Here is a 41,357-nt window from a genome sequence, read left to right on the forward strand (position 1 = left end):
GCCGTCGACATCGTCGACACCGGTGCCGGCGAGGCCGTCGACTTCGTCGCCCCCGGCATCCTCGCGCTCGCCGTGATGTCGACGGCGTTCACGGGCCAGGCCATCGCGACGGGCTTCGAACGCCGCTACGGCGTGCTCAAGCGGCTCGCCTCCTCGCCGCTGCCGCGCTGGGGACTGATGACGGCGAAGACGGCGTCGGTCCTGGTCACCGAGGTCCTCCAGGTACTCCTGGTGACGGTGATCGCCTTCGCGCTGGGCTGGTCGCCGCACGGCAACCCCCTCGCCGTGCTCCTCCTGCTGATCGTCGGCACGGCGGCCTTCTCGGGCCTCGGCCTGCTGATGGCCGGAACCCTGAAGGCGGAGGCCACCCTGGCCGCCGCGAACCTGGTCTTCCTGCTGCTGCTCGTCGGCGGCGGGGTGATCGTCCCGCTGGACAAGTTCCCGGACGCCGCGCAGAGCGTGCTGGGCCTGCTGCCCATCTCGGCGCTGTCGGACGGCCTGCGGGACGTGCTCCAGCACGGGGCCGGGATGCCCTGGGGCGATCTCGGGATCCTCGCCGCATGGGCGGTCGTGGGCCTGGCGGCGGCGGGGAGGTTCTTCCGCTGGGAGTGAGGGACGAGCCTCCCCGGCACCCCTCGTGAAAGCGTGCACAAGCCCCCGCCTACGATGGTCGGCGTGCCAAACGTGACCCGCGCCGACGCAGCAGCCGCCGTGCGCAACCCCCTCGCTTTCATCGCCGCACGCTGGACCCCGACACCCCGGACGGTTCAGCGGGCGGCCCTCGCCGCGCTCGTCATGTCGGTGGTCATCGTGGTCACCGGCGGCGCAGTACGGCTGACCGGCTCGGGCCTCGGCTGCCCGACCTGGCCCAAGTGCACCGCCGACTCCCTGACCGCCACCCGGGAGATGGGCCTGCACGGCGTCATCGAGTTCGGCAACCGCCTGCTCGCCTACGTGCTGTGCGCCGCGGTCGGCTGGGCGATCATCGCCGCGCGCTCCGAGAAGCCCCGTCGGCGCAGCCTGGTCCGGCTGGGCTGGGCGCAGTTCTGGCTCGTCATGGGCAACGCGGTGCTCGGCGGCATCGTCGTGCTCGTGGGCCTCAACCCGTACACGGTCGCGGCCCACTTCCTCCTGTCCTCGGTCCTGATCGCGGTCGCCACGGTGATGTGGCGGCGCACCCGGGAGGGCGACGAGGCGCCGCGTCCGCTGGTCGGCAAGGTCGTGCAGCAGCTGGTGTGGTTCCTGGTCGGCGTCACCGCCGCGCTGATCGCGGTCGGCACGGTGGTCACCGGCACGGGTCCGCACGCGGGCGACTCCAGCGAGGTGCCGCGCATGGACCTGCCGATGGGCATGACCTGGGAGGACGTCAGCAAGGTGCACGCCGTCCTGGCCTGGATCGTGGTGACGCTGACCTTCGCCCTGTGGTTCGTCCTCAAGGCGGTCGACGCCCCCAAGGGGCCGCTGAACCGCACGCGTGACCTGTTCCTGATCCTGCTCGCCCAGGGCGCCATCGGCTACGTCCAGTACTTCACGGACCTCCCCGAGGTGCTGGTCGGTGCGCACATGTTCGGCTCGTGCCTGGTGTGGATCGGCGCGGTGCTCGTGCTGCTGTCGCTGCGTGAACGCGGGCCGCTCGACCAGGCCGACGACGTTTCGGCCCCGGCGACTCAGGCGTACGCCGCCACCAGTGCGTCGATGGCCGGCCCCAGGTAGCTCCTGGTCAGCTCGCCCCGCCGGGCCGTCCACTGCCCGGCGGGCGGGACGGGATCCCCGTAGCGCCGCCGACGGATGTCCTCGACCACCTCGACGGGCGCCCCGAGAGCGGGCAGCACCTCCAGGGCCTCCCGCTTGGTGATCAGACGGCCCTCCCGCAGGGTGACGCTCGCGCGGGCGAAGGTCGTCAGGCCTACGTCCACCCAGGCGTCCTACGTCCACGGCCGCGCCCTGCGCACCACCGGCCGCCAGAACTCCCGCTGGTCGCGTACGACGAAGTCGTTGAGCTCCCCGTCCGGCACGGGCGGCAGCAGGCCCGTCGGCGGCGCCCCGTGCAGAACCCGGCCGAAAGCGTGCAGTTCGCGGCGGGTGACGGGGGTGACCGGCCGGCGCATCAACCGACGGTGGGCCCAGGTCAGATGCGGTCGCCCGGAGTCGTCGAGGGCGTCGGGAGTGAGATAGCTGCAGTGCAGCTTGGCGGCGAGCGGCTCGGCGCGCAGCCGGTTGTGCAGCACCGCCACACGCCACACGGCGCTCGGCGTCAACGGCCCCGGCACCACCGCGATCAGGTCGAGGTCACTGCGGCCCTCCTGGTAGTCGCCACCGGCGAGCGAGCCGTGCGCCCAGACGGCGACGGGGGCCAGAGCCCGGAGCTCGGCGAGAAAACGGTCGAGTAACGCAGCGGTCGGCATGAACCCAGTCTGGACACCTCACTCCAGCCCGTACACCCTGCGCGCGTTCCCCGCCGCGATCAGCCCGGCGACCCGCTGCGCGTCCTCCAGCGACCAGGCGCCGTCGGCCACCCAGTTTCCCAGCACCCGCCCCAGGGCCTCCCGGAACAGGCGCGCTCCCACCACATGCAGCTCGGGCAGCCCCTGGGCGCCGCTCGAGAAGAGGATCTTGCCGAAGGGGGCCAGCTCCAGGATCTCGGCGAGGACGGTCGCAGCCCGGGCGCCGGTGCGCACCAGGGCCGCGCCCGAGTCGGCGTAGACATGCGGGAAGACGCCGGCGAGGTGGGCGGCGTGGCGGTGGTACGGGTAGCCGTGCAGCAGGACCAGGTCGGTGCCCAGGCCGGCCGTCGCCCGCACGAAGTCGGTGAGCAGCACCGGATCCGTACGGTCGATGCGCAGTCCCGGCTCACCGAGTCCCGCGTGCAGTTGGAGCGGCAGCCCGGAGGCGACCGCGATCCACAGCAGGTGCCGTAGCAGCACCGGGTCGCTCAGCTCCCCGCCGACCCGGCGTGCGGCCAGCCAGCGGCCCGCCGCGCCCCGTACCTCACCCGGCCCCGGCGGCTCGGGCGCGAGCGCGAGGCCGTGCCTGACGCCCGCCACGGACGTGAAGGCGACGGCGTTCGCGGCGGCTCCGTGCACCGACTCGGCGAGGTTGGCGAGGAACGACTCGACGGTGCCGGAGGTGTCGGCCACCTGCTCGGCCAGCAGCTCCAGACGGACGATCTCACGCGCCTCGGCGGTCGAGGCGGAGGCCATCTCGGAGGGACCGGTGAGGTCGCCGGGCAGCCCGGTGTCGACCAGGTACGTGGTGATTCCGCTGCCACGCAGCAGACGCCGGACCGCATCCGGTACGCCGAGTTCGCGACGCCGGGCGAGATAGCGGGCAGGCGGGCAGTGCGGCTCCAGGCCGAGCAGCGGGGGGCACCATCTCCGTACGGCGAAGCCGGTCTGGGTGTCGAAGAGGGTGGTTCCGGGGGCGGGTGGGCCCTCGGTGCGGGACAGCTGGGCCTCGAAGGTGCCGAGGCCCAGCTCTGTTGTCAGGACGCCGTGGCAGTACTGGTCCACCAGGGACGGCGTTTCGATCATCCGGGCTCCCCGTGGCTCGTGCGGTTACGAGTCCTAACGGGTGAACCGGGGGTGAGGTGTTGCGTTCGGGTGCCTGTTCGGCCGCGGGCCCGTGGTTCAGCCGCCCACCTGGATGCCGGCCATGCGCTTCCATTCGTACGAGCCCGTCTTCACCTTCGCCGCGAACTCGCCGTCGAAAGCCTCGTGGACGGTGATGCCGGACCTCTGCACGGCCTGCTCCGCGATCGCGTACGTCGGCGCCACCAGGTCGCCCCAGCCGCCGTCCTCGCCCACCAGGACGATCCGGGCGCCGCGGTCGCCGATGTACGCGACCTGGCCCTCGGCGCCGCCGTGGGCCTTGGCGAAGGCGTTGATCTGCTTGGCGAGGCGGGCCACCTTGCGCTCGGCCTTCGCGTCAACCTGCTGCGTGTCTCCCATGGCCAGGATGCTACCGACGAGTAGATCAAACGGCGACGGGCGGGGTGCGTGGCCTTGACCACGCACCCCGCCCGTCGACGAGTGCTATCGCAGGAAGGGGTCCACCGCCACCGCCACGAACAGCAGCGACACATAGGTGATGGACCAGTGGAACAGGCGCATCTCCTTGAGCTTGGCGCCCGTGACCTCGGCCTGGGCGCGCGCCTGCAGCGCGTGGGCCTCCCACAGCCACCAGCCGCCCGTCACCAGGGCCACCACCGTGTAGAACCAGCCGGTGTAGCCGAGCGGCTGCAGGAGCAGTGACGCACCGACCATCACCCAGCTGTAGAGGACGATCTGCCGGGCGACCACCTTGTTCGAGACGACGACCGGAAGCATCGGCACGCCCACGCGCGCGTAGTCGTCCTTCACCTTCATCGACAGCGGCCAGTAGTGCGGCGGCGTCCAGAAGAAGATGACGAGGAAGAGGATGGCGGCGGCGTACGACAGGGAGTTCGTGACCGACGACCAGCCGATGAGGACGGGCATGCAGCCCGCGATGCCCCCCCACACGATGTTCTGCGACGTACGCCGCTTCAGGATCATCGTGTAGACGACGACGTAGAACAGCAGGGCGCCCAGCGACAGCCACGCGGACAGCCAGTTGACGAGCAGTCCGAACCAGAGCGTGGAGACGACGGCGAGGGTGATGCCGAAGACGAGGCCCTCTCGCGGGGAGACCATGCCGGTGACCAACGGCCGCTGCGAGGTGCGGTCCATGAGCGCGTCGATGTCACGGTCGATGTACATGTTCAGCGCGTTGGCGCCGCCCGCGGACAGATAGCCGCCCATGCAGGTCGCGAGTACCAGCCAGAGGTCCGGCACACCCTGCTCGGCAAGGAACATCACCGGGACCGTGGTGATGAGCAGAAGCTCGATGATCCGCGGCTTGGTCAGCGCCACGAACGCCTTCACACGGGCCCCGAACGGCCGGTGGGTCGGGCTCGTCCCGGTTACTCCCGCAGGACGGGATTCAACGGCCGTCACGCACACCCCTGACAGAGACATCCCAGCAAGCCTCCCCGTGTGAAGTCCCGGTAAAGGCTCGCGCGTACCACGCCACTGTAGACGTTGCCCATACTGCGGCCTTCGCGGGGGTGGGTCGTGTTGGGCGGTGCGCTCAGGGGTGCATGCCGGGGGCCGATTGAGCAGTCGGATGAGCGGCTCCGTATTCATTTGCCGAATGCGGAATGGCCCGGTCGGGGGGCGGATCCCCGCGACTCCCGGCAGTCTGGAATGACGCGAGAAAACGCACGTTCTTACGGGGGTAGGCTCGACAACGGCCGGTGGGCGCGATGTACACCGGCAGCCGGTGTACGTCCAGGTCACCGGCCTTCGACATGTGGAGAGGAGCCCTGACCCAGGGTGAGCACCAAGCCGACCACCACAGACCTCGAGTGGACCGAGCTGGACCAGCGGGCCGTCGACACCGCCCGCGTCCTGGCCGCCGATGCCGTACAGAAGGTCGGCAACGGCCATCCGGGTACGGCGATGAGCCTCGCGCCGGCCGCCTACACCCTCTTCCAGAAGGTGATGCGGCATGACCCGGCGGACGCCGACTGGGTGGCGCGGGACCGTTTCGTGCTGTCCGCCGGCCACTCGTCCCTGACCCTCTACACCCAGCTGTACCTGGCCGGCTTCGGCCTGGAGCTGGACGATCTGAAGGCCTTCAGGACGTGGGGGTCGAAGACCCCGGGCCACCCCGAGTACGGCCACACCAAGGGCGTCGAGACCACCACCGGCCCGCTCGGCCAGGGTGTCGCCAACGCGGTGGGCATGGCGATGGCCGCCCGTTACGAGCGCGGTCTGTTCGACCCGGACGCCCCGCAGGGCGCGTCCCCGTTCGACCACTTCGTCTACTGCATCGCCGGTGACGGCTGCCTCCAGGAGGGCATCTCCGCCGAGGCCTCCTCCCTCGCGGGCCACCAGAAGCTCGGCAACCTGATCCTGCTGTGGGACGACAACCACATCTCGATCGAGGGCGACACCGAGACCGCGGTCTCCGAGGACACCGTCAAGCGGTACGAGGCCTACGGCTGGCACGTCCAGCGCGTTGCTCCGAAGCCGGACGGCGACCTCGACCCGCACGCGATCTACAACGCGATCGAGGAGGCCAAGAAGGTCACGGACCGGCCGTCCTTCATCGCGATGCGCTCGATCATCGCCTGGCCCGCCCCGAACGCGCAGAACACCGAGGCCGCCCACGGCTCGGCGCTCGGCGACGAGGAGGTCGCGGCCACCAAGCGCGTCCTCGGCTTCGACCCGGAGCAGTCCTTCGAGGTCTCCGACGAGGTCCTCGGCCACACCCGCAAGGCCCTCGACCGCGGGCATCAGGCCAAGGCCGAGTGGGAGAAGTCCTTCCAGGAGTGGCGCAACAACAATCCCGAGCGCGCCGCCGAGTTCGACCGCATCAGCAAGGGCGAGCTGCCCACCGGCTGGGAGGAGAAGCTCCCGGTCTTCGAGCCCGGCAAGGGCGTCGCCACGCGTGCCGCGTCCGGCAAGGTGCTGCAGGCGCTCGGTCCGGTCATCCCCGAGCTGTGGGGCGGCTCGGCCGACCTGGCCGGCTCGAACAACACGACGATCGACAAGACGTCGTCGTTCCTCCCGGCGGACAACCCGCTGCCGGAGGCCGACCCGTACGGCCGGACCGTCCACTTCGGCATCCGCGAGCACTCGATGGCCGCGGAGATGAACGGCATCGCGCTGCACGGCCACACCCGTATCTACGGCGGCACGTTCCTCGTGTTCTCCGACTACATGCGCAACGCGGTGCGCCTGTCCGCGCTGATGCACCTGCCGGTGACGTACGTGTGGACGCACGACTCCATCGGCCTCGGCGAGGACGGTCCGACCCACCAGCCGGTCGAGCACCTGGCCTCGCTGCGGGCGATCCCGGGTCTGAACGTGGTCCGTCCGGCGGACGCCAACGAGACGGCGATCGCCTGGCGCGAGATCCTCAGGCGCTACACCAAGGAGTTCGGCAAGGGCGCCCCGCACGGCCTCGCGCTCACCCGCCAGGGCGTGCCGACGTACGAGCCGAACGAGGACGCGGCGAAGGGCGGTTACGTCCTGTTCGAGGCCGAGGGCGGCAAGCCCGAGGTCATCCTGATCGCGACCGGTTCCGAGGTGCACGTCGCCGTCGAGGCGCGCGAGCAGCTCCAGGCCGACGGCGTGCCCACGCGGGTGGTGTCCATGCCGTCCGTGGAGTGGTTCGAGGAGCAGGACCAGGGGTACCGGGACAGCGTCCTGCCGCCGTCCGTGAAGGCCCGTGTCGCGGTCGAGGCCGGTATCGGTCTCACCTGGCACAAGTACGTCGGGGACGCCGGCCGCATCGTTTCCCTCGAGCACTTCGGTGCGTCGGCCGACGGCAAGGTCCTTTTCCGCGAGTTCGGCTTCACTGCCGAGAACGTGGCCGCCGCCGCCCGGGAATCGATCGCCGCCACCCGGCGCTGACGCTCATATACGACACGTAGGAGATGCAATTTCCATGACAGACGCACTGAAGCGCCTCTCCGATGAAGGCGTCGCGATCTGGCTGGACGACCTGTCGCGCAAGCGGATCACGTCCGGCAACCTCGCCGAGCTGATCGACCAGCAGCACGTCGTGGGCGTCACCACCAACCCGACGATCTTCCAGAAGGCGATCTCGTCGGGTGACGGGTACGAGCAGCAGCTCGAGGACCTCGCCGCCCGCAAGGTCACCGTCGACGAGGCCGTCCGCATGATCACCACGGCGGACGTCCGGGACGCCGCCGACATCCTGCACCCGGTGTTCGAGGCCACCGGCGGCAAGGACGGCCGGGTGTCGATCGAGGTCGACCCGCGTCTCGCCCACAACACCAAGGCGACGATCGCCGAGGCCAGGCAGCTGGCCTGGCTGGTGGACCGGCCGAACACCCTGATCAAGATCCCGGCCACCAAGGCGGGCCTGCCGGCGATCACCGAGACGATCGGCAACGGCATCAGCGTCAACGTCACGCTGATCTTCTCGCTGGAGCGCTACCGCGAGGTCATGGACGCCTACCTCTCCGGTCTGGAGAAGGCGAAGGAGAAGGGCCTCGAGCTCTCCCTGATCCACTCGGTGGCGTCCTTCTTCGTGTCCCGGGTGGACACCGAGATCGACAAGCGGATCGACGCGCTCGGCACGCCCGAGGCCAAGGCGCTGCGCGGCAAGGCCGCCGTCGCCAACGCGCGGCTCGCCTACCAGGCGTACGAGGAGGTCTTCGGCTCGGACCGCTGGAGCGCGCTGGAGAGCGCGGGCGCGAACAAGCAGCGTCCGCTGTGGGCGTCGACCGGTGTGAAGGACAAGGCGTACAAGGACACCATGTACGTCGACGACCTGGTCGCGCCGAACACCGTGAACACCATGCCGGAGGCCACCCTGCTGGCCACCGAGGAGCACGGTGAGATCACCGGCAACACCGTCGCCGGTACCTACGAGCAGGCCCGTGCCGATCTGGACGCGGTCGAGCGGCTCGGAATCAAGTACGACGACGTCGTCCAGCTGCTGGAGGACGAGGGCGTCGAGAAGTTCGAGGCGTCCTGGAACGACCTGCTGGCGTCGACCGAGGCCGAACTCAAGCGCCTCGCCCCTTCGGAGGGCTGAAACCTTGTCGAGCAGCAACCCGCTGCGTGACCCCGCAGACCGACGGCTCCCGCGTATCGCGGGGCCGTCGGGCCTGGTCATTTTTGGCGTCACGGGCGATTTGTCACGAAAGAAGCTGATGCCCGCGGTGTACGACCTCGCCAACCGGGGTCTGCTGCCGCCGGGCTTCTCGCTGGTCGGGTTCGCCCGCCGCGAGTGGCAGAACGAGGACTTCGCGCAGGTGGTCCACGATGCCGTCAAGGAGCACGCCCGTACGCCGTTCCGCGAGGAGGTCTGGCAGCAGCTCATCCAGGGCATGCGCTTCGTCCAGGGCACCTTCGACGACGACGACGCCTTCGAGAGGCTGCGCGGCACGATCGAGGAGCTGGACAAGGCGCAGGGCACGGGCGGCAACTTCGCCTTCTATCTGTCGGTGCCGCCGCGGTCCTTCCCCGTGGTCATCCAGCAGCTGAAGAAGCACGGTCTTGCCGACCAGCGGGGCGGCTCCTGGCGGCGCGCGGTCATCGAGAAGCCCTTCGGCCACGACCTGAGGTCGGCCGAGGAGCTCAACAAGGTCGTGCACGAGGTCTTCGCCCCGGACCAGGTCTTCCGCATCGACCACTACCTGGGCAAGGAGACCGTCCAGAACATCCTGGCGCTGCGGTTCGCCAACACGATGTTCGAGCCGATCTGGAACCGGTCCTTCGTCGACCATGTGCAGATCACGATGGCCGAGGACATCGGCATCGGCGGCCGGGCCGGCTACTACGACGGCATCGGCGCCGCCCGTGACGTCATCCAGAACCACCTGCTCCAGCTGATGGCGCTGACCGCGATGGAGGAGCCCGCCTCCTTCGGCGCGGACGCGCTGGCAGCGGAGAAGACCAAGGTGCTCGGCGCCGTGCGGCTGCCGAAGGACCTGGGCCGCGACACCGTCCGCGGTCAGTACGCGGCCGGCTGGCAGGGTGGCGCGAAGGTCATCGGCTATCTCGACGAGGACGGTATCGACGCCCAGTCGAAGACCGACACCTACGCCGCGATCAAGCTGGGGATCGACAACCGCCGCTGGGCGGGCGTCCCCTTCTATCTGCGCACCGGCAAGCGCCTCGGCCGCCGCGTGACGGAGATCGCGGTGGTCTTCCAGCGCGCCCCGCACTCCCCCTTCGACACGACGGCCACCGAGGAGCTGGGCCAGAACGCGATCGTCATCCGCGTCCAGCCCGACGAGGGCGTCACCGTCCGCTTCGGCTCCAAGGTGCCCGGCACCTCCATGGAGATCCGGGACGTCTCCATGGACTTCGCGTACGGCGAGTCCTTCACGGAGTCCAGCCCGGAGGCGTACGAGCGGCTCATCCTGGACGTCCTGCTCGGCGACTCGAACCTCTTCCCGCGCACCGAGGAGGTCGAGCTGTCCTGGAAGATCCTCGACCCGATCGAGGAGTACTGGGACGGCAACGGCAAGCCCGCGCAGTACCCGGCGGGAACGTGGGGTCCCGTCGAGGCGGACGACATGCTCGAACGAGACGGACGGAGCTGGCGCCGGCCATGAAGATAGACCTCACCGACACCACCGCCAGCAAGATCAACAAGGCGCTCGTGCAGGGCCGCCGCGCCATCGGCACACCCGCCGTCGGCATGGTCCTCACCCTGGTCATCGTCACCGACGAGGAAAACGCCTACGACGCCCTGAAGGCCGCGAACGACGCCTCGCACGAGCACCCCTCGCGCACCCTCGTCGTCATCAGGCGCGTCTCGCGCTCGCCGCGCGACCGCACGAAGTCCCGCCTGGACGCCGAGGTCCGGGTGGGCGCCGACGCGGGCACCGGCGAGACGGTCGTGCTGCGGCTGTACGGCGACGTGGCCGACCACGCCCAGTCGGTCGTCCTGCCGCTGCTGCTGCCCGACGCCCCCGTGGTCGTCTGGTGGCCGGTGCACGCGCCCCTCGACCCGGCGCAGGACCCCCTCGGTGCGCTGGCCCAGCGCCGGGTCACCGACTCGTACGCGGCCGAGCAGCCGGTGCGGGACCTGGCCGTCCGCGCCAAGACCTACACCCCCGGTGACACAGACCTGTCGTGGACCCGCATCACGCCCTGGCGCTCGATGCTGGCCGCCGCCCTGGACCAGGTGGACTGCGAGGTCACGGGCGTGGAGGTGGAGGGCGAGGAGTTCAATCCGAGCTGTGAGCTGCTGGCGATGTGGCTCGCGGACCGGCTGGACGTCCCCGTCAGGCGCTCGTTGTCCTCCGGCCCGGGTCTCACGGCGGTCCGCATGGACACCGACTGCGGTGCGATCGCACTCGACCGCGCGGACGGCTCCCTGGCGACCCTGTCCATCCAGGGGCAGCCGGACCGTGCGGTGGCGCTCAAGCGCCGGGAGACGGCCGAGCTGATCGGGGAGGAGCTGCGGCGGCTGGACCCGGACGACACCTACGCGTCGGCGCTGCGGTACGGCGTGGACCGGCTGAACCCGTCGAGCGGCAAGGCCGCGGAGGCCGGGCCGCCGGCCAAAGGAGAAGCAGTCGCGGTCCGGGCTCCCGTCGAGACGGCTGCGAAAGCTCCCGCGAAGGACGCGGCGGCGCCGGCACCGGTGAAGAAGGCGGCGGCGAAGTGAACACTCCCCAACTCGTGGTCCATCACGACAAGGAGCTGATGGCGCAGGCCGCCGCGGCCCGGCTGATCACGAAGATCGTGGACGCCCAGGCCTCGCGCGGCAGTGCGTCCGTCGTGCTGACCGGCGGCCGCAACGGCAACGGCCTGCTGGCCGCACTGGCCGCCGCGCCCGCCCGGGACGCCATCGACTGGGGCCGCCTGGACCTCTGGTGGGGCGACGAGCGCTTCCTTCCCGAGGGCGACCCCGGCCGCAATGTCACCCAGGCCCGCGAGGCTCTCCTCGACTCCGTCCCGCTGGACCCGAAGCGCGTGCACGCCATGCCCGCGTCGGACGGCCCGTACGGCTCGGACGTGGACGCCGCCGCAGCCGCCTATGCCGAGGAACTGGCCCGCGCGGCAGGCCCCGAGAACCACGGCGCGGTCCCCACCTTCGACGTCCTGATGCTGGGCGTCGGCCCGGACACCCACGTGGCCTCGCTGTTCCCGGAACTGCCCGCCGTACGGGAGACGGACCGCACGGTCGTCGGCGTCCACGGCGCCCCCAAGCCCCCGCCGACCCGCGTCACCCTCACGCTGCCCGCCATCCGAGCGGCCCGCGAGGTCTGGCTCCTGGCCGCCGGCGAGGACAAGGCCAACGCCGCGGCGATCGCCCTCTCGGGCGCCGGCGAGATCCAGGCCCCGGCCGCCGGCGCGTACGGCCGCGCCCGCACTCTGTGGCTGCTGGACTCGGCGGCGGCATCCCAGCTGCCGAGGTCGCTGTATCCGCCGGCGTCACCGTGACGGACGGGGCGGCACGGGGTTCCGGCCCCTGCCGCCCCTGCCTCTACTTCACCGATCCCGCCATCACCCCCTGCACAAAGTGCCGCTGGAAGGCGAAGAACACCGCCACCGGCACGATCAGCGACACGAAGGCGCCCGGCGCCAGTACGTCGATGTTGCTGCCGAACTGCCGGATCTGTGACTGGAGTTCGACGGTCAGCGGCTGTGCGGAGCTGTCCGCGAACAGCAGGGCCACCAGCATGTCGTTCCAGACCCACAGGAACTGGAAGATGGCCAGGCTGGCGATGGCGGGCCGGCCCACCGGCAGGATGAGGCGGGTGAAGATGCGCCACTCGCTGCCGCCGTCCATGCGTGCCGCCTCCAGCATCTCCTTCGGTATCTCGGCGAAGTAGTTGCGCAGCAGGAACACCGCGAACGGCAGACCGTAGGCCACGTGGAAGAGCACCACGCCCGGGATCGTGCCGAACAGCCCCAGCTGGCCGAAGAGTTTGGCCACCGGCAGCAGGCCGATCTGCACCGGCACCACCAGCAGCGCGACCACCAGCAGGAAGAGCGGCTCGCGGCCGGGGAAGTCCAGCCAGGCGAAGGCGTATCCGGCCAGTGCCGCGATGACGACGACCAGCGCCGTGGCCGGGACCGAGATCAGCACGGTGTTCCAGAAGGCCTGTGTGATGCCGGCGTTCTCCAGCAGCGCGGAGTAGTTGTCGAAGGACAGCTGGCCGGGGCTGGTGAACACCGTCCACCAGCCGCCCTTCGCCGTGTCCTCGGCGGACCGCAGCGACGACAGGAACAGGCCGGCCAGCGGGGTGAGCCAGATCAGACCCATCACCACGAGGAAGGCCTGGACCAGGCTGTTGCCCAGGCCCCGTCGGACGGCGTTCATCGCTGACTCCTTCGGAAACGGCGGACGTTGAAGACCATCGCGGGGATCACCAGGAGCAGGAGCAGCACACCGAGCGCACTGCCGAGCCCCTGGTCGTTGCCCCCGCCGAAGGACACCAGCCACATCTGCGTCGCCAGGACGGTCGCGTCCTCCTGCACCGGGCCGGGCGCGATGATGTAGACGAGGTCGAAGACCTTCATCACGTTGATCACGAGGGTCACGAACACCACGGTCAGCACCGGCGCGAGCAGCGGCACCGTGATCTTCCGGAAGATCTGCCACTCGTTGGCGCCGTCCATCCGCGCCGCCTCCAGCGCGTCCCGGGGCAGCGTCGACAGCCCCGCGCCGATCAGCACCATCGCGAAGCCGGTCCAGATCCACAGATACGCGCCGATGATCGCGGGCGTCACCAGCGCCGGCCCCAGCCAGGAGACGCCCTCGTAGGGCGGGGCGAAGTTCGAGGCGGGCAGCCGCACCGTGTACGAGCCCGCCTCCAGCCCCTCGAAGCGGAAGGAGCCGTCGGACGCGGTGGTCGTCGTGCCGGCCGTCCTCCCGTCGCGCACCGCTTCGACGGTCATCTCCGGCAGCCCGCTCTCCCGCCGGTCGACCCTGCCCTGCTCCCCTCCGCCGCCGGGCGTGAAGTCCAGGTACACGACTCCGCGCAGCTCACCGGGGGCGGCCTTGCGTTCGGCCGCCGGGTACGCGGGCCCGGCATCGCCGGGCAGGTCACCGGGCAGCACGCCGACCAGGCCCAGCGCCACCGTGTCCCCCGGCGACACGCCCGCGGTCGTCCGGTACGCCCCGCCCGCCTCCTTGGTCATGCCCTGGCCGTCGCGCGCCCGGGCCGTCGGATAGGACGACGTGCCCTGGAAGGCGTCGTGGACGCCGACCACGGCGGCGTTCAGGACACCCTTGTCCGGGTCCTCGTCGTAGGCGAGCCGAAAGATGATGCCCGCGGCGAGGAAGGACACCGCCATCGGCATGAACAGCAGCAGCTTGAACGCCGTCGCCCAGCGGACCTTCTCCACCAGGACGGCCAGGATCAGCCCCAGCCCGGTCAGCAGCATGGGCGCCACCACGACCCAGATCGCCGTGTTGCGTACGGCCTTGAGCGTCGCCGGATCGCGGAACATCTCGGTGTAGTTGTCGCCGCCGACGAACTGTGTCCCGGAGGCGTCGAAGAAGCTGCGGCCGACGGAGAACAGCACGGGGTACACGACCAGCGCACCCAGCAGGAGCAGCGCGGGGAAGACGAACAGCAGGGCGACGATCCGCCCCCGACGCCGCGGGCGCCGGCCGCTTCCGGCACCGGCGGCGGCCGGAGGGCTCGCCTCTTTCACGAGCGTTGCGGTCATGGCGTCAGTTCCCGTACGCCTTGGCCGCCGCGTCCTCCAGCTCGGCGGCGGTGCCCTTCGGGTCCGCGGGGTCGCGCAGGAAGTCCTGCAGGATCTTCCACTCGCCCGCGCCCTTGGTGCCGCCGAAGGCCGCCGGCGCCTGGTCGGACATGTCGAAGCGGACCGAGTCGCCCGCGCCGACCAGGGACTCGGCGGTGGCCCGGGTGACGTCGTCGCCGTAGGAGGCGAGGTCGAGCTTCTTGTTCGGGGAGAGGAAGCCGCCCGCCTCGGCCCACACCGCCGCGGCCTCGGGGGTCGCGAGGTACTCCAGGAGCTCCATGCCGGCCTCGGCGTTCTTGCCGTCCTTCAGGACGACGGCCGCGTCGCCGCCGCTGACGACCGGCGCGGTGCCGCCGTCGACCGCGGGGAACGGGAAGAAGTTCGCGTCCTCGCCGATGCTCTTGCCGAACTGGTCCTTGGCGACGCCGGCGACGAAGTCGCCCTCGTAGACCATGCCCGCCTCGGGCTTCGGCCCGAACACCTTCTCCACCGAGCCCGGGAAGTCGGTGTTGAGGGCTCCCTTCTGGCCGCCCGCCACCAGCTGCTTGTCCTTGAACAGCTTGCCGAGCGTGGTGAGCGCCTCGACCACGGTCGGGTCGGTCCACTTCAGCTCGTGCGCGGCGAGGGCGTCGTACTTCTCGGGTCCGGCCTGGGAGAGGTAGATGTTCTCGAACCAGTCGGTGAGCGTCCAGCCGTCCTGCCCGGCGACCGCGAAGGCGGCGAGCCCGGAGTCGGAGACGGTCTGACCGGCCTCCAGCATCTCCTCGTACGTCTTCGGCGGCTCGACCCCGGCCTGGGCGAGGGCGTCGGGGCTGTACCAGACGGTCGACTTGTGGGCCGCCTTGAAGTACAGGCCGTACAGCGTGCCGTCGACGCTGCCGTACGTCTTCCAGACATCGGCGTAGTTGGCGTCGACGGACTGCTGTGCGGTCTTGGACAGCGGCTTGAGCCAGTCCTCCTTCGCGAACTGCTGGAGCACGCCGACCTGCGGGACCATCACGACATCGGGGGCGTTGCCGCCTTCGATCTTGCTGCCGACGACGGTGGAGACGTTGTCCCCGGTGGAGACGAACTGGGTCTTGGCTCCGGTCTTCTCGCTGAAGGCGTCGAGCACCTTCTGGAAGTTCTCCTGCTCGCTGCCGGACCAGACGCCGGCCACGGTGACCGTCTGGCCGCTGAGCGCCTTGTCGCCGCCGCCGGCCGTGACCGGGCCGCCGCCGCAGGCGGTCGCGCCGAGCGCCAGGACGAGGGCGGTGCAGCTCGTGAGCAGGGTGGTACGTCGTCGCATCATCGTTGATGTCCCTTCGGGTTATGGGGAGTTGACGGAAGATCAGAGGTCGTTGATCCACCAGGCGGCCGTCGAGCCGGGCAGCACCCCGGCCGGACAGGGGCCGCTGGACAGCAGCGGGGTGCCGGAGACCGGCGCGGGCGTGGGGGCGGTGCCGAAGTTGACGGCACAGACCAGGTCGTCGCCGCGGACGAAGGCCAGGACACCGGGCGGGGTGTCCAGCCAGCGCAGCGATCCCTCGCCCAACTGGGGCAGTGAGGCGCGCAGTTGGAGGCCGTCGCGATACAGGTGCCAGAAGGAGCGGGTGTCGGCAAGGGCGCGGTCGGTGGCGTGCTCGGCGAACCACTCCGGCTGCGGCAGCCACGGCTTGGCGCCCTCGACCCCGGAGGTGAAGCCGAACGGCGAGGCCTGTCCCGACCACGGCAGCGGCACCCGGCAGCCGTCGCGGATCCGGGCCCGGCTGCCGGTGCGGCGGAAGATCGGGTCGGTGAGCACGTCGTCGGGCAGATCGACGACCTCGGGCAGGCCCAGCTCCTCGCCCTGGTAGATGTACGCGGCTCCGGGCAGCGCCAGCATCAGCAGCGCGGCGGCCCGGGCGCGGGCGGCGCCGAGTCCGCTGCCTTCGGTGGCGGGTTCGCCGTAGCGGGTGACGGTGCGGACCTGGTCGTGGTTGTTGAGGACCCAGGTGACCGTCGAGCCCGTGCCGGCTATGTCCTGCATGGCCTCGGAGATGACCTTGCGGAAGGCGTCGGCGTCCCAGGGGGCGCTGAGCAGGTCGAAGAAGAAGGCCTGGTGGAGCTCGTCGGCGCGGACGTACTGGGCGTGCTCGCGGGCGGTCGGTACGGACACCTCGCCGACCAGCAGGCGCTCGCGGCCGTCGCGGGCGGTGTGGTCTTCGCATATCGTGCGCCAGCGCCGCCACACCTCGTGCACCTCGGGCTGATTCCAGGCCAGCGGGTTGACCGAGTCGCGGGTGCGGGCGTCGGCCTCGGGGTCCGGGGAGTCGGGCAGCTCCGGGTGCTTGAAGAGCCCGGCGGCGACGTCGATACGGAAGCCGTCGACGCCCCGGTCCAGCCAGAAGCGCAGGATCCTCTCGAACTCGGCGGGGACCTCGGGGTCGCGCCAGTTCCAGTCCGGCTGCTCGGGCGTGAACATGTGCAGGTACCACTGGCCGGGCCGCCCGTCCGCCTCCGTCACCCGGCTCCAGGCCGGTCCGCCGAACATGGCGTGCCAGTTGTTGGGCGGCTCCGAGCCGTCGGGACCACGGCCCTCGGCGAAGTGGAAGCGGGCGCGGGCCGCGCTGCCCGGCCCGGCGGCGAGCGCCTCGCGGAACCAGGGGTGCTCGCTGGAGCAGTGGTTGGGCACGATGTCCAGCAGCACCTTGATGCCGAGCCGCCGGGCGGCCGTCACCAGCAGGTCGAACTCGGCGAGGTCGCCGAAGGTCGGGTCGACGTCGCAGTAGTCGGCCACGTCGTAGCCGTGGTCGTGCTGCGGCGAGGGATAGAAGGGGCTCAGCCAGATCCCGTCGACGCCGAGCTTCTTCAGGTACGGCAGCCCGGCCCGGACGCCGGCGAGATCGCCGATGCCGTCGCCGGTGCTGTCCAGGAAGCTGCGGACGTACACCTGGTAGATCACTGCGTCGCGCCACCAGTGGCGGGCTTCTGTGCGCTGGAGACTCACCCCGTTGACCTGTCTGTGCGAGCTGACGGTTATGCATGCATGTTAAGTAGACGTGTCGCGAGGGTGTCAACGAACAGGCGGAAAGCTTCTGGGAGGTTGGGCGAAGAAGTACTGATTTATCCGGGCATTCAGAGAGCAGATGAGACGTCGGCGTTACCTAACAAGTAACTACGAGGGTCGGCGAAGGGCTAGCGGCGGGAGATGGCGGCCAGCTCCCGCGCCAGCCGCCGCACCGCCGCCTCGGGCGTCTGCCGCCCGGTCATCGCGTCGTGCACGACCGCCTGCACCGCCAGGCTGACCTGGTCGTAGTGCGGGCTCTTGGGCCGCGGCGCGGCCGTGAGCACGCTCTCGCGCAGGGTCGGCAGGTACGGGAACTCCCTGATGAGCTCGGGATCCTCGTAGAGGTCGGCCCGTACGGGCGGCAGTGCGCCGCGGGTGAGGACCTGGCGCTGGACGCGCTCGCCGGTGAGGTACGCGATCAGGCGCGCGGCGGTGTCGGGGTGCCGGGCGTGTGCGGTGACGGCCAGGTTGGAGCCGCCGAGGACACTCGTCCCCGGCCCGTCCGGCCCCGGCAGCGGTACGGCGCCGATCTTCCCGGCGACCTTCGAGCCCTCGGCGGAGGCACCGACGTACGCGTACGGCCAGTTGCGCAGGAAGAGCAGCCGGCCGTCCTGGAAGGCCTGCTTGGACTCCTCCTCCTTGTACGTCAGCGCCGCTTTCGGTATCCAGCCCTCGCGCACCCCCCGCGCGAGGAACCCGATGCCCTCGCGGGCCGCCGCCGAGTCCACGGTGACGCGCGCGCCCTCGTCGCCGAGGATCGTGCCGCCCGCCGAGTAGACGGCCTCGGCCGCGTTGACGGTGAGGCCCTCGTACGGCAGGAACTGGCCGGCGTAGCCGTCGAGTCCGTACTTCGGGGCGATGGTCCGCGCGGCCCGCTCCAACTCGGCCCAGGTACGCGGCGGTGGGACGCCCTCCTTCGCGAGGACGTCCTTGCGGTAGAGCAGCAGCCCGGCGTTGGTGACGTACGGGACCGCGTAGAGCTGTCCGTCGTAGGTCGCCGTGTCGACGACCGGCGGCAGGAAGGTCCCCAGCCCGAAGCGGTCGCGCGGAAGGGGCCGTATCCAGCCCGCCCCGGCGAACTCCGACGTCCAGTTGACGTCGATGTTGAGGACGTCGAACCGGCTGCGGTCGCCGCCGCGCAGGTCCGTGACCATCTGCGCATGGGTCTCGTCGGCCGAGTCGGGCAGCTCGACGAGGGTCACCTTCTCGTCGGGGTGGGTGCGGTTCCAGCCCTGGAGGAGGGGGCCGAGATAGTTGGTGAGATCTCCGGCGGTGGCGAGCGTGAGCGGGCCGCGGCCGCCTCCGGTGTCCTCCTGCGCCTGGGCGCCGGAGGCGACGTAACCGGTCAGAACCACGAGCAGAACGAGAAGACCCCTACCGGCGGCGCGCATCCACCGCATAGGTTCCTCCCTGTACACCGGCCACGAGCATCTTCGCCCGGGTCAGAGGCCATGTATACCTGTTAGGTATGGGCGATACTAGGGTCTGGAGCACATTGACGAGACAGGAGGACTGCACGCGTGCGTCTGCCCCTCCTGGCCCTTCTCGCCCGTGGCCCGGCCCACGGCTACGAGCTCAAGCAGGACCTTGAGCAACTGCTGGGCTCCGCGTACCCTCAGCCGAACGTCGGCCAGATCTACGTCACCCTCGGCCGCCTCGAGAAGCAGGGACTGATCGAGGGCGAGGACGTCGAGCAGTCCAGCCGGCCCAACAAGAAGGTCTACCACCTCACCGAAGCCGGGCGTGAGGCGCTGCGCGCCTGGTTCGAGGAGCCCGAGGACGAGCCGCGGGTGCGGGACGAGTTCTTCATGAAGCTGGCGCTCGCTCCGCAGACCGGTATCGCCGACCAGATCGCCCTCATCAACAAGCAACGGCGCCAGTATCTGAACACCATGCGTCAACTGTCGAAGCTGGCCGCCGCCGAGGACCGGGACAACCGCATCGCCCACCTGCTGATCGAGGGCGCGATGCTGCATCTGCAGGCCGACCTCGACTGGCTGGAGCGGTGCCAGGAAGAGCTGGAGGAGCGTCAGTGAGCAACGGTTCCGCTCCCGTGCTGCGCGCCGAGGGCCTGGTCAGGACGCACTACGGCGAGGGCGCGCCCGCGCATGCCGTGCGCGGGGTCGACCTGAGCGTGCGGCGGGGGGAGTTCGTGGCGATCACCGGCCCGTCCGGTGCCGGGAAGTCGACGCTGCTGCATCTGCTCGGCGGGCTCCAGCGGCCGGATGAGGGAAGCATCTGGCTGGACGGTGAGTGCACCGACGCGTACAGCGAGGCGCGCTGGGCGGTGGAGCGCCGGAAGCGGATCGGGATCGTCTTCCAGTTCTTCAACCTGGTGTCGAACCTGTCCGTCGCCGACAACGTCGAGCTGCCCGCTCTCCTCGCCGGGGTGCCGCCGAAGCGGGCGCGCGCCGAGCGGGAGCAGCTGCTGGCCGAACTGGGGCTCGCGGGAAAGGAGCGCAGCATGCCGGGCGAGCTGTCCGGCGGCGAGCAGCAGCGGGTCGCGCTCGCCCGGGCCCTGGTCAACCATCCGCCCCTGCTGCTCGCCGACGAACCCGCGGGCAGCCTGGACAGCAAGGGCACCCGTGAGGTGATGCGGCTGCTGTCCCGCTTCCACCAGCGCGGCCAGACGATCCTGCTCGTCACGCATGACGCGCGGCTGGCGAGCGCCGCGGACCGGGTGATCAGCTTCTTCGACGGGCGGATCGCCGACGACGCGGAACTGGACGGCGGCCCGCCCCCGCGCCGATCCGGGATATCGGGTGTGCTGGAACTCAGGGACTGACATGCGGGCGTACGACCATGGCGCTGCCGTCGGGCCGAGGGGCTGAGGCCCGTGCGAGCCACCCTGCGCTGGGCACACTCCGATCTGCGCACGCATCGCGGCGAGGCGCTGTTCCTCGTTCTCGCCACGGCGGGCATCGTCGTGTCGCTGCTGCTGGCCACCGCCCTCTTCGGATACGCCACCAACCCCTGGCAGCGGGTCTTCACACAGGCCCGCGGCGCCCACGTCTGGCTGCACACCGACGCCTCCGCAGACACCCGGAAGCTCGCCGCACTGGACGGCGTCGAGTCCGTCGCCGGCCCCTGGCCCTCCGCCTCCGCCACCGTGGCCTCCCGGGGCACCCGGGCCTCCGTGGAACTGCGCGGCACCGGGAAGCTGCCCTCCGTCGGCCGCCCGCTGCTCACCTCCGGCCACTGGCTGGACCCCGCCACCCCCGACGGCGTGGTCCTGGAGAGCGGTCTCGCCCGCGCCCTGCTGGCCCAGCCCGGCGACCCGCTCACCCTGCCCGGCACCGCACGGAAGCTGACCGTCGTGGGCGTCGCCGACAGCGCCGAGCCCCGTTACCGGCCGGGTGAACAGCCCGGCCTGGTCTGGGCGCTGCCGTCCGCGGTGCCCGACCCCGGCGGACAGGTCATCGGCGTACGTCTGACGGACCCGGACGACACGGACTACGCCGTCCAGCGCGCCGTGACCCTGCTGGGCGCCGGGGCGATCGGCGAGGTCTCCACCTGGCAGCAGGCGCGCGCCGAGGCGCAGGGCGACAACCGGCTGCTCGGCCAGGTGCTGGGCCTGTTCGGTCTGGGCGCGCTGATCGCCGCCGGACTCGCCGTGCACGGGGCGATCGGCACCCGCATCCGCGGCCATCTGCGGGACATCTCCGTACTGAAGGCGATCGGCTTCACGCCCGGCCAGGTCGTCCGGGTCTTTCTGCTCCAGCATCTGGCGTACGCCCTGCTGGGCGCCGTGACCGCCGCCGCGCTCACCGAGGCGCTGGGCAGGCGGATCCCGGGGCGGTTCGGAGACGCGGTCGGCGTGTGGCAGGGGCTGCCCGGGCACACGGCCGCCCTCATCGCGGTACCGGTGGGCGCGGTGCTGTTCATCGGCGCGACCACCGGGCTCGCCGCATGGCGGGCGGGACGGGTGCCGCCGGTGCCCGTGCCCCGGCCCACGGCATCCCTCGGCGGCCGGCTGTCGGGCGTGGCGCGGCGCGCACTGGGCGTACGGGTGCCGCCCGCGCTGGTCCTCGGCTGGCACAAGGCGTTCACCCGCCGGCCCCGGCCACTGGGCACGGTCGCCCGGCTCGCGCTGCCGCTGCTGCTGATCGTGGTGGCGATGAGCGCATGGACCACCCTCGACCGCTTCCACAGCAGCCCCGAGCGGATCGGCCTCCCCGCCGCGCTGACCGTCCGGGCCGACGCGGGCCTGAACGACCGGGACGCCCGCGCCCTGCTGAAACGCGACCCGCAGGTCGCCGCCGCCTACCCGGGCGTCGAGGTGGCCGCCCTGGTACCGGGCCAGACGGCGACCATCGCCCTGCGCGGCCTCGGCACCCGAACGGACCCCTACCCGTACACGCTGGCCGAGGGCCGCCCCGCGCGCGGGCCCGACGAGGCGGTGGCCGGGCAGGGGCTGCTCGACCTGCTGGACGTACGGGTCGGGGACTGGGTGCGGATGACCGTCGGCGACCAGCCGCAGGTCCTGCACATCGTGGGCCGCAGCATCGAGCCGGAGAACGCCGGCCGGGTCGTCTCCACCTCCCTGGACACCCTCCGCGAGAACGACTCCGGCCTCCGCCCGACCCTCCACCAGCTCCGCCTGACCGCCGGCGCCGACCCGCACGAGGTCGCCGACCGACTCGCCACGGCCGGACGCGGCCACCTCGACGTGCACACCGTGACGAACCCGGCCGACGGGCTGTCCCCGCTGCGCGGAGTCGTCCTCGGGCTGATCGCCGTGCTCGCCCTGATCGGGCTCATCGAGCTGCTGACCGCGATCGGCGGCACGGTCCGCGAGGGCGAGCGGGACCTGCTGGCCCTGAAGGCGATCGGCCTGTCCCCACGCCAGATCACCGCGATCACGGTCACGGCCACCGGCTGTACGGCACTGGCGGCCCTGCTCGCCGCCCTGGCCCTCGGGCTGCCGCTGGCGCACTGGCTGATCGACGCCCAGGGCAGATCCAGCGGCCTCGGCGCCGGCATCGCCCAGGGCCCCTCCCCCGCCCTGCTGCTGCTCCTCGGGGCGTCCGCCGTACTCGGCGCGACCGCCCTCGCCGCGTTCCCGGCCGCCCGGGCGGCCCGGCGCCGCCTCGCGGACACGCTCAGCGCGGTGGCCTGAGCGCGACTCCCGGTGTCGTCACCCGGAGACCGCGGTGACGCGCCGGTAGCTGCTGCCGTCGCGCTCGCGCACGAGCAGACCGTTCTCCACGCAGTAGCGGCGCAGCGCGGACGTGTCGTCGTGGACGGTGCGGAACGCCTCGTTGACCTCGCGCTCGGTATAGCTGCGCTCGGCCGCGAAGAGGGTTTCCGTCAGATGCTCGAGCAGTTCACGGCGTACGACCGGACGGACCGGGATCGAGGTCAGCCGCCCGTGGGCGAAGAACCCGGTCAGACGCCGGGGCACGCCGGCCGCCGCCGGTTCGACGGGGCGCGCACGGCGGAAGACCGACGCGCCGGCCGTCAGGGAGCCGTCGGGACGGCGTTCCACGAGCCCGGCCGAGAGCAGGCGCCCCAGGTGTTTGCGCACGGCGGGAGCGTCCTCCTCGCGTGGCGGCAGGTCCTGCAGCACGATGCGGGCGTACAGCTTCAGCCGTTCCGGGTCGGCGAGCGCGGCCAGGAGCTGGTCCATGGGGTTCCTTCCGGCAGGTGACGGAGCCGGAGCAGTGTCACCCGCCGGCCGGTGGCCACGCATCCGAATAACGTCCGCGCGGCCACCCGGCGCCGGCTCAACGTCCGCGCAGCTCCCGGTACTTGGCGACCAGCGTCTTGGTGGACGCGTCCAGGCCGGGCACCTCGGCGCCCTCGGTGAGCGCGGGCTCGACGCGCTTGGCGAGGACCTTGCCGAGCTCGACGCCCCACTGGTCGAAGGAGTCGATGTTCCAGACCGCGCCCTGGACGAACACCTTGTGCTCGTAGAGGGCGACCAACTGGCCGAGCACCGACGGGGTGAGCTCACGCGCAAGGATCGTGGTGGTCGGGTGGTCACCCTTGAACGTCTTGTGCGCCACCAGCTCCTCGGGCACACCCTCGGCGCGCACTTCGTCCGGTGTCTTGCCGAAGGCCAGTGCCTGCGTCTGGGCGAAGAAGTTGGCCATCAGCAGGTCGTGCTGGGCCTTCAGCTCGTCGCTGAGCTCGGCGACCGGCTCGGCGAAGGCGATGAAGTCCGCCGGGATCAGCTTCGTGCCCTGGTGGATGAGCTGGTAGTAGGCGTGCTGCCCGTTGGTGCCGGGCGTGCCCCAGACGACGGGTCCGGTCTGCCAGTCCACCTCACGTCCGTCCCGGCCGACGTACTTGCCGTTGGACTCCATGTCGAGCTGCTGGAGGTAGGCGGTGAACCTGGACAGGTAGTGGCTGTAGGGCAGTACGGCATGCGACTGGGCGCCCAGGAAGTTGCCGTACCAGATGCCCAGCAGGCCCAGCAGCAGCGGCACATTGGACTCGGCGGGGGCGGTGCGGAAGTGCTCGTCGACCAGGTGGAAGCCGTCGAGCATCTCCCGGAAGCGGTCCGGGCCGATGGCGATCATCAGCGACAGGCCGATCGCCGAGTCGTAGGAGTAGCGGCCGCCGACCCAGTCCCAGAACTCGAACATGTTGGCCGTGTCGATGCCGAACTCCGCGACCTTCTCGGCATTCGTCGACAGCGCGACGAAGTGCTTGGCCACGGCGGCTTCGTCACCCAGCGCGTCCAGCAGCCACTTCCGTGCGGACGTGGCGTTGGTGACCGTCTCGATGGTGGTGAAGGTCTTGGAGGCGATGATGAACAGCGTCTCGGCCGGGTCCAGGTCGCGCACCGCCTCGTGCAGGTCGGCGCCGTCGACGTTGGAGACGAAGCGGACCGTCAGATCGCGGTCGGTGAAGGCGCGCAGCACCTCGTACGCCATCGCCGGGCCCAGGTCGGAGCCACCGATGCCGACGTTGACGACGTTGCGGATCCGCCGGCCGGTGTGCCCGGTCCACTCCCCCGAACGGACCCGCTCGGCGAAGTCGGCCATCTTGTCGAGAACGGCGTGCACGGCCGGCACGACGTTCTCCCCGTCGACCTCGATGACGGCCTCGCGCGGCGCCCGCAGCGCGGTGTGCAGGACGGCGCGGTTCTCGGTCGTGTTGATCTTCTCGCCGCGGAACATGGCGTCCCGCAGGCCGAAGACGTCCCGCGCGGCGGCCAGCTCGCGCAGCAGCCGCAGGGTCTCGTCGGTGACGAGGTGCTTGGAGTAGTCGACGTACAGGTCCCCGACCTGCAGCGTGTAGCCGGAGCCACGCCCGGGGTCCGCCGCGAACAGATCCCGCAGATGGGTGTCCGCGAACTCCTCACGGTGCTTGGCCAGAGCGGTCCACTCGGGCGTCTGATTGAGCCTGGTACGGCCGTCTGCGTTCATGGTCCCAACCTAATTGATCAGCGGGAGACGTGAGCTGTCGTCGCGTCGTCGTGCCGTGCAACAACAGATACGTTCACCTTGACCACAGGTGTCAGCACCACAGGTGTCAGCCGTCGTGCCGGGCACGGCTCGGTGCCCGGCCGGAGCTCAATTCCTAGATCTCGCCCCGCAGTTTGGCGAGCGCCTCGGCGAGGATCGCCTCGCCGTCCGCGTCGCTGCGCCGCTCCCGTACGTACGCCAGGTGCGTCTTGTACGGCTCGGTGCGCGGCGGGGCCGGTGGGTTGTCCCGGTCCTGTCCGGCCGGGAACCCGCAGCGCGGGCAGTCCCAGGTGTCGGGAACCTGTGCGTCGCTGGCGAAGCTGGGCTGTGTTTCGTGCCCGTTGGAGCACCAGAAGGAGACGCGCAGACGGGGCGCGGACTCGCCGCGCTCGGCCTCGCCCATCGGCCCCGCCCCGACCCGGCTTCCTCGGATCGCGTTGCCACTTGCCACGGTCGTAACTCCCTGCGTGATGGTGCCGCGAAGCGAGTCGGCGTTTCGCTTCGCTGCGAGCGCCTCAGTCTACGTAAGGCCCAACGCGCGTCCAGTGATTGGAGTTACCGACCCCATATCAAGACGCAAGCCCCATGATAGGCCGCACTCAGGTGCGCGTACCCTACATGGGGCGTTACGTACGGAATGTGTGTGCCGGTCAGTTGCTGACCTTCATCAGGATGCCCAGCACGACAATGCACGCGAACCACAGCAGACCGACCACCACGGTGATGCGGTCCAGGTTGCGCTCGGCGACCGAGGAGCCGCCGACGGACGACTGCATGCCGCCACCGAACATGTCGGAGAGGCCGCCGCCCTTCCCCTTGTGCATCAGCACCAGCAGCATCAGCAGCAGGCTGAAGACGATCAGGGCGATCGTGAACCCCATAACCACGGCTGGACCAACTTCCTCGGATCTGGATCGACGACGGGGTCCAGCATGCACTGCTGGACCCCGCAAGGGTACGACGTATCGCCGCTACCGCATACTCACTGGTCGCGGAAGCGGACGATCTTGACGAACTCGTCCGCGTCCAGCGAGGCGCCGCCGACCAGCGCGCCGTCGATGTCGGCCTTGGCCATGATCTCGGCGACGTTGCCGGCCTTCACGGAGCCGCCGTACTGGATGCGGATCTTGCCGGCGACGTCCTGGGAGTACAGTTCGGCGATCTTGCCGCGGATCGCCGCGCAGACCTCCTGGGCGTCGTCGGCGCCGCAGACCTTGCCGGTGCCGATGGCCCAGACGGGCTCGTAGGCGATCACGATGGACTCGGCCTGCTCGGCCGCCACGTCCTTCAGACCGCCCTCGACCTGGGCGAGCGTGTGCGTGACGTGGTTGCCCGCGTCACGGACCTCCAGCTCCTCGCCGACGCACATGATCGGGGTCAGGCCGTGCTTGAAGGCGGCCTTGACCTTGGCGTTCACCAGCTCGTCGGTCTCGCCGTGGTACTGCCGGCGCTCGGAGTGGCCGACCGCCACGTAGGTGCACTTCAGCTTGGCCAGCATCGCGCCGGAGATCTCGCCGGTGTACGCGCCGGAGTCATGCGCCGAGAGGTCCTGGGCGCCGTACTTGATCTTCAGCTTGTCGCCGTCGACCAGGGTCTGCACGGAGCGCAGGTCGGTGAAGGGCGGCAGGACGGCGACCTCGACGGCCTCGTAGTCCTTGTCGGCCAGGGCGAAGGCGAGCTTCTGGACGTGGGCGATGGCCTCGAGGTGGTTGAGGTTCATCTTCCAGTTGCCCGCCATCAGGGGCTTGCGGCCCTGCTCAGGAGCAGTCATTGAGGGTCAGTCCTCCAGTGCGGCGAGGCCGGGGAGCGTCTTGCCCTCGAGGTATTCGAGGGAGGCGCCGCCACCGGTCGAGATGTGGCCGAATGCGTTCTCGTCGAAGCCCAGGGTGCGCACGGCGGCGGCGGAGTCGCCGCCGCCGACCACGGTGAAGCCCTTGGAGTCGACGAGGGCCTGGGCGACCGCCTTGGTGCCCTCGGCGTAGTCGGGGTGCTCGAAGACGCCCATGGGGCCGTTCCAGAAGACGGTGGCGGCGTCGGCGAGCTTCGAGGCGTACAGCTTGCGGGTCTGCGGACCGATGTCCAGACCCTCCTGGTCCGCCGGGATGGCGTCCGCGGCGACGGTGGTGGGATTCGCGGGGGCCTTGGTCTTCAGGTCCGGGAACTCGGGGGCGACCAGGACGTCGACCGGCAGGACCAGCTCGACGCCGGTCTTCTCGGCGCGCTCGATGTACTCGGTGACGGCCGGGATCTGGTCCTCCTGGAGGAGGGAGATGCCGACCTCGTAGCCCTTGGCCTTGAGGAAGGTGTAGGCCATGCCGCCGCCGATGAGGAGACGGTCGGCCTTGCCGAGCAGCTGGTCGATCACGGCGAGCTTGTCGGAGACCTTGGCGCCGCCGAGGGCGACGACGTACGGCCGCTTCACGTCCTCGGTGAGCTTCTTCAGCACGCCGACCTCGGTCGCGATGAGGTGGCCGGCGTAGTGCGGCAGCCGGGCCGGGAGGTCGTACACGGAGGCGTGCTTGCGGTGCACGGCGCCGAAACCGTCACCGACGTACACGTCGGCGAGGGCGGCGAGCCGGTCGGCGAAGGCGGCGCGCTCGGCGTCGTCCTTGGCCGTCTCGCCGGCGTTGAAGCGCAGGTTCTCGATGACCGCCACCTGACCGTTCGCCAGTCCGGCGACGGTGGCCTGCGCGGACTCGCCGACCGTGTCGGTGGCGAACTGCGCCTCGGCACCGAGGAGTTCACCGAGGCGCTCGGCGGCGGGCAGCAGCGAGAAGGCGGGGTCCGGGGCACCCTTGGGGCGGCCGAGGTGCGAGGCGACGACCACCTTGGCACCGGCGTCCGCGAGGGCCTTGACGGTGGGCAGTACGGCGCGGATGCGGCCGTCGTCGGTGATGACACCGTCGGCCAGCGGCACGTTCAGGTCGGCACGGACGAAGACCCGCTTGCCGTCCACACCTTCCGAGAGAAGTTCGTCGATCGTCTTCATGAGGGGACTCCTGAGAGGGCTGGTCGATCAGTACGTGCGGCAGGGCTCGGACAACGCGGTGTGCGCTGACCGAGCCCTGCTCTCACATCGAGGTGCCTGCTCCGGTGATCAGAGCTGGTTGCCGACGAAGACCGTGAGGTCGACGAGGCGGTTGGAGTAGCCCCACTCGTTGTCGTACCAGCCGATGACCTTCACGTTCTTGCCCTCCTGGACCATGGTCAGGGAGGAGTCGAAGGTGCAGGACGCCGGGGCGTTGACGATGTCCGAGGAGACGATCGGGTCCTCGGTGTACTCGAGAAGGCCCTTCAGCTCGCCCTCGGCGGCCTTCTGGAAGGCGGCGTTGACCTCTTCCTTGGTGACCTCGCGGCCGAGCTCCACGACCAGGTCGGTGACGGAGCCGGTCGGGACCGGGACGCGCATGGCGATGCCGTCCAGCTTGCCCTTGAGCTGCGGCAGGACCAGGGCGGTGGCCTTGGCGGCACCGGTGGTGGTCGGGATGATGTTCTCGGCGGCGGCACGGGCGCGGCGCAGGTCCTTGTGCGGGAAGTCCAGGATGCGCTGGTCGTTCGTGTACGCGTGGACGGTCGTCATCAGACCCTTGACGATGCCGAAGTTCTCGTCGAGGACCTTGGCCATCGGCGCCACACAGTTGGTGGTGCAGGAGGCGTTGGAGATGACGTGGTGGTTCGCCGGATCGTACTTGTCGTGGTTGACGCCCATCACGATGGTGATGTCCTCGTCCTTGGCCGGGGCCGAGATGAGGACCTTCTTCGCACCGCCCGCGATGTGCTTCGCGGCGTCTTCCTTCTTGGTGAAGATGCCGGTCGACTCGATGACGATGTCGACGCCCAGCTCGCCCCACGGGATGTCGGCGGGGTTGCGCTCGGACAGCACCTTGATGGTGTGGCCGTCGACGGTGATCGTGTCGGCGGTGTGCGACACCTCGGCCTTGAGGCGGCCCAGGATGGTGTCGTACTTCAGCAGGTGAGCGGTGGTCGCGGTGTCACCCAGGTCGTTGACAGCCACGATCTCGATGTCTGCACCCTGCTCCAGCAGCGCGCGGAAGTAGTTACGACCGATGCGGCCAAAGCCGTTGATGCCTACGCGGATCGTCACGAACCGATCTCCTCGTTGGTACGCCGGTGTCTTGACGCCGGCGAGCTGTATGGGATGTCCCCGACCGCATCCGACCCTACCTCCCCGAGGCCCCCGGGGTGACATCGAGATGGCCCATACACGGCACTGCGGTCCGTACCCACCAGTAGGGGTACGGACCGCCCGGGCCGCGAGAGCCGATCACCCTGAATGACTACGCGGAGTCGGCGGTCGTTGACCGTGGTCGACCTTTGGGAACTCAGTCGTCGAGTGCTGCGAGTGCCTCCCCGATCAGGGCTCTGCGGTCGGCCGCCGCGGTGACGTGCTCCAGGCCGAAGCCCAGCAGCACGGTGTCGTCCGTGGTGACCGCTCCGTATGTCTTGAACAGTTCGCCGGACAGCCCCCAGTCCTTGACCACCGCGGGGCTGCCCGAGGGCGGTCCCGGGGTGGTCCAGGCGCCGAGCGACGTCTCGAAGCCCTCGGCCTGTCCTGCCGTACCGCCGATGACGACGGAGGCGTTGTCGGCGAGGACGCCGTGGCCGCCGGAGCCGGGGTCGGTGATGTAGGAGAGCGAGACCTCGACCGTCTTCCCCGCGTAGGCGGAGAGGTCGAACTCGACCTGCTGCCAGCCGTCCGAGGCGCCGGTGAAACTGTTCCAGGAACCGCTCGTCCCGGTGGGCGTGCAGCCGCCCTCGTCCGGGGTCAGATACCGCTTGAGCGCCGGGTGGGCCTGGACGAAGTAGCCGGCCTCGCACTCGGTGGGCACGGCGGTGCCGGTGGCACCGCCCTTCTCCGGGAGGGTGGTCCAATCGTCCGCCCCGGCGGTGTGCGCCTCCAGGACGGCGTGGTCGTAACCCTGCTCGGTGTCCCACAGGAGCCGGGTGCGCAGCGTCGGGGCGTCGGCCGCGCTGACGGAGGTGAGGTCGATGGTCCGGGTCAGACGGTTCCAGGCGTAGTCGGAGTGCGTGACGGCCGCCATGGAGGCGCCCTCGTACGGGCCGTAGGGGTTGACCGTCCCCGGGTACTGGCCCGCGCCCGCGCTCTCGAACTGCGGGAACGTCTCCACGGGCAGGGTGTCCGAGGTGACGCCGAAGGATCCGGCCGCGTTCAGCGGGTTGCCGGGCGCGTCGCCGAGGGTTCCCGTGACGCCCGCCAGTCTGCCGGAGCCGGTGAATGCCGTGGCGTTCGGCAGGGACGTGCGGCTGTAGGCGCCCAGGTAGTACTGGCTGAAGTCGTTCGACAGGGCGCCTGAGCCGAGGTCGACCGAGCCGCCGGCCGTCTCGCCCGCCTCGATCAGCCTGCCGCCCTCGTTGAGGTGGGCACGCAGTTCGAGCTGAGTGGCGACGCCGGGCCGGACCGCGCCGGTGTGGTGGACGACGGTGTCGAAGTGCTTCAGGACGCCCAGTGCGTCCGGGGCGCCCTGGGTGGCGACGTCCCAGACGAGCGCCTTCGTGCCGTTGGCCTTCAGGGCGTCCACGTACGTCTGTGCCTGGGTCGCGGGCGCCCCCTCCTCGGCGACGACGAGCGTGTCCGCGCGCGGGCGTTCGGCCACCGTGTACGTGAAGTGCTCGCTCTCGGTGCGCTTCCCGCTCTTCGTCTCACCGGCGAACCAGACCTCGACCCTGTCCCCGGGATCGCCGCCCGCGACTCCGGCCCGGTACTCGTCGAAGTGGAGGTTGTCGTCACCGCCGAACGTCTCGCCGCCCTTCCACGGCCTCAGCGCCACGTCCTGCGTACGGCCGCCGTTGATGCGGTACCTGAGCTCCTTGTCCCGCACGGACTTCCGTACGACGACGGAGACCTCCTGGTCGGCGCCGCGCGCGTACGACGTCGTGAAGGCCGCCGGTGTGAAGTCGGGGGCGTCGATGCCGACCGACGACTTCGGCCGGTCCGGCCGGGCAGCGGACTCGGCGACCGAGAGCGCGAACGGGATGTTCTTCTCGAACTCCTGCTGGATCAGCTTCTCGTCGTCCGGGAAGGTGAAGATCGACGCGCAGTCCGCGGGCTTCCAGGCGTCGTCCGGGTCGACGTTCGAGGCCGTCTGACAGGTCGACATCTCCGGTGTGAACATCGCGGTGCCGTTGATGTTGGCCGCGTGACCGTCCGCCTCGCCGTTGGTGGTGTAGAGCTCGGAGGAGAGCTGCGGGTGGTAGCCCGGGATCGCGGAGTTCTCCGGCGTACCGGCGAGGGCCTTGTAGAGCACGTCGTCCGGGGTCGGCGTGGCCACCTGCCAGCCGACCCCGTAGAGGAGGAGTTCGGCGGCGGAGTGGTAGTTGATGCCGTACTCGAAGCCGATACGCCGCTCGAAGGCGTCGAGCGCCTTGGTCTCGGGTTCGGAGTTCGGGCCGGGGCCCCGGTAGGTCTGGCTGGTGGGGTACGGGGACGAACCCTCGTCGTCATAGCCCCACTTGTAGGCGAAGTTGCGGTTGAGGTCGACGCCGTCGCCGATCGTCCAGGCACCGTCACCGTTGTTGTCGCGCATGTTCTTGCGCCACTGGCGGTCGCCTTCGGGGGCGTGGGTCCAGTCGTAGCCGTCGGGGTTGGCGACGAGGACGAACCACAGCTCGGTCGTGTCGACGATCTTCTTGATCCGCTTGTCCGTGGCGTAGTTGTCCAGGTAGTGGTGCATCAGCCGCCGGGTCATCTCCGGGGTGATCCACTCGCGCGCGTGCTGGGAGGACATGTACAGGGTGGAGGGCTTGGCTCCGTCCTTGGTCCGCTTCGCGTTCCTGGTGAGCTTGAGGGCGAGGATGTCCTGGCCCTGGACCGTCTTGCCGAGGGAGACGACCTTGGTGAGGGACGGATGCTTCTGGCCGGTGCGGAGGATCTCCTCCTTGAGGCCGCCCGCTCCGCTGTACGGCCGGTAGACGCCGTCCCCGGCGGCGGCCACACGCGCGCGTGCCTGCGCCGAGAGCGTGTGCTCCTTGAGGTCGACGCCCTGCTTTTCGAGTTTCTCGGCCTGCTTGTCGGTGAGGTAGACCTCGACGGTGGCGGTGCCCTTGTCGGGAGCCTGCTCGCCGAGTTCGTGACCGTCCTGACCGGTTGCAAGCAGCAGGGGGATCTGCTGCTTGGTGACTTCGGCGCGGTAGACCTTGACCTCTTCCGCGTCGGGACCCGATGAACTGGTGCCCTGTGCCTGGGCGAAGGGTGCGATGCTCGCTCCACCGATCAGGAGCGCGCCGACAGCGAGGATCGATCTCGCTCTGTGTCTCATGAAGCCCCCTGGTACTGGATCGCCCCAGTGGCGAATAGGTGCCAGGCTCATGACAGTTCACGATCGAGTCAAGGGCGCCTCCGACACGCACACACGCCGGTGCCGACCACCCAAGTGGGCGTCGGCACCGGCGTGCTGATCTCTCGTCAGGTCATCCCGCGAAGTTGTCCGCCAGCTCCTCGGTGAGGTTGGCCTCCGTGCCCGGGATACCGAGGTCGGCGGCCCGCTTGTCGGCCATGGCCAGCAGGCGGCGGATACGGCCCGCGACGGCGTCCTTGGTCAGTGGCGGGTCGGCGAGGGCGCCCAGCTCCTCCAAGGAGGCCTGCTTGTGCTCCATGCGGAGCCGGCCGGCGGCGGCGAGGTGCTCGGGGACGTCGTCGGCGAGGATCTCCAGGGCGCGTTGGACACGGGCGCCGGCGGCGACGGCCGCGCGGGCGGAGCGGCGCAGGTTGGCGTCGTCGAAGTTGGCGAGGCGGTTCGCCGTGGCGCGCACCTCGCGGCGCATCCGGCGCTCTTCCCAGGCGAGCACCGACTCATGGGCGCCGAGGCGGGTGAGGAGGGCGCCGATGGCGTCGCCGTCCCGGACGACGACCCGGTCCACGCCGCGCACCTCGCGGGCCTTCGCGGCGATGGACAGCCGACGGGCGGCGCCGACCAGCGCGAGCGCGGCCTCGGGGCCGGGGCAGGTCACCTCCAGGGAGGAGGAGCGGCCGGGCTCGGTGAGCGAACCGTGCGCCAGGAAGGCGCCCCGCCAGGCCGCCTCGGCGTCACAGGTGGCCCCCGAGACCACCTGCGGGGGCAGACCGCGGATCGGGCGGCCCCGGCCGTCCACGAGGCCGGTCTGCCGGGCCAGCTGGTCGCCGCCCGCGACGACGCGCACGACGTAGCGCGAACCGCGCCGCAGCCCGCCCGGCGCCATCACGATCAGCTCCGAGCTGTGCCCGAAGATCTCCAGGACGTCCCGCTTGAGGCGGCGGGCCGCCATCGCGGTGTCCAGCTCCGCCTCGATCACGATGCGCCCGCTGACCAGGTGGAGGCCGCCGGCGAACCGCAGAATGGCGGAGACCTCCGCCTTCCTGCAGCAGGTCCGGGTGACGGGGAGCCGGGAAATCTCGTCCTTCACCGCTGCCGTCATCGCCATGGGCCGATCCTTCCATGCATCCGAAAAATACGGTCGTACGCGGCAGCCAGCAGCTCCGGATCGTGCCGCGGAGTGCCGTCCCTCCGGGCCACCGGTGCCAGCTCGACCGCGGCCCCGAAACGCCGGGCGGCGTCGGTCAGCGAGTCGCGGTCGGGCACGGCGGCCTCGTCGGCCAGCACCACGTCCAGGGCGAGTTTAGGGGCGTGTCGTCCCAAAACCTCCAAATGACGCTGCGGGGAGAAGCCCTCGGTTTCTCCGGGCTGCGGGGCGAGGTTCAGCGAGAGTACCCGGCGCGCCTTCGTCTCCAGGAGAGCGTCCAGCAGTTCGGGCACGAGCAGGTGCGGGATGACCGAGGAGAACCAGGAGCCGGGGCCGAGCACCACCCAGTCCGCATCCAGGACCGCCTCGACGGCCTCGGGTACGGCGGGCGGGTCGTTCGGCACCAGGTGCACGGACTGCACCTCGCCGGGGGTGAGCGCCACGGTCGCCTGGCCGCGGACCGTCTCGATCTCCTCCGGTCGGTCCGGGTCGTGCCCCTTGACCAGGGCCTGGAGCTCCAGGGGCACGGCGGACATGGGCAGCACGCGCCCCTGTGCGCCCAGCAGCTTGCCGACCAGGTCGAGCGCCTGGACGTGGTCGCCGAGCTGCTCCCACAGGGCGACGATCAGCAGGTTGCCCACCGCGTGTTCGTGCAGTTCGCCCTGGGACTGGAAGCGGTGCTGGATGACCCGGGCCCAGGTCTGGCCCCACTCGTCGTCCCCGCACAGCGCGGCCAGCGCCTTGCGCAGGTCGCCGGGCGGCAGCACGCCCAGCTCGTCGCGCAGCCGGCCGCTGGAGCCGCCGTCGTCGGCCACGGTGACGACGGCGGTGAGGTCGCCGGTGATCCGGCGCAGCGCGGCGAGCGAGGCGGACAGGCCCATGCCGCCGCCGAGGGCGACCACCTTGGGCTGGGCGCCCCGGCGGCGCGCCCGGCCACCCCGGGGCTCGGCGAGCCGGCCGCCGCGCCCTTCCGGGGTGACCCCGCGCAGCCTGCTGAGCCGCGACGTACGTCCGGTCATTCGCGTCCCATGTCCCGGTGCACGACCACCGTCTCCACGCCCTCGGCCGCGAGGCGCGCGGCGAGCTTCTCCGACATGGCGACCGAGCGGTGCTTGCCGCCCGTGCAGCCGACCGCGATGGTCACATATCGCTTGCCCTCGCGCCGGTAGCCGGTCGCGATGAGCTGGAGCAGCTCGGCGTAGCGGTCGAGGAACTCCTTCGCGCCGGGCTGGTTGAAGACGTACGAGGCGACCTCGTCGTTCAGGCCGGTGAACGGGCGCAGCTCGGGCACCCAGTGCGGGTTGGGCAGGAACCGGCAGTCGACGACGAGGTCGGCGTCGACGGGGAGGCCGTACTTGTAGCCGAACGACATCACGGTGGCCCGCAGCTCGGGCTCCTCCTCGCCGGCGAACTGGGCGTCCATCTTGGCGCGCAGCTCGTGCACGTTCAGGCTGGAGGTGTCGATCACCAGGTCGGCGTCGCCGCGCAGCTCGCGCAGCAGCTGACGCTCGGCGGCGATGCCGTCGACGATGCGGCCGTCGCCCTGGAGGGGGTGCGGGCGGCGCACGGACTCGAAGCGGCGCACCAGGGCCTCGTCGGAGGACTCCAGGAAGACGATCCGCCGGGTGACGCCTCTGCTGTCGAGGTCCGCGAGGGACTCGCGGAGGTTGTCGAAGAAGCGGCGGCCGCGGACGTCGACGACGACCGCGATCCGCGCCACGTTGCCCTGGGAGCGGGCGCCGAGCTCCACCATGGTGGGGATCAGGGCGGGCGGGAGGTTGTCGACGACGAACCAGCCGAGGTCCTCCAGACACTTCGCGGCCGTCGAGCGGCCGGCTCCGGACATGCCGGAGATGATCACCAGCTCGGGGATGGCCGTCTCGGGGACCCCGTTGCCTTCGACGCCCGTACCCACCTGTGCTCCGCTTTCCCGAGGCGCATCCTGCCGGGTGCGGTCCTCGCCGGTTTCCATGTGCGTTTCCCTGGGTGCCTGATCTCGCTGGACTGTGGGCTGCTTCTCGTGCTCGGTCATCTCTCCTGCCCCCGTCGCTCGTCCGGGGCGCCCGTGGGCACGGGCTCCCCTGGGGGACCCGCCGTCGTCTCGGGTGCCCCGTCTTCCACGTCATCCATGATCTCTCCAGTTGCCGTGTTCACGGCGGGCGCGGCCGGAGCCGCCTGGGCAAGGGCCACGGCGATGGTCTCGGCCGTTTTGCGGCCTATGCCCGGAACCTCGCAGATCTGGTCGATTGTCGCGGATCGCAGCTTCTTCACCGACCCGAAGTGCTTGATCAGCGCCTGTTTGCGGGTCTCGCCGAGCCCGGGCACATCGTCCAGGGGGCTCGAACGGAAGCGCTTGGCGCGCTTGGTCCGCTGGTAGGTGATCGCGAACCGGTGGGCCTCGTCGCGGACCCGTTGCAGCAGGTAGAGGCCTTCGCTGGTGCGGGGCAGGACGACCGGGTCATCGTCGTCCGGCAGCCAGACCTCCTCCAGGCGCTTGGCGAGGCCGCACACGGCGATGTCGTCGATGCCGAGCTCGTCCAGGGCCCGCTTGGCCGCCATGACCTGCGGTTTTCCGCCGTCGACGACGACCAGCTGCGGGGGGTAGGCGAAGCGCTTGGGGCGGCCGTCGTCCTCGGTGAAGGCGGTGGGTGTGCCGTTTCCGGCGGCGTCCGCGGTGCCGTTCGTGAGGTCGGGCTCGCCCTCGGCCCACTCGCCGGTCTTCTCCTTCTCGGCGAGGTAGCGCCGGAAGCGGCGGGTGATCACCTCGTGCATCGAGCGGACGTCGTCCTGCCCCCGGAAGCCCTTGATCTGGAAGCGCCGGTACTCGCTCTTGCGCTGCAGCCCGTCCTCGAAGACGACCATGGACGCCACCACGTCGTCGCCCTGGAGGTGCGAGATGTCGTAGCACTCGATCCTGAGCGGTGCGCTGTCCAGCTCGAGGGCGTCGGCGATCTCCTCCAGGGCGCGCGAGCGCGTGGTCAGGTCGGAGGCGCGCTTGGTCTTGTGCAGGACGAGCGCCTGCTGGGCGTTGCGCTGCACGGTCTCCATCAGCGCCTTCTTGTCGCCACGCTGGGGGATGCGCAGCGAGACGATCGATCTCCGGCGCCCGGTCAGCCACTCCTGCACCGGCTCCACCGGGTCGGGCAGGGCGGGGACGAGGACCTCCTTGGGGACGGCGTCGCCGCTCTCCTCCCCGTACAGCTGCTGGAGGGCGTGCTCGACGAGGGCGCCGGTGGTGATCTCCTCGACCTTGTCGGTCACCCAGCCGCGCTGACCGCGGACGCGACCGCCGCGGACGTGGAAGATCTGCACGGCCGCTTCCAGCTCGTCCTCGGCGACCGCGATCAGGTCGGCATCGGTCGCGTCCGCGAGTACGACCGCGTTCTTCTCCATGGCCTTCTTCAGGGCCTCGATGTCATCGCGCAGCCGGGCCGCCCGCTCGTACTCCAGCTCCTCGGCCGCCTCGGCCATCTGCTTCTCGAGGCGACGCAGGTAGGTGCCCGTACGGCCGGTCATGAAGTCGCAGAACTCCTCCGCCAGGCCCCGGTGCTCCTCGGCGTCGACCCGGCCGACGCAGGGGGCGGAGCACTTGCCGATGTAGCCGAGCAGGCAGGGGCGGCCGGTGCGGGCAGCGTTCTTGAAGACTCCGGTCGAGCAGGTGCGCACCGGGAAGACGCGCAGAAGCAGGTCGACGGTGTCCCGGATGGCCCACGCATGCGCGTACGGCCCGAAATAGCGCACGCCCTTCTTCTTGTGCCCGCGCATCACCTGCACGCGCGGGAACTCCTCGTTCATCGTCACCGCGAGGTAGGGGTAGCTCTTGTCGTCGCGGTACTTGACGTTGAACCGGGGGTCGAACTCCTTGATCCAGGAGTACTCCAGCTGCAGCGCCTCGACCTCGGTGGACACCACCGTCCACTCCACCGACGCGGCCGTGGTGACCATGCTCCGGGTGCGCGGGTGCAGTCCCGCCAGGTCCTGGAAGTAGTTGGCCAGGCGCTGGCGCAGGCTCTTCGCCTTTCCGACGTAGATCACCCGGCGGTGCTCGTCACGGAACCTGTACACCCCGGGAGAGTCCGGGATCTGTCCCGGCTTGGGGCGGTAGCTGGAGGGGTCGGCCATGTCTCACACCCTACTGGCGAGCAGTGACACTCCGGCGAGCCTGTGGACAACGCCCACAGGTCCTGCGGGGTGGCCGGCGGACACCCGCCCGAGGACACCGGTCGAAGCTCGGCCAAGAGGACGCCACGGTTGGGCATCAGGTGTTGTCGAGGCATGGTCAACACGCTTCAATGCGGGGGAACTCGGGAGGGCGGCGTACGGATGTGAAGAAGCCCGACGCCGACAGGGGGACCCGACACCCTGCGCGAATGGTCTGACCAGCCGTTGTGATCCAGCACAGAAAGGCCCCTGCATGCCGCACGCCACACAGCACGCGGACACCGCCGCCGACGCCGCCGAAGACGTCGCCGCCGCCGCGGAACTGGACACGGCCCTGCAAGGCGGCCCCTTCCACGTCGCGCTGCGCGCCGCGATAGCCGCCCGCGGACTGCCCCTGCAGCGCGTGCAGCACCATCTGTCGCGGTACGGCGTGAAGGTCGGCGTCACCAGTCTGAGTTACTGGCAGCAGGGCGCCCGGCGCCCCCAGCGCCCCGAGTCGCTGCGTGCCGTGCGGGCCCTGGAGGAGATCCTCCAGCTGCCCGAGGAGTCACTGATCCGGCTGCTCTCCGACACCGACGAGCGGGTCTCCGCGCGGCGCCGAGGGGCCCGCTCCTACCGTGCCGTCGTCGAGGCCTCGGGCGTCCTGGAACGGCTGCTCGCCGAGCTGGACACGCCCCTCGACGGCGGGCTGCACATGCTCGGGCACCACGAGCACGTACGGATCGGGGCGGGTCGCGAGCTCATGGGGTGCGAGTCGCACCACATCGTGCGCGCCCACCGGGAGGGCGTCGACCGCTTCGTGGCCGTCCACCACGGCGACCCCGGATGCGTACCGGAACGGGTGAGGGTGCACGCGCTGGAGAACTGCCGCACGGGACGCATCCGTTGGCACCACGAGACCGGGGTGCTCGTCGCCGAGCTGCTCTTCGACACCCGGCTGCGGGCCGGCGACACCTACCTCTTCCGCTACGGCGTCGAGGACGGCACCGCCGGCGCCTCGCGCGAGTACGTCCGCGGCTTCGGCCCCGCCGGCGGCCAGTACGCCCTCCAGGTGCGGTTCGACGAGAGCGCCCTGCCCGTGCGGTGCCACCGGTTCACCCAGCAGTCGGCGGCGGCCCCGCGCAGCGGCCGCCAGGAGCTGCCGCTCACGGACCGCCACCATTCGGTGCACCTCGTCGAGCCCCGGGTGCGGTCGGGGATCGTCGGCATCGGCTGGGACTGGGAGTCGTAGTGCTTCGTCAGGTACTGCCGGGGATCCTCCGGCGGATCAGGCTCCCGGCCCGGCCACGATCCTGCCGTTCTCGGTCCTGACCGGGAGCTCGCTCAGCGGCACGGTGGCCGGGGCGTGCAGCACCTCGCCGGTCGTGGCGTCGAACTCGCTGCCGTGGCAGGGGCAGACGAGTTTCGTCCCCTCCAGCTTGTTGATGGGGCACGCCGCGTGCGTGCAGATCGTGCTGTACGCCTTCAACGAGCCGTCCTCGGCCCGGCTGACCACCACGTTGTGATCGCGGTACAGCCTGGCGCTGCCCTTCGTGACCTCGGTCTCCGCGCCGAGCTCGACCGGCGCGGTGGGCGCACCGGCCGGCGCCCCGCCACCCGGGGAACAGGCCGCGAGCCCGAGCCCGGCGACCGGCGCGAGGGCTGCGCCTCGCAGGACGGTGCGGCGGCTCGGGGTGGGGCGGGCGGGCATGGGGGTCTCCACTGGTCGGGGGCTCAGGGGCGCTTCAGGGATGGTTCGGGTGCAGGTCAAGGGTGCCTGGGTGCAGGTCAGGGGTGGTGCCTGCCGACGATAGCGGCCGGTGATCGAGCGGGGGCGCCTGGGGTGGGTTCGGGATCCCGGCGTAAACGCTTGCGCAAGCGTTTACGTCCGCCGCCGAATGGGATACGGTCCCGGCCAGAAGACGCGCATCGGACCGCAGCGGGCGCGCTCGGGAGGGAACCCATGCCAACCATGGCCGACGTGGCACGCAGCGCCGGTGTCTCCGTCGCGACCGTGTCCCATGTGCTGAACGGCACCCGGCCGGTGCTCCCGGGGACCCGTCAGGCCGTCCTGGACGCCATCGACGAACTCGGCTACACCCCGAACACCCTCGCCCGCTCCCTGGTGACCTCCCGCACCCGTTCCATCGGCCTCGCGGTGTCGGCCATCAGCAATCCCTACTTCACCGAGATCCTCCAGGGCGTCGAGGCGACCGCCCTGGAACACGGCTACAGCCTGCTCATCGCCGATCCGCACGACGACCCGCAGCACGAGCGCAAGGTCGTCCAGCTCCTGCACGAACGACGCGTGGACGGCCTGATCGTCGCGCCCTCGGCCAACCCGCGCGAACTCGTCACCTATCTGCATCGCCACAACGTCCCGACCGTGCTCCTGGACCGCCTGGTCGACCAGCCGGGGACCAGCGCGCCGCGCTTCGACCAGGTCTGCGCCGAGAGCGCTGAACCGGTGGCCCGGCTGGTGACCCATCTCGCCGGCCTCGGCCACCGCCGGATCGGCCTGGTCGCGGGCCGTCGCGGGCTCAGCACCACCGGCGAGCGCATCACCGGCTACCGCCACGGTCTCGCGGCCGCCGGGCTCCCCTACGACGAACGTCTCCTCGTACACGGCGACTCCGAGTCGGCCGGCGGCGAGCAGGCCACGGCGACTCTGCTGTCCCTCGCCGTGCGGCCCACGGCGCTCGTCACCGCCAACAACGCGATGACCATCGGCGCGCTGCGCGCCCTGCGCGAGCACGGCCTGTCCGTACCCGACGACATCGCGCTGTGCTGCTTCGACGACTTCGCCTGGGCAGACCTCTTCTCGCCCCGGCTCACCGCGATCGCCCAGCCCAGCAAGGACGTCGGCGCCCAGGCCGTGCAGGTCCTCCTGGAGCGCCTCACCGCGCCGGACCGGCCCGCCCGGACCGTGCGGCTGCCCTGCACCTTCGTCCACCGCACGTCCTGCGGCTGCCCCGAGCAGTCCGAGAAGTCCGACAAGGCCGAGCGCCGAACCGCCCAGAAGGGACCCGTCTCGTGATCGTCGTCGCCGGTGAGGCCCTGATCGACCTGGTACCGCAGGGCCCGGGTGCCCTCGCCGGCCTGCAGCCGGCCCTCGGCGGCGGCCCGTACAACACAGCCGTCGCGCTCGGCCGCCTGGGCTCGCCCACGGCCTTCTGCTCCCGTACCTCCCACGACGCCTTCGGCGAGGCCCTGCTCGACGGGCTGCGCAAGGCCGGGGTGGATGTCTCGGCGGTACAGCGCGGCACGGAGCCGACCACTCTGGCGGTCGCCACGATCGACGGGAACGGCTCGGCCGCCTACTCCTTCTACGTCGACGGCACCGCCGACCGCCTGTTCACCACCCCCGACCGCCTCCCCGCCGGAGCACGCGCGGTGTCGTTCGGCACCTGCTCCCTGGTCCTGGAGCCGGGGGCGAGCGCCTACGAGAAGCTGATGCGCAGCGCGGCCGCGCAGGGAGTGTTCACCGCGCTCGACCCCAACATCCGGGCCGGGCTGATCCCCGACGCGGACGCCTACCGGGCCCGGTTCGCCGACTGGCTGCCGTCGGTGACGCTGCTCAAGCTCTCCGAGGAGGACGCCCGGTGGCTGGGCGGCACCCCGCGCGAGTGGCTGGCCGCGGGTCCCGCGGCGGTTGTGATGACCCGGGGTGGCGACGGGCTGACCGTCTTCACCGGGGACGGCGCGGAACACTCCGTGCCGGGCGAGCAGGTCGCCGTGGTGGACACGATCGGCGCCGGCGACACGGTGAACGCGGCCCTGCTGCACGGCCTGTCCACCTGGGACGCCCTGTCCTCCGACGCACTCAGGGCCCTCGGCGACGACGGCTGGACACGACTGCTGCGGTTCGCGGCACGCGCGGCGGCGATCACCTGCTCCCGTGCGGGCGCGGAGCCGCCGTACGCGTCGGAACTGGGTGAGCTGTAGGGCGGCTGACTGTGCAACGGGCGGGGGCCCCCCGGGGGGTGCCCCCGGGGGCCCCCCCAACCCGGGTTTTTTGGGGGGGGGTGGGAGGCCGGGGGGGGCCCCCCCCGCGTGAGT

34 protein-coding genes and 1 pseudogene (1 of these 35 only partly in view) are annotated in these 41,357 nt (G+C 70.8%); 13 read left to right on the top strand and 22 right to left on the bottom strand.

Going from position 1 to position 41,357, the window contains the following annotated elements; translation table 11 throughout:
* Positions 1-612, top strand: the 3' portion of a protein-coding gene (locus tag ACFV7R_RS00810; RefSeq protein ID WP_385258881.1) for an ABC transporter permease. The gene continues 144 nt to the left of window position 1, outside the view; 612 of the gene's 756 nt are visible here — the last part of the coding sequence; its start codon lies beyond the left edge, outside the window; it ends in the stop codon at positions 610-612.
* A 54-nt stretch (positions 613-666) separates the two neighbouring features.
* On the top strand, positions 667-1,713 hold the full coding sequence (locus ACFV7R_RS00815) for a heme A synthase (RefSeq protein ID WP_385258269.1): 1,047 nt from the start codon (positions 667-669) through the stop codon (positions 1,711-1,713).
* On the opposite strand, the pseudogene ACFV7R_RS00820 reads toward ACFV7R_RS00815, so the two are convergent.
* The 4 genes and pseudogenes from ACFV7R_RS00820 to ACFV7R_RS00835 all read right to left on the bottom strand — a co-directional run bounded on the left by ACFV7R_RS00820 (position 1,668) and on the right by ACFV7R_RS00835 (position 4,973).
* Positions 1,668-2,405: pseudogene (locus ACFV7R_RS00820) on the bottom strand (nucleotidyltransferase domain-containing protein). The gene ACFV7R_RS00815 and the pseudogene ACFV7R_RS00820 overlap by 46 nt on opposite strands.
* An 18-nt stretch (positions 2,406-2,423) precedes the next feature.
* The gene (locus ACFV7R_RS00825; RefSeq protein WP_385258272.1) at positions 2,424-3,530 is read right to left on the bottom strand and encodes an amidohydrolase family protein; all 1,107 of its coding nucleotides are present in this window, start codon (positions 3,528-3,530) and stop codon (positions 2,424-2,426) included.
* Between the two features lie 96 nt (positions 3,531-3,626).
* A complete protein-coding gene (locus ACFV7R_RS00830) occupies positions 3,627-3,947 on the bottom strand; it encodes a hypothetical protein (RefSeq protein WP_385258274.1) in 321 nt (106 codons plus the stop codon).
* Between the two features lie 84 nt (positions 3,948-4,031).
* Entirely contained in the window at positions 4,032-4,973 is a 942-nt protein-coding gene (locus ACFV7R_RS00835) for a heme o synthase (protein WP_129797266.1), read from the bottom strand.
* A gap of 378 nt (positions 4,974-5,351) precedes the next feature.
* Here ACFV7R_RS00835 and tkt point away from each other — a divergent pair, with 378 nt between their 5' ends.
* From tkt to pgl, 5 genes are read left to right on the top strand one after another with little or no spacing between them, the layout of a single operon-like run.
* Entirely contained in the window at positions 5,352-7,439 is a 2,088-nt protein-coding gene (tkt, locus tag ACFV7R_RS00840) for a transketolase (protein ID WP_385258276.1), read from the top strand.
* 34 nt (positions 7,440-7,473) lie between these two features.
* The gene (gene tal, locus ACFV7R_RS00845) at positions 7,474-8,592 is read left to right on the top strand and encodes a transaldolase (protein ID WP_385258279.1); all 1,119 of its coding nucleotides are present in this window, start codon (positions 7,474-7,476) and stop codon (positions 8,590-8,592) included.
* A gap of 4 nt (positions 8,593-8,596) precedes the next feature.
* On the top strand, positions 8,597-10,120 hold the full coding sequence (gene zwf, locus ACFV7R_RS00850) for a glucose-6-phosphate dehydrogenase (RefSeq protein ID WP_385258281.1): 1,524 nt from the start codon (positions 8,597-8,599) through the stop codon (positions 10,118-10,120).
* Positions 10,117-11,181 (top strand): glucose-6-phosphate dehydrogenase assembly protein OpcA, encoded by a 1,065-nt coding sequence (gene opcA / locus ACFV7R_RS00855; RefSeq protein ID WP_385258283.1) that lies wholly within the window; start codon positions 10,117-10,119, stop codon positions 11,179-11,181. The genes zwf and opcA overlap by 4 nt, the downstream gene beginning before the upstream one ends.
* Complete coding sequence (gene pgl / locus ACFV7R_RS00860) at positions 11,178-11,960, top strand: 6-phosphogluconolactonase (protein WP_129797271.1); 783 nt, start codon at positions 11,178-11,180, stop codon at positions 11,958-11,960. Before opcA ends, pgl begins: the two co-directional genes overlap by 4 nt.
* Positions 11,961-12,003: 43 nt before the next feature.
* Here pgl and ACFV7R_RS00865 read toward each other — a convergent pair whose 3' ends face one another.
* From ACFV7R_RS00865 to ACFV7R_RS00885, 5 genes are all read right to left on the bottom strand, one after another.
* Positions 12,004-12,843 carry a carbohydrate ABC transporter permease gene (locus ACFV7R_RS00865; RefSeq protein ID WP_385258286.1) on the bottom strand — a complete coding sequence of 280 codons (840 nt, stop codon included), beginning with the start codon at positions 12,841-12,843 and terminating at the stop codon, positions 12,004-12,006.
* Positions 12,840-14,198, bottom strand: coding sequence for a carbohydrate ABC transporter permease (locus ACFV7R_RS00870; protein WP_385258289.1), 1,359 nt, complete (start codon positions 14,196-14,198; stop codon positions 12,840-12,842). Before ACFV7R_RS00870 ends, ACFV7R_RS00865 begins: the two co-directional genes overlap by 4 nt.
* A gap of 4 nt (positions 14,199-14,202) precedes the next feature.
* Positions 14,203-15,528: an ABC transporter substrate-binding protein gene (locus ACFV7R_RS00875; protein WP_385258291.1), complete on the bottom strand. Its 1,326-nt coding sequence runs from the start codon at positions 15,526-15,528 to the stop codon at positions 14,203-14,205.
* 39 nt (positions 15,529-15,567) lie between these two features.
* Positions 15,568-17,205: a glycoside hydrolase family 13 protein gene (locus ACFV7R_RS00880; RefSeq protein WP_385258294.1), complete on the bottom strand. Its 1,638-nt coding sequence runs from the start codon at positions 17,203-17,205 to the stop codon at positions 15,568-15,570.
* Between the two features lie 188 nt (positions 17,206-17,393).
* A complete protein-coding gene (locus ACFV7R_RS00885) occupies positions 17,394-18,665 on the bottom strand; it encodes an ABC transporter substrate-binding protein (protein WP_385258297.1) in 1,272 nt (423 codons plus the stop codon).
* A gap of 120 nt (positions 18,666-18,785) precedes the next feature.
* Here ACFV7R_RS00885 and ACFV7R_RS00890 point away from each other — a divergent pair, with 120 nt between their 5' ends.
* Genes ACFV7R_RS00890 through ACFV7R_RS00900 form a run of 3 tightly spaced genes read left to right on the top strand, consistent with a single transcriptional unit; the run spans position 18,786 to position 22,384 of the window.
* Positions 18,786-19,301 (top strand): PadR family transcriptional regulator, encoded by a 516-nt coding sequence (locus ACFV7R_RS00890; protein ID WP_385258300.1) that lies wholly within the window; start codon positions 18,786-18,788, stop codon positions 19,299-19,301.
* The gene (locus ACFV7R_RS00895; protein ID WP_385258302.1) at positions 19,298-20,050 is read left to right on the top strand and encodes an ABC transporter ATP-binding protein; all 753 of its coding nucleotides are present in this window, start codon (positions 19,298-19,300) and stop codon (positions 20,048-20,050) included. Before ACFV7R_RS00890 ends, ACFV7R_RS00895 begins: the two co-directional genes overlap by 4 nt.
* Positions 20,051-20,101: 51 nt before the next feature.
* Positions 20,102-22,384, top strand: a complete 2,283-nt coding sequence (locus ACFV7R_RS00900; RefSeq protein WP_385258305.1) for an FtsX-like permease family protein — start codon at positions 20,102-20,104, stop codon at positions 22,382-22,384.
* An 18-nt stretch (positions 22,385-22,402) separates the two neighbouring features.
* On the opposite strand, the gene ACFV7R_RS00905 is transcribed toward ACFV7R_RS00900, so the two are convergent.
* The 12 genes from ACFV7R_RS00905 to uvrC form a co-directional block, all read right to left on the bottom strand.
* Positions 22,403-22,894 (bottom strand): DUF2087 domain-containing protein, encoded by a 492-nt coding sequence (locus ACFV7R_RS00905; RefSeq protein WP_385258307.1) that lies wholly within the window; start codon positions 22,892-22,894, stop codon positions 22,403-22,405.
* A gap of 97 nt (positions 22,895-22,991) precedes the next feature.
* Complete coding sequence (gene pgi / locus ACFV7R_RS00910; RefSeq protein WP_385258310.1) at positions 22,992-24,641, bottom strand: glucose-6-phosphate isomerase; 1,650 nt, start codon at positions 24,639-24,641, stop codon at positions 22,992-22,994.
* Between the two features lie 154 nt (positions 24,642-24,795).
* Positions 24,796-25,131: an RNA polymerase-binding protein RbpA gene (locus ACFV7R_RS00915; protein WP_129797281.1), complete on the bottom strand. Its 336-nt coding sequence runs from the start codon at positions 25,129-25,131 to the stop codon at positions 24,796-24,798.
* Positions 25,132-25,330: 199 nt separating this feature from the next.
* On the bottom strand, positions 25,331-25,561 hold the full coding sequence (gene secG, locus ACFV7R_RS00920) for a preprotein translocase subunit SecG (RefSeq protein WP_129797528.1): 231 nt from the start codon (positions 25,559-25,561) through the stop codon (positions 25,331-25,333).
* A gap of 101 nt (positions 25,562-25,662) precedes the next feature.
* Positions 25,663-26,418, bottom strand: a complete 756-nt coding sequence (tpiA, locus tag ACFV7R_RS00925; protein WP_385258883.1) for a triose-phosphate isomerase — start codon at positions 26,416-26,418, stop codon at positions 25,663-25,665.
* Positions 26,419-26,457: 39 nt separating this feature from the next.
* Positions 26,458-27,669, bottom strand: a complete 1,212-nt coding sequence (locus ACFV7R_RS00930; protein WP_385258314.1) for a phosphoglycerate kinase — start codon at positions 27,667-27,669, stop codon at positions 26,458-26,460.
* Between the two features lie 108 nt (positions 27,670-27,777).
* Complete coding sequence (gene gap / locus ACFV7R_RS00935; RefSeq protein WP_129797284.1) at positions 27,778-28,785, bottom strand: type I glyceraldehyde-3-phosphate dehydrogenase; 1,008 nt, start codon at positions 28,783-28,785, stop codon at positions 27,778-27,780.
* A gap of 238 nt (positions 28,786-29,023) precedes the next feature.
* Entirely contained in the window at positions 29,024-31,978 is a 2,955-nt protein-coding gene (locus ACFV7R_RS00940) for a M14 family zinc carboxypeptidase (RefSeq protein WP_385258317.1), read from the bottom strand.
* Positions 31,979-32,129: 151 nt separating this feature from the next.
* The gene (whiA, locus tag ACFV7R_RS00945; protein ID WP_385258320.1) at positions 32,130-33,119 is read right to left on the bottom strand and encodes a DNA-binding protein WhiA; all 990 of its coding nucleotides are present in this window, start codon (positions 33,117-33,119) and stop codon (positions 32,130-32,132) included.
* Positions 33,110-34,177, bottom strand: coding sequence for a uridine diphosphate-N-acetylglucosamine-binding protein YvcK (yvcK, locus tag ACFV7R_RS00950; RefSeq protein ID WP_385258322.1), 1,068 nt, complete (start codon positions 34,175-34,177; stop codon positions 33,110-33,112). Before yvcK ends, whiA begins: the two co-directional genes overlap by 10 nt.
* On the bottom strand, positions 34,174-35,190 hold the full coding sequence (rapZ, locus tag ACFV7R_RS00955; protein ID WP_385258324.1) for an RNase adapter RapZ: 1,017 nt from the start codon (positions 35,188-35,190) through the stop codon (positions 34,174-34,176). Before rapZ ends, yvcK begins: the two co-directional genes overlap by 4 nt.
* Positions 35,187-37,280, bottom strand: coding sequence for an excinuclease ABC subunit UvrC (gene uvrC / locus ACFV7R_RS00960; protein ID WP_385258327.1), 2,094 nt, complete (start codon positions 37,278-37,280; stop codon positions 35,187-35,189). Before uvrC ends, rapZ begins: the two co-directional genes overlap by 4 nt.
* A gap of 292 nt (positions 37,281-37,572) precedes the next feature.
* Here uvrC and ACFV7R_RS00965 point away from each other — a divergent pair, with 292 nt between their 5' ends.
* A complete protein-coding gene (locus ACFV7R_RS00965; protein WP_385258329.1) occupies positions 37,573-38,550 on the top strand; it encodes a hypothetical protein in 978 nt (325 codons plus the stop codon).
* Positions 38,551-38,586: 36 nt separating this feature from the next.
* Here the strand turns inward: ACFV7R_RS00965 and ACFV7R_RS00970 are convergent, their stop codons facing one another.
* Positions 38,587-39,009, bottom strand: coding sequence for a Rieske (2Fe-2S) protein (locus ACFV7R_RS00970; protein WP_129797290.1), 423 nt, complete (start codon positions 39,007-39,009; stop codon positions 38,587-38,589).
* Positions 39,010-39,261: 252 nt separating this feature from the next.
* Between ACFV7R_RS00970 and ACFV7R_RS00975 the strand changes: the two genes are divergently transcribed.
* The gene (locus tag ACFV7R_RS00975; RefSeq protein WP_385258332.1) at positions 39,262-40,335 is read left to right on the top strand and encodes a LacI family DNA-binding transcriptional regulator; all 1,074 of its coding nucleotides are present in this window, start codon (positions 39,262-39,264) and stop codon (positions 40,333-40,335) included.
* A complete protein-coding gene (locus tag ACFV7R_RS00980; RefSeq protein ID WP_385258335.1) occupies positions 40,332-41,243 on the top strand; it encodes a carbohydrate kinase in 912 nt (303 codons plus the stop codon). The genes ACFV7R_RS00975 and ACFV7R_RS00980 overlap by 4 nt, the downstream gene beginning before the upstream one ends.
* Positions 41,244-41,357 lie beyond the last annotated feature (114 nt).

Origin of the sequence: Streptomyces sp. NPDC059866, from assembly GCF_042731325.1 — a bacterium.
Classification (GTDB): Bacteria; Actinomycetota; Actinomycetes; order Streptomycetales; family Streptomycetaceae; genus Streptomyces; species Streptomyces flavusporus.

Coding starts and splice junctions, on each gene's coding strand:
- ACFV7R_RS00825 (WP_385258272.1), bottom strand. CDS start 3,530: ATGATCGAAACGCCGTCCCTGGTGGACCAGTACTGCCACGGCGTCCTG.
- whiA (WP_385258320.1), bottom strand. CDS start 33,119: ATGGCGATGACGGCAGCGGTGAAGGACGAGATTTCCCGGCTCCCCGTC.
- ACFV7R_RS00905 (WP_385258307.1), bottom strand. CDS start 22,894: ATGGACCAGCTCCTGGCCGCGCTCGCCGACCCGGAACGGCTGAAGCTG.
- ACFV7R_RS00965 (WP_385258329.1), top strand. CDS start 37,573: ATGCCGCACGCCACACAGCACGCGGACACCGCCGCCGACGCCGCCGAA.
- ACFV7R_RS00830 (WP_385258274.1), bottom strand. CDS start 3,947: ATGGGAGACACGCAGCAGGTTGACGCGAAGGCCGAGCGCAAGGTGGCC.
- ACFV7R_RS00975 (WP_385258332.1), top strand. CDS start 39,262: ATGCCAACCATGGCCGACGTGGCACGCAGCGCCGGTGTCTCCGTCGCG.
- ACFV7R_RS00870 (WP_385258289.1), bottom strand. CDS start 14,198: ATGACCGCAACGCTCGTGAAAGAGGCGAGCCCTCCGGCCGCCGCCGGT.
- ACFV7R_RS00885 (WP_385258297.1), bottom strand. CDS start 18,665: ATGCGGTGGATGCGCGCCGCCGGTAGGGGTCTTCTCGTTCTGCTCGTG.
- pgi (WP_385258310.1), bottom strand. CDS start 24,641: ATGAACGCAGACGGCCGTACCAGGCTCAATCAGACGCCCGAGTGGACC.
- ACFV7R_RS00930 (WP_385258314.1), bottom strand. CDS start 27,669: ATGAAGACGATCGACGAACTTCTCTCGGAAGGTGTGGACGGCAAGCGG.
- ACFV7R_RS00815 (WP_385258269.1), top strand. CDS start 667: ATGGTCGGCGTGCCAAACGTGACCCGCGCCGACGCAGCAGCCGCCGTG.
- ACFV7R_RS00940 (WP_385258317.1), bottom strand. CDS start 31,978: ATGAGACACAGAGCGAGATCGATCCTCGCTGTCGGCGCGCTCCTGATC.
- opcA (WP_385258283.1), top strand. CDS start 10,117: ATGAAGATAGACCTCACCGACACCACCGCCAGCAAGATCAACAAGGCG.
- tpiA (WP_385258883.1), bottom strand. CDS start 26,418: ATGGCGGGCAACTGGAAGATGAACCTCAACCACCTCGAGGCCATCGCC.
- uvrC (WP_385258327.1), bottom strand. CDS start 37,280: ATGGCCGACCCCTCCAGCTACCGCCCCAAGCCGGGACAGATCCCGGAC.
- ACFV7R_RS00970 (WP_129797290.1), bottom strand. CDS start 39,009: ATGCCCGCCCGCCCCACCCCGAGCCGCCGCACCGTCCTGCGAGGCGCA.
- secG (WP_129797528.1), bottom strand. CDS start 25,561: ATGGGGTTCACGATCGCCCTGATCGTCTTCAGCCTGCTGCTGATGCTG.
- tal (WP_385258279.1), top strand. CDS start 7,474: ATGACAGACGCACTGAAGCGCCTCTCCGATGAAGGCGTCGCGATCTGG.
- ACFV7R_RS00865 (WP_385258286.1), bottom strand. CDS start 12,843: ATGAACGCCGTCCGACGGGGCCTGGGCAACAGCCTGGTCCAGGCCTTC.
- rapZ (WP_385258324.1), bottom strand. CDS start 35,190: ATGACCGAGCACGAGAAGCAGCCCACAGTCCAGCGAGATCAGGCACCC.
- ACFV7R_RS00875 (WP_385258291.1), bottom strand. CDS start 15,528: ATGATGCGACGACGTACCACCCTGCTCACGAGCTGCACCGCCCTCGTC.
- yvcK (WP_385258322.1), bottom strand. CDS start 34,177: ATGACCGGACGTACGTCGCGGCTCAGCAGGCTGCGCGGGGTCACCCCG.